Annotated in this window: 58 protein-coding genes, 1 tRNA gene and 1 pseudogene (2 of these 60 only partly in view); 38 read left to right on the plus strand and 22 right to left on the minus strand. The window is 44.1% G+C overall.

Going from position 1 to position 57511, the window contains the following annotated elements; all coding sequences use genetic code 11:
* From V6D44_RS10125 to V6D44_RS10135, 3 genes are all read left to right on the plus strand, one after another.
* A protein-coding gene (locus V6D44_RS10125; RefSeq protein WP_202328143.1) for a histidine kinase crosses the window boundary here: on the plus strand, window positions 1-355 show its end. The gene continues 1943 nt to the left of window position 1, outside the view; 355 of the gene's 2298 nt are visible here — the last part of the coding sequence; its start codon lies beyond the left edge, outside the window; it ends in the stop codon at window positions 353-355.
* An 80-nt stretch (window positions 356-435) separates the two neighbouring features.
* Complete coding sequence (gene comA / locus V6D44_RS10130) at window positions 436-1080, plus strand: two-component system response regulator ComA (protein ID WP_202328144.1); 645 nt, start codon at window positions 436-438, stop codon at window positions 1078-1080.
* 18 nt (window positions 1081-1098) lie between these two features.
* Window positions 1099-1479, plus strand: coding sequence for a hotdog fold thioesterase (locus tag V6D44_RS10135; RefSeq protein WP_253268529.1), 381 nt, complete (start codon window positions 1099-1101; stop codon window positions 1477-1479).
* 39 nt (window positions 1480-1518) lie between these two features.
* Here the strand turns inward: V6D44_RS10135 and mnhG are convergent, their stop codons facing one another.
* Genes mnhG through V6D44_RS10170 form a run of 7 tightly spaced genes read right to left on the minus strand, consistent with a single transcriptional unit; the run spans window position 1519 to window position 7287 of the window.
* Window positions 1519-1893 carry a monovalent cation/H(+) antiporter subunit G gene (gene mnhG, locus V6D44_RS10140; protein WP_087993405.1) on the minus strand — a complete coding sequence of 125 codons (375 nt, stop codon included), beginning with the start codon at window positions 1891-1893 and terminating at the stop codon, window positions 1519-1521.
* Complete coding sequence (locus V6D44_RS10145; protein ID WP_087993404.1) at window positions 1877-2161, minus strand: Na(+)/H(+) antiporter subunit F1; 285 nt, start codon at window positions 2159-2161, stop codon at window positions 1877-1879. The genes mnhG and V6D44_RS10145 overlap by 17 nt, the downstream gene beginning before the upstream one ends.
* Window positions 2161-2637, minus strand: a complete 477-nt coding sequence (locus V6D44_RS10150) for a Na+/H+ antiporter subunit E (protein WP_289347983.1) — start codon at window positions 2635-2637, stop codon at window positions 2161-2163. Before V6D44_RS10150 ends, V6D44_RS10145 begins: the two co-directional genes overlap by 1 nt.
* A gap of 5 nt (window positions 2638-2642) precedes the next feature.
* Window positions 2643-4124: a Na+/H+ antiporter subunit D gene (locus tag V6D44_RS10155; RefSeq protein WP_289347982.1), complete on the minus strand. Its 1482-nt coding sequence runs from the start codon at window positions 4122-4124 to the stop codon at window positions 2643-2645.
* Window positions 4117-4458 carry a Na(+)/H(+) antiporter subunit C gene (locus tag V6D44_RS10160; protein WP_010329900.1) on the minus strand — a complete coding sequence of 114 codons (342 nt, stop codon included), beginning with the start codon at window positions 4456-4458 and terminating at the stop codon, window positions 4117-4119. The genes V6D44_RS10155 and V6D44_RS10160 overlap by 8 nt, the downstream gene beginning before the upstream one ends.
* On the minus strand, window positions 4458-4889 hold the full coding sequence (locus V6D44_RS10165; protein ID WP_148963957.1) for a Na(+)/H(+) antiporter subunit B: 432 nt from the start codon (window positions 4887-4889) through the stop codon (window positions 4458-4460). Before V6D44_RS10165 ends, V6D44_RS10160 begins: the two co-directional genes overlap by 1 nt.
* On the minus strand, window positions 4882-7287 hold the full coding sequence (locus V6D44_RS10170) for a Na+/H+ antiporter subunit A (RefSeq protein WP_333516467.1): 2406 nt from the start codon (window positions 7285-7287) through the stop codon (window positions 4882-4884). Before V6D44_RS10170 ends, V6D44_RS10165 begins: the two co-directional genes overlap by 8 nt.
* Window positions 7288-7516: 229 nt before the next feature.
* Between V6D44_RS10170 and V6D44_RS10175 the strand changes: the two genes are divergently transcribed.
* A complete protein-coding gene (locus V6D44_RS10175) occupies window positions 7517-7732 on the plus strand; it encodes a hypothetical protein (RefSeq protein WP_087993399.1) in 216 nt (71 codons plus the stop codon).
* Between the two features lie 238 nt (window positions 7733-7970).
* Here V6D44_RS10175 and maeN read toward each other — a convergent pair whose 3' ends face one another.
* The 3 genes from maeN to maeL all read right to left on the minus strand — a co-directional run bounded on the left by maeN (window position 7971) and on the right by maeL (window position 11918).
* On the minus strand, window positions 7971-9317 hold the full coding sequence (gene maeN, locus V6D44_RS10180) for a sodium/malate symporter MaeN (protein WP_333516468.1): 1347 nt from the start codon (window positions 9315-9317) through the stop codon (window positions 7971-7973).
* Between the two features lie 299 nt (window positions 9318-9616).
* The gene (maeM, locus tag V6D44_RS10185; protein ID WP_087993397.1) at window positions 9617-10324 is read right to left on the minus strand and encodes a two-component system response regulator MaeM; all 708 of its coding nucleotides are present in this window, start codon (window positions 10322-10324) and stop codon (window positions 9617-9619) included.
* Window positions 10317-11918, minus strand: a complete 1602-nt coding sequence (gene maeL, locus V6D44_RS10190) for a two-component system sensor histidine kinase MaeL (RefSeq protein ID WP_087993396.1) — start codon at window positions 11916-11918, stop codon at window positions 10317-10319. Before maeL ends, maeM begins: the two co-directional genes overlap by 8 nt.
* 177 nt (window positions 11919-12095) lie before the next feature.
* Here maeL and V6D44_RS10195 point away from each other — a divergent pair, with 177 nt between their 5' ends.
* The gene (locus V6D44_RS10195) at window positions 12096-12653 is read left to right on the plus strand and encodes a YufK family protein (RefSeq protein WP_087993395.1); all 558 of its coding nucleotides are present in this window, start codon (window positions 12096-12098) and stop codon (window positions 12651-12653) included.
* 17 nt (window positions 12654-12670) lie between these two features.
* Here the strand turns inward: V6D44_RS10195 and V6D44_RS10200 are convergent, their stop codons facing one another.
* From V6D44_RS10200 to V6D44_RS10210, 3 genes are all read right to left on the minus strand, one after another.
* A complete protein-coding gene (locus tag V6D44_RS10200; protein ID WP_087993394.1) occupies window positions 12671-13084 on the minus strand; it encodes a thiol-disulfide oxidoreductase DCC family protein in 414 nt (137 codons plus the stop codon).
* A 20-nt stretch (window positions 13085-13104) separates the two neighbouring features.
* Complete coding sequence (locus V6D44_RS10205) at window positions 13105-14979, minus strand: transglycosylase domain-containing protein (RefSeq protein WP_087993393.1); 1875 nt, start codon at window positions 14977-14979, stop codon at window positions 13105-13107.
* 92 nt (window positions 14980-15071) lie between these two features.
* Window positions 15072-16280: a multidrug efflux MFS transporter gene (locus V6D44_RS10210; RefSeq protein WP_333516490.1), complete on the minus strand. Its 1209-nt coding sequence runs from the start codon at window positions 16278-16280 to the stop codon at window positions 15072-15074.
* Here V6D44_RS10210 and V6D44_RS10215 point away from each other — a divergent pair.
* Both V6D44_RS10215 and kapD read left to right on the plus strand, forming a co-directional pair.
* Complete coding sequence (locus V6D44_RS10215; protein WP_087993410.1) at window positions 16183-16386, plus strand: hypothetical protein; 204 nt, start codon at window positions 16183-16185, stop codon at window positions 16384-16386. The two genes, V6D44_RS10210 and V6D44_RS10215, sit on opposite strands and share 98 nt — an antisense overlap.
* Before the next feature lie 75 nt (window positions 16387-16461).
* The gene (kapD, locus tag V6D44_RS10220) at window positions 16462-17079 is read left to right on the plus strand and encodes a 3'-5' exonuclease KapD (protein WP_087993391.1); all 618 of its coding nucleotides are present in this window, start codon (window positions 16462-16464) and stop codon (window positions 17077-17079) included.
* Window positions 17080-17105: 26 nt separating this feature from the next.
* Here kapD and kapB read toward each other — a convergent pair whose 3' ends face one another.
* The 3 genes from kapB to patB form a co-directional block, all read right to left on the minus strand.
* Window positions 17106-17492: a kinase-associated lipoprotein KapB gene (kapB, locus tag V6D44_RS10225; protein WP_087993390.1), complete on the minus strand. Its 387-nt coding sequence runs from the start codon at window positions 17490-17492 to the stop codon at window positions 17106-17108.
* Between the two features lie 45 nt (window positions 17493-17537).
* Window positions 17538-18824 (minus strand): sensor histidine kinase, encoded by a 1287-nt coding sequence (locus V6D44_RS10230; protein WP_087993389.1) that lies wholly within the window; start codon window positions 18822-18824, stop codon window positions 17538-17540.
* Between the two features lie 127 nt (window positions 18825-18951).
* Window positions 18952-20115, minus strand: a complete 1164-nt coding sequence (gene patB, locus V6D44_RS10235; RefSeq protein ID WP_253268525.1) for a cystathionine beta-lyase PatB — start codon at window positions 20113-20115, stop codon at window positions 18952-18954.
* 86 nt (window positions 20116-20201) lie between these two features.
* On the opposite strand from patB, the gene V6D44_RS10240 reads away from it, so the two are divergent.
* Window positions 20202-20462, plus strand: coding sequence for a YugE family protein (locus tag V6D44_RS10240; protein ID WP_087993387.1), 261 nt, complete (start codon window positions 20202-20204; stop codon window positions 20460-20462).
* Between the two features lie 27 nt (window positions 20463-20489).
* Here the strand turns inward: V6D44_RS10240 and V6D44_RS10245 are convergent, their stop codons facing one another.
* On the minus strand, window positions 20490-21311 hold the full coding sequence (locus tag V6D44_RS10245; RefSeq protein ID WP_087993386.1) for an alpha/beta fold hydrolase: 822 nt from the start codon (window positions 21309-21311) through the stop codon (window positions 20490-20492).
* 149 nt (window positions 21312-21460) lie between these two features.
* Here V6D44_RS10245 and V6D44_RS10250 point away from each other — a divergent pair, with 149 nt between their 5' ends.
* The 3 genes from V6D44_RS10250 (at window position 21461) to yugI (ending at window position 23714) form a co-directional block, all read left to right on the plus strand.
* On the plus strand, window positions 21461-21961 hold the full coding sequence (locus V6D44_RS10250; protein WP_202328148.1) for an Lrp/AsnC family transcriptional regulator: 501 nt from the start codon (window positions 21461-21463) through the stop codon (window positions 21959-21961).
* Window positions 21962-23122, plus strand: a complete 1161-nt coding sequence (locus tag V6D44_RS10255) for an aminotransferase (protein ID WP_087993384.1) — start codon at window positions 21962-21964, stop codon at window positions 23120-23122. It abuts the gene before it with no gap.
* 199 nt (window positions 23123-23321) lie between these two features.
* The gene (gene yugI, locus V6D44_RS10260; protein ID WP_253268523.1) at window positions 23322-23714 is read left to right on the plus strand and encodes a S1 domain-containing post-transcriptional regulator GSP13; all 393 of its coding nucleotides are present in this window, start codon (window positions 23322-23324) and stop codon (window positions 23712-23714) included.
* Window positions 23715-23956: 242 nt separating this feature from the next.
* Here yugI and V6D44_RS10265 read toward each other — a convergent pair whose 3' ends face one another.
* Window positions 23957-24193 carry a DUF378 domain-containing protein gene (locus tag V6D44_RS10265; protein ID WP_010329881.1) on the minus strand — a complete coding sequence of 79 codons (237 nt, stop codon included), beginning with the start codon at window positions 24191-24193 and terminating at the stop codon, window positions 23957-23959.
* Between the two features lie 229 nt (window positions 24194-24422).
* Here V6D44_RS10265 and V6D44_RS10270 point away from each other — a divergent pair, with 229 nt between their 5' ends.
* From V6D44_RS10270 to V6D44_RS10290, 5 genes are all read left to right on the plus strand, one after another.
* Entirely contained in the window at window positions 24423-25586 is a 1164-nt protein-coding gene (locus tag V6D44_RS10270) for an iron-containing alcohol dehydrogenase (RefSeq protein WP_202328149.1), read from the plus strand.
* Window positions 25587-25689: 103 nt separating this feature from the next.
* Complete coding sequence (locus V6D44_RS10275; protein WP_087993381.1) at window positions 25690-26862, plus strand: iron-containing alcohol dehydrogenase; 1173 nt, start codon at window positions 25690-25692, stop codon at window positions 26860-26862.
* A 111-nt stretch (window positions 26863-26973) separates the two neighbouring features.
* Window positions 26974-28326, plus strand: a complete 1353-nt coding sequence (locus V6D44_RS10280; protein WP_148963938.1) for a glucose-6-phosphate isomerase — start codon at window positions 26974-26976, stop codon at window positions 28324-28326.
* Between the two features lie 58 nt (window positions 28327-28384).
* Entirely contained in the window at window positions 28385-28759 is a 375-nt protein-coding gene (locus V6D44_RS10285; RefSeq protein WP_202328238.1) for a hypothetical protein, read from the plus strand.
* A 60-nt stretch (window positions 28760-28819) separates the two neighbouring features.
* The gene (locus tag V6D44_RS10290; RefSeq protein WP_087993379.1) at window positions 28820-29224 is read left to right on the plus strand and encodes a YugN-like family protein; all 405 of its coding nucleotides are present in this window, start codon (window positions 28820-28822) and stop codon (window positions 29222-29224) included.
* Here V6D44_RS10290 and V6D44_RS10295 read toward each other — a convergent pair.
* Both V6D44_RS10295 and mstX read right to left on the minus strand, forming a co-directional pair.
* The gene (locus V6D44_RS10295) at window positions 29221-30204 is read right to left on the minus strand and encodes a potassium channel family protein (protein ID WP_087993378.1); all 984 of its coding nucleotides are present in this window, start codon (window positions 30202-30204) and stop codon (window positions 29221-29223) included. The genes V6D44_RS10290 and V6D44_RS10295 overlap by 4 nt on opposite strands.
* Complete coding sequence (gene mstX / locus V6D44_RS10300; RefSeq protein WP_087993377.1) at window positions 30201-30533, minus strand: biofilm formation protein MstX; 333 nt, start codon at window positions 30531-30533, stop codon at window positions 30201-30203. Before mstX ends, V6D44_RS10295 begins: the two co-directional genes overlap by 4 nt.
* A 46-nt stretch (window positions 30534-30579) precedes the next feature.
* Between mstX and V6D44_RS10305 the strand changes: the two genes are divergently transcribed.
* From V6D44_RS10305 to V6D44_RS10335, 7 genes are all read left to right on the plus strand, one after another.
* On the plus strand, window positions 30580-30843 hold the full coding sequence (locus V6D44_RS10305; protein WP_087993376.1) for a hypothetical protein: 264 nt from the start codon (window positions 30580-30582) through the stop codon (window positions 30841-30843).
* Window positions 30844-30887: 44 nt separating this feature from the next.
* A complete protein-coding gene (locus tag V6D44_RS10310; protein WP_087993375.1) occupies window positions 30888-31565 on the plus strand; it encodes a zinc metallopeptidase in 678 nt (225 codons plus the stop codon).
* 43 nt (window positions 31566-31608) lie between these two features.
* Complete coding sequence (locus V6D44_RS10315) at window positions 31609-32901, plus strand: hemolysin family protein (RefSeq protein WP_253268520.1); 1293 nt, start codon at window positions 31609-31611, stop codon at window positions 32899-32901.
* 109 nt (window positions 32902-33010) lie between these two features.
* Complete coding sequence (locus V6D44_RS10320) at window positions 33011-34675, plus strand: glycoside hydrolase family 13 protein (protein ID WP_253268519.1); 1665 nt, start codon at window positions 33011-33013, stop codon at window positions 34673-34675.
* 116 nt (window positions 34676-34791) lie between these two features.
* Window positions 34792-35190: a secondary thiamine-phosphate synthase enzyme YjbQ gene (locus tag V6D44_RS10325; protein WP_087993372.1), complete on the plus strand. Its 399-nt coding sequence runs from the start codon at window positions 34792-34794 to the stop codon at window positions 35188-35190.
* 13 nt (window positions 35191-35203) lie between these two features.
* A complete protein-coding gene (locus V6D44_RS10330) occupies window positions 35204-36235 on the plus strand; it encodes a nitronate monooxygenase (protein WP_087993371.1) in 1032 nt (343 codons plus the stop codon).
* 24 nt (window positions 36236-36259) lie between these two features.
* Window positions 36260-36514, plus strand: coding sequence for a hypothetical protein (locus V6D44_RS10335; protein WP_087993408.1), 255 nt, complete (start codon window positions 36260-36262; stop codon window positions 36512-36514).
* Window positions 36515-36527: 13 nt separating this feature from the next.
* On the opposite strand, the gene V6D44_RS10340 is transcribed toward V6D44_RS10335, so the two are convergent.
* Window positions 36528-37265: a protein-glutamine gamma-glutamyltransferase gene (locus tag V6D44_RS10340; RefSeq protein WP_202328155.1), complete on the minus strand. Its 738-nt coding sequence runs from the start codon at window positions 37263-37265 to the stop codon at window positions 36528-36530.
* Window positions 37266-37421: 156 nt separating this feature from the next.
* Here V6D44_RS10340 and mcpB point away from each other — a divergent pair, with 156 nt between their 5' ends.
* From mcpB to rhaA, 9 genes are all read left to right on the plus strand, one after another.
* Window positions 37422-39410 (plus strand): methyl-accepting chemotaxis protein McpB, encoded by a 1989-nt coding sequence (gene mcpB, locus V6D44_RS10345; protein ID WP_333516469.1) that lies wholly within the window; start codon window positions 37422-37424, stop codon window positions 39408-39410.
* Between the two features lie 177 nt (window positions 39411-39587).
* A complete protein-coding gene (gene tlpB / locus V6D44_RS10350; RefSeq protein WP_087993368.1) occupies window positions 39588-41585 on the plus strand; it encodes a methyl-accepting chemotaxis protein TlpB in 1998 nt (665 codons plus the stop codon).
* A 115-nt stretch (window positions 41586-41700) separates the two neighbouring features.
* Window positions 41701-43686 (plus strand): methyl-accepting chemotaxis protein, encoded by a 1986-nt coding sequence (gene mcpA / locus V6D44_RS10355; RefSeq protein WP_087993367.1) that lies wholly within the window; start codon window positions 41701-41703, stop codon window positions 43684-43686.
* A gap of 112 nt (window positions 43687-43798) precedes the next feature.
* Complete coding sequence (gene tlpB, locus V6D44_RS10360; protein ID WP_333516470.1) at window positions 43799-45784, plus strand: methyl-accepting chemotaxis protein TlpB; 1986 nt, start codon at window positions 43799-43801, stop codon at window positions 45782-45784.
* Window positions 45785-45924: 140 nt separating this feature from the next.
* Window positions 45925-47994, plus strand: a complete 2070-nt coding sequence (locus V6D44_RS10365) for a bifunctional aldolase/short-chain dehydrogenase (RefSeq protein ID WP_333516471.1) — start codon at window positions 45925-45927, stop codon at window positions 47992-47994.
* A 59-nt stretch (window positions 47995-48053) separates the two neighbouring features.
* Window positions 48054-48830, plus strand: a complete 777-nt coding sequence (gene rhaR, locus V6D44_RS10370) for a rhamnose catabolism operon transcriptional regulator RhaR (protein WP_333516472.1) — start codon at window positions 48054-48056, stop codon at window positions 48828-48830.
* Window positions 48831-48834: 4 nt separating this feature from the next.
* Window positions 48835-50295, plus strand: coding sequence for a rhamnulokinase (gene rhaB, locus V6D44_RS10375; protein ID WP_087993363.1), 1461 nt, complete (start codon window positions 48835-48837; stop codon window positions 50293-50295).
* Window positions 50296-50309: 14 nt separating this feature from the next.
* Window positions 50310-50624, plus strand: coding sequence for an L-rhamnose mutarotase (gene rhaM / locus V6D44_RS10380; protein ID WP_087993362.1), 315 nt, complete (start codon window positions 50310-50312; stop codon window positions 50622-50624).
* Window positions 50625-50649: 25 nt separating this feature from the next.
* On the plus strand, window positions 50650-51924 hold the full coding sequence (rhaA, locus tag V6D44_RS10385; protein WP_253268516.1) for an L-rhamnose isomerase: 1275 nt from the start codon (window positions 50650-50652) through the stop codon (window positions 51922-51924).
* A gap of 40 nt (window positions 51925-51964) precedes the next feature.
* Here rhaA and V6D44_RS10390 read toward each other — a convergent pair whose 3' ends face one another.
* Window positions 51965-52951 carry a Gfo/Idh/MocA family protein gene (locus V6D44_RS10390; RefSeq protein ID WP_087993360.1) on the minus strand — a complete coding sequence of 329 codons (987 nt, stop codon included), beginning with the start codon at window positions 52949-52951 and terminating at the stop codon, window positions 51965-51967.
* A gap of 160 nt (window positions 52952-53111) precedes the next feature.
* Here V6D44_RS10390 and V6D44_RS10395 point away from each other — a divergent pair, with 160 nt between their 5' ends.
* The 6 genes and pseudogenes from V6D44_RS10395 to V6D44_RS10420 form a co-directional block, all read left to right on the plus strand.
* The gene (locus V6D44_RS10395; RefSeq protein ID WP_087993359.1) at window positions 53112-54278 is read left to right on the plus strand and encodes an AI-2E family transporter; all 1167 of its coding nucleotides are present in this window, start codon (window positions 53112-53114) and stop codon (window positions 54276-54278) included.
* 90 nt (window positions 54279-54368) lie between these two features.
* Entirely contained in the window at window positions 54369-55199 is an 831-nt protein-coding gene (locus tag V6D44_RS10400; protein ID WP_087993358.1) for an undecaprenyl-diphosphate phosphatase, read from the plus strand.
* A gap of 106 nt (window positions 55200-55305) precedes the next feature.
* Window positions 55306-55378 (plus strand) — tRNA-Ala (locus tag V6D44_RS10405).
* A gap of 410 nt (window positions 55379-55788) precedes the next feature.
* A pseudogene (locus V6D44_RS10410) lies at window positions 55789-56018 on the plus strand (MFS transporter); the annotation flags it as partial.
* Window positions 56019-56302: 284 nt separating this feature from the next.
* A complete protein-coding gene (locus tag V6D44_RS10415; RefSeq protein ID WP_148963916.1) occupies window positions 56303-57151 on the plus strand; it encodes a glucosaminidase domain-containing protein in 849 nt (282 codons plus the stop codon).
* 107 nt (window positions 57152-57258) lie between these two features.
* Window positions 57259-57511: the 5' portion of a YiaA/YiaB family inner membrane protein gene (locus V6D44_RS10420; protein WP_087993356.1), read on the plus strand. The gene runs 11 nt beyond the window's last position; 253 of the gene's 264 nt are visible here — the first part of the coding sequence; the start codon lies at window positions 57259-57261; its stop codon lies beyond the right edge, outside the window.

A 57511-nucleotide genomic window follows, 5' to 3' on the forward strand; every position in this document is an offset into this window, starting at 1 on the left:
TCAGCAGCAGGAACGGGTTCCGTTTCATATCCGTTTAAATACCGGCAGATTTACGGCTTCGCTTGATCTGGATTCGCAGCTGAATTTGTACCGGATCATTCAAGAGTTTCTGTCTAATGCGGTCAAGCACTCTCAGGCGACGGATGTGCTGATTATGCTCATCAGTATTCAAAACAGGATCGTTCTGCATTATGAGGACGATGGTGTAGGATTTGATCAAGAGAAAAATAATGAGCATTCCATGAGTATGGGGCTTTCCGGCATTAAAGAGAGAGTCAGGGCTTTAGATGGACGCCTTCGGATTGAAACAAGTGAAGGAAAGGGCTTTAAGGCTGATATTGAAATCGAATTGTAATGGTTTTATAACGGAAACGACTTGGCACAAGCCAAGTCTTTTTTATAAAATGGAAAAGAGTGAGTAAAAGGGAGGAAAACATGAAAAAGATACTAGTGATTGATGACCATCCGGCTGTCATGGAAGGCACCAAGACAATTTTGGAAACGGATTCGAATCTGTCTGTTGATTGTCTCAGTCCTGAACCGAGCGAACAGTTTATCAAACAGCATGATTTCTCGTCATATGATCTCATTTTAATGGATCTGAATTTAGGCGGCGAGATCAATGGGATGGAGCTTTCTAAACAGATTTTACAAGAGAATCCTCATTGTAAAATTATCGTGTATACCGGTTACGAGGTTGAGGATTATTTTGAGGAAGCGATTCGTGCGGGTCTGCACGGTGCCATCAGCAAAACGGAATCTAAAGAAAAGATCACCCAATACATATACCACGTACTCAACGGAGAAATTTTAGTCGATTTTGCTTACTTTAAACAGCTGATGACTCAGCAAAAAACAAAGCCGGCTCCTTCCTCTCAAAAAGAACAAGATGTGCTCACACCCAGAGAATGCCTGATTCTTCAAGAAGTTGAAAAGGGGTTTACAAACCAAGAAATCGCAGATGCGCTTCATTTGAGCAAGCGGTCCATCGAATACAGCTTGACATCGATTTTCAATAAGCTGAATGTCGGTTCCCGAACGGAAGCGGTTTTGATTGCGAAATCAGACGGTGTACTTTAAATAAGGGAGTTGGATAGAATGGACACGAAACACACATTGCTTGAAGCGCTTGGAATTAAGATTGTTGAAAACACAGCGGAACGATGCGTTGCGGTCATGCCGGTGGATCATCGGACGGTGCAGCCGTTCGGCTATTTGCATGGAGGCGCTTCAGTGGCGCTGGCAGAGACCGCGGCGAGCGCAGGCGCGCAAAATCTGATTGATCACACAACACAAGCTTGTGTCGGTTTGGAGATTAACGCCAATCATTTGAAACCCGTCAAGGAAGGAACGGTAAAGGCGGTAGCCGAGCCGGTTCATACAGGCAGAACGACGATTGTCTATCAAATTCACATTTATGACGAGCAAGAAAGGCTGATCTGTATATCCAGATGCACGCTGGCTGTCATCAAGAAATAAAAAAACAGCCGGAACTCTGCCTGTCCGGCTGCTTATTTTTTATAAGTAAGAATCCTCTTTGCGTTTAATCACAAAGTTTCTGATTCCGTTGTAGTCATCCTGTACACTTCTCTTATCAAGCTTGACGCCGGAGTTGTACGCGGCACGGCAGATCAAGTGTCCCCCGACAGGCGACGTAATAAAGATAAACAGAATCCCGAGCAGGATTTTAGCGGAAATGTTCCCCGTCACAAACCACAAATAGAAGAAGACACCGAGCAGAATCATATTGACGCCCAACGTTGAGCCTTTAGATGCAGCATGAGAGCGTGTAAACACATCGGGAAGGCGAAGTATCCCAAATGAAGCAACAAGGCATACAAGAGCGCCAAGCAAAATGAATACAGCCACAACGACCTTAGCGATTTCGATCATTTTCGATAATCTCTCCTTTCTCCAGGAATTTGGAAAATGCAATTGTTCCGATAAATGCTAAAATGCCCAGCAGCAAAATAATATCCAGAAACGCGTTTGTATTCAGCAAAATGGAGACAAGCGCCGTGATCGCAATCAGGTTGATGCCGATTGCATCCAGAGCCACTACCCGGTCAGGCACAGTCGGCCCTTTAATGACACGAATGACATACAAAAAGGTAGACACTGCCATAATGCCGAGCGCGAGTTGCAGGATCAGTGTAAACATCAGCGGCTCACCTCCTGTATGGCTTTTTCAAATGACTCACGAATATCAAAAATGGCTTTTTCCGCATCCTCAATATCCATCGCATGAATATAAAGTATCGTCTGGTCATCGGAAATATCCATCACCAAGGTTCCGGGCGTTAATGTAATGAGCAGGGAAAGCAGGGTAATTTCCCAATCCTTCGTCAGTTCAGTCTTAAAAGCGAAAATGCCCGGTTTGATATTCATTTTTGGCGATAAAATGGATTTCATTACACTGACGTTTGCAAGATACAGTTCCTTTAAAAAAATCAAAAAGAGTTTGATGATCGAAATCAGTTTCCATAGATAAAACTGGCGAGTAAAAAAGCGCCGGAAGAAAAACAGAGAGAGCATTCCCAGAATATAGCCTGTGATAAATCCTGCGGCGCTTGGACTATTGCTCAAGAACATCCAGCAAAAAGCGAGAAACACATTTAATAAAATTTGAAATGCCATGCGATCTACTCCTTCAAAACAGCTTCAATATATTTTTCCGGATTCAGCAACGTCTCGGCCGCTTGATCAACGTAAGGTGACACCCACTCTGTACCCAACCCGAAGAGAAGAGATAGTAAGAGAAAAAGAGCTGCCGGATAAAGAAGTCCTTTAGCTGTTTTATGATTTGGTTTCGGTGTCTCTTTTTCTTCGCCCCAAAACGCATGCATAAAGATCCTCAGTACAGAGTACAGTACGAGCAGACTCGAAAGCAGAATCAGCATGGAAATCGTAAATTCACCTTCTGCGAAGCCGCCCTCCGCAATTTTGAACTTGCCGATAAATCCGCTGAGAGGCGGGATGCCCGCGAGAGAAATCGCTGAAATGAAAAACATCCATCCGAGAAGTGGATAACGTTTGATCAGCCCGCCCATTTTGTGCAGGCTCGCTGTTCCAGTCAACGCAATCAGCGTGCCCGCCAGCATAAATAAAGCGCCTTTAATCAGCATATCGTGAATCAGATAATAAATCGCGCCTTGAATGGATGCGGGGGTATGGACTGCCACACCGAACAAAATCACGCCGACAGCTGTAATAATGTTGTAGATCACAATTTTCATGACATCCGCATAAGCGAGTGAACCGATAACACCGAAAATCACAGTCAGCGCCGCCAGCCAAATCATCAGCTGATGGGTAAAGGCTGCGTCGTGAATAAAAATTAATGTGAAAACCCTAGTAATCGCATATAAACCGACTTTTGTCAGCAAAGCGCCGAACAACGCGGAGATTGCCGCCGGAGGCGCGTAATAAGAGCCTGGAAGCCAAAAGTAGAGGGGGAAGATTCCGCCCTTCATGCCGAATACTAAAAGCAGCAGGACACCAATTACAGTGATCAGCCCGGTTTGTCCTGACTCGCTGATTTTCACACTTAGATCAGCCATGTTTAACGTTCCGGTTACAGCGTATAAATAGCCGACGCCAATGACAAACAGGGCAGACGATACGATATTAAACACAATATATTTAAGGGACTCCCGCAGCTGAATTTTTGTGCCGCCTAATACGATCAGCATATAGGAAGCGATAAGCAGAAGCTCAAAAAATACGTACATGTTAAATAAATCGCCTGTTAAAAACGCTCCGCTGACACCGGCAAGCAAAAACTGAACACCGGAGTAATAAAAGGAACGCTCCCGTTTTTCACCGACAGAACGGAAGGAATAAAGGACAACCAATAAACCGACGACCGCTGTTGTGAGAACGAGCAGGCTGGCGAATTGGTCTGCGGCCAGCACAATGCCGTACGGCGCTTTCCAGCCGCCCAAACTGAGTGTCTGGATGCCATTTGTAAAGACAGTCTGCACGAGTATGCAACTGATCACAATCCCGATTGCCGATGCCGCAGTGCTGAAGATCCGCATGAGCATAAGATTCTTCGTCATGAAAATCAGCAGAATGGCCGACAGGAGCGGGATCAGGATTGGCAAAATAACAAAATTATTCATGTTGATCATTTCCCCTCATTTGATCCATATCGTCCGTTTTCAATTCCTGATAAGCGCGGAAGGCCATGACGAGAAGGAATGATGTAACGCCAAATGAAATGACAATGGCTGTCAAAATCAGGGCTTGCGGAAGCGGATCGACAAATGATTTGACATGCTTGCTTAAAATCGGAGCGGCGCCTTCCTTTAATCCTCCCATAGTCAAAAGCATTAAATGAACGCCATGGCTCAAAAGTGCTGTTCCGATAATAACGCGGAGCAGGCTTTTCGAAAGCAGTAAATACGTGGCAGCCATAAAGATAATACCGGCTAAAACAGACATCAAGATTTCCATTATTCTTCCTCTCCAATCGTTTGAATAATGGTCATCGTAATGCCTACGACAACAAGATAAACCCCTAAATCAAATATCGTCGCCGTGGCGAGCTCCGTTTCTCCAAATATCAGCAGATGAAAGTGCCCGAATGTATGGCTTAAAAATGGAGCCCCGAATACAAAGGAACCAACGCCGGTTAATACAGCGAGCAGAAGCCCGGCTCCCGCCACGTAAATGAAATTAACCGGCAAAATCGCACGGACGGTTTTTAAATCATATGCCAGGAGCAACAGAACGATGGAAGCGGACGTGATCAGCCCGCCGACAAAGCCTCCTCCAGGCGCATTATGCCCTGATAAAAATAAATAGAAAGAGAAAAGCAAAATGATAAAGGATACAAGTTTTGTCACAGTTTGAAGAATTAAGTCATTTGTTTTTTGTTCATTCACCGCTTCTCCCCTCCTCTTTTACTTTTGTTTTAATCATGCTGTAGATGCCGAGAGCGGCAACGGCCAGCACCGTTATTTCAAACATTGTATCAAAGCCCCTGAAATCGACGAGGATGACGTTGACAACATTATCCCCTCCGCCGAGATCATGGCTGTGTTTTAAGAAGAAGGATGAAATGCTGTCTTTTGTCCGCTGGCTTGAAGAAGCGATGCCAAGCAGGGTAACGATAATGCCGACTCCTAAAGCAATGATAAAGTTCGTCAATCGGAACGTTCTCGTTTTCCTTTTCAGCCTCAATTGCGGCAGATGGTAGAAACAAAGCAGGAACAGCGCCACAGAAATGGTTTCAATGACAAGCTGAGTCAATGCTAAGTCCGGCGCTCTGAAAATCACAAAAAACAATGCGAGCGTATAACCGACCACACCAAGAGAGATAATCGCTGTCAATCTTGAACGGGCAAAAACAGTCGCCGCTGTGGCGCTGATCATGACAAGCGTCAGAATCATTTCGTATCCGCCGATTTCAGCCATGCCTTCTGTTGTGAATGAAAATCCGCCTTTGATCATCATAGCTCCGCCCATCAGAATGATGAAACCAGCGAAGATATACAGCAAATAATCCCTTAAAAAGCCGGTCATATATTGTCTAGTGACTCGGTAAGAGCCTTTTTCCATGAGAGCCAGAAGCTTATCGTATAACCGATTGAGTGTCAGTTTCGAAGGAAACAGTTTATAGAATCCTTTCCACTTATTCAATGTCACATATCCAAGGATGCCGAGAATAATGATGCCGGCTGTCATTTTCAATTCTGTTGTCGGCCCATGCCATTGTGTAATGTGCACATGGAATTTCTCGTGGCTGTCCAGCAGCGTCGGATAGATTGAGTTCATCGCCGGTTCAATCAAGCTGTACGACAATATATTCGGGAAAAAGAAGAGACTGACAACCAAAGCGGCAAGAATGACAGGTGCTACGAGCATGCCCGCAGGCGCTTCGTGAGCCGGTTTTTTAAGCTGCTCAGGCTGGTATTTTCCCCTGAACGTTTTAAACAGCAATTTCATGCTGTAGATAAATGTAAAGACGCTTCCGACCCAGGCGAGAACAGGGAATAGAATGCCCCATGTCTGCACGTTGAACAGATCGAAATGTGTCACGCGAAGCATGCTTGTGAAAAACATTTCTTTACTCAAAAATCCGTTAAACGGCGGAAGGCCGGCCATTGAAAATGTCCCGATTAAGGAAATGGTAAACGTAATCGGCATAATCGCCATCAAGCCGCCGAGCTTCCGGATATCCCGTGTGCCTGTTTCGTGATCGATAATGCCGACTGCCATAAACAAGCTTCCTTTAAAGGTAGCATGGTTGATTAAATGGAAAATGGCAGCCATGGCGGCAACTGTATAATATTCTGTATGGCCGTAATGAAGAGCCGCGGCACTGGCACCAAGCATGGAGATGATCATGCCGAGCTGGCTGACGGTTGAAAACGCCAAAATCGATTTTAAATCGGTTTGTTTCACGGCTTGGAAAGAACTCCAGACCATCGTAATGAGCCCGACGAGGGAAACGATCCAAAACCATTGAGCTGAAAAGGCGAAAATAGGACTGAACCTCGCAATGATATAAATGCCGGCTTTCACCATCGTAGCTGAATGAAGATAAGCGCTGACAGGCGTCGGAGCTTCCATTGCGTCAGGCAGCCAGATATAAAAAGGGAATTGCGCGGATTTCGTAAATGCCCCTAATAAAATGAGAATCATCGCCGGAATAAACAAGTCGTGGCCGGCAATTAATTGAACTTGATGGATCATCTCTCTAATACTGAAGGAATCCGTTATCAGATAGAGGAGAATAAATCCGCCGAGCATGCACAGCCCGCCGCTGACCGTAATCAAAAGTGATTTGGCTGCGCCGTAGCGCGACTTTTCACGCTTATACCAATAGCCGATCAGCAAAAAGGATGAAAGGCTGGTAAGCTCCCAAAACATATAGAGAACCATGACATTGTCTACAAGAACGACACCAAGCATAGCGCCCATGAACATCAATAAATAGACATAAAAGGGCCCAAGCTGTTCTTTTTCTTTTGATAAATAAAAAATGCTGTAAAGAGTGACCAAAGAGCCGATGCCTGTGATCAGCAAGGCGAATAACAATCCGAGGCCGTCTATATAAACGGTGAAATTAATGCCAAGTGAAGGAATCCACTCCAATACCGACCGCAATGTTTCTCCCGATTGTGTCATCCTGATCATTGGGAGAAAGTATATAAACAGCAAGACGGGCAGGATCAACACAAACCAGCCCGTGTGCACTCTTTTTGCGTATTTTGCCAAGATGGGAATGAAAAGAGCAAATAAAAAAGGCGATAAAATAGCAAAATGTAAGAGCTGCAAAGATAAGACCTCCTTTTTCTTGTTCTCAATTAAAAAATGCGCTATGTATCAATATACGGTCAAACGACCTAGTCCAAATTATATCGCACTTTTCTGCAAGCCGCCATGCTTCGAACTGCAAAATAGGATTTTATGAGTTCTTTTGACCTTAAAATAAGTCTAACAAAAATAAACCTATTTGTATATTTAAAATCATTCCTGCTCAAGCTGAATGTAAGGAGCTGGTCATGTGAAGAGAAAGGTTTTGATATGTTCGGGTTTATTCTGCACAGTATTTACGGGTGCATTCATTTTAAATCAATATGACGGGCGCAGCGGTACGGCGGCTAGTGATGAGTGGGAGCTGTATTTACTGGAGCACCACCTGTCAGCCAGAATGAGTGAGATGGAATCAAAGGATATGCCGTTTGCTCCCCGAGAGTATATTCGGATTGTGAACAGATAAAAAAAGAGTTCCGCATAGAACGGAACTCTCAGATTGTTGACAAAGTCCTAAAACGGTTTTCGTTTTAGGACTTTGTCATCTTGTCAGCGTGATTGAAAACCCTTGAAGTCTAGGAAGGGCGAGCATCGGAGCACAGCGAATGTTGGAATTCGTGAGCACCGACGCGCAGGCCTGACAACGAATGCGAGGGTTTGTCGACACGCTGACTGTTCCGCATAGAACGGAACTCTTTCTCTGTTTATGAAGTGAAAAAACGAAGCAGAACTGTCGCGCAAATGACTGTGCCTGCACCGCCGAGACGGGTGGAAATTTGGGCGAACGGCATAAGGCCCATTCTTCCTGACGCTGATAAAATCGCAACATCACCCGTTCCGCCGAGACCGCTGTGGCAGCAGGTCACGATTGCGGATTCAACCGGGTACATGTTCATCAGCTTGCCCACAAAATATCCAGAAGCAATCATTGCGACAACAACTGAAATACATATGATGACAAACGGAATAGAAATCACAGCCGCCACGTCATCTAACGGAATAAAGAGGACCCCGAGACCGACCATCAGCGGCCATGTAAAGCTGGACGAAACAAATTTATAAAGCTGGTAGGCGCCATCTTCCATTTTTTTCGGAAGAATATTCGCATACTTGACAGCCGCAGCTGAAATAATCATCAAGATCGCGCCCGGGATGAAGAGAAATTTCTCCAATAACCCGCCGAAAATAAAGAATGTACACGCGAGCAGAACACCGGCTCCCATCAGTTTAAAATCAATTTTTGCTTCGGCTTCTTTTTGATTGAAAATCTCATTTGCTTTTTTAGATTTGACAAGCCGTCCGTTTCCATTTAGATCTGGACGCTTATCGCCAAGCTTTTTCATTAAAGCTGCACAGATGATAGCAAAAACGTTTCCGATAATAGCGGCAGGAACCAGCTGAGACACATACACATCAGCGGATGAACCGAGTATTTGTGAATAGGCGATCGAAAGCGGTAAAATGCCTTCTCCTATTCCCCCGGCAATAATCGGAACAACGACAAAGAAAAAGGAATCATAGGCGCTGTAGCCAAAAATAAATCCGACAAGTATGCCGGCTGTAACCGCCGCGATCGTTCCCGCAACGAGTGGAACGAACATTCTGATAAAACCTTGTATTAAAACAGTTCTGTTCATTCCGAGAATACTTCCCACAACAAGACAAGCGATATAAAAATAAAGGAAGTTAGACGTTTTCATCAAATTGGTTACAGCGTCTATAGATGTTGGATTCAGCACATTGTAAAAGACTAAAAATGAAGGGACAAACAAAGATAAAATGGCAGGGCCGCCAATATCCTTCAATATCGGAATGCGCTGGCCGATGTCTCCAAGAAACACACCCAGAATCATGATGATAGCAAACCCGCCAAGCATATTTGCGGGCAGCTCATTGTAATACGCTGAAAGAATAATAATAACAGCTAATACTGTGTATAATGGCAAAGGAATCACACCGATTTCCCAAGTCCATATTTTTTGAAACAGGTTTTTCTCCTGTAGGTCTTTTTGTTCAGGTGAATTTACCCCTGATTTTGGAATTGCTCCCATGTCATACACCCCCATGTATTGTTTGTTACAGTCTACAAGAAAGCGTTAACACTTCATATTTTTTTAAGTTAAAAAACTGATAAACAATTAAATTAATGAGGACGTTTGGATTAGAAAAAATCCCTGAGAAGCGTCTTCCCAGGGAGAATGTTTTATCGTTTTCCTTTTATGCGAGGCACGCCCGGCATTAGCCAAGCGAGAATTGTTAAGAGATCAGAGTCATAGATATGTCTTTAGAGTGAGCCGTTGCTTTTATAACGGTTTAGTTAACGGCGCTTCAGAGTGAACAGTGCGTTTTCTTATAGATATTGCTTAATTCCGTTAAAGTTTCCTGTGTTGACGTTGTACTGAAACACAGGTCTTCCGATTGTTCCGTACGCCATTTCTACATTCAGAACCTGTATATCTTCAAGAAATTTCAAGTATTTTCGTATGGATACTTGAGAGATTTCTGTATGCTTTGCTAAGTCTTCTGTCGTAAAAGATTCATTTTCAAATGATTGGATACTGGACCAAATCAGATTCAGCGTGCTTTTTGTCAGGCCTTTAGGAAGCTGTACTTTTTCTGTTGCTTCTTTCTTTTGAAAAAGCTCGGCGTCCAGTTCTTTTTGGCTCATGTTGCGATGGGTTGAATAAACCTTTTGTTTCCGCCTGTAATCAGACAGGGCTGTTTGGAAACGTTCAAATTCAAACGGTTTGATTAAATAATCGACAGCGCCGTAACGAAGTGTTTTCTTGATCACGTCAAGCTCACTGGCCGCCGAGATCACAATCACGTCAACTGCTTCATTTTGTGCTCTCAGTTCCGTTAGCAGTTCCAGCCCGTTTTTACCCGGCATATAAATATCGAGCAAAATGAGGTCGATGTGATGCTCTCCTAAAATATGCAGAGCGCTTTGAAAGGAAGAGGCGATGCCTTTCAGCTGAAAGCCTTCTATTTGGCTTAAGTATCTTTTATTTAATTCACCCACCATGGGGTCATCTTCAACTATTAGTACATTAATCATGATTTTCCTCCTTCGGTTCGTACGGGACGCGAAGACTGAATGTCGTTCCTTCATTCTTTTCGCTTGTGAGAATCATTTGGCCCTTTAAATTTTCGATGCTTTGCTGTGTAAAAGAAAGGCCGAATCCCCGGTTCTTGCCCTTTGTTGAATAGCCTTGTTCAAACACTTTGGCTTGATCTTCTTCAGACATGCCTGCACCTGTATCGGTAATTTCAATGTCCAGTATGCTGTTATGAAAACGCATGGACATGGTGATTTGTTTTTTCGGCATATTGGCAACGGCGTCCAGCCCGTTGTTGATGAGATTTCCAATGATTGTAATGAGTTCATGAATGACTGAAGGGTCTGCCGCGTTCGGGATGACACCGCTGCATTCAATATCAAGATTTGCGCCCTGCTCCCGTATGAAGCTCTGTTTTCCAAGCAGAAAACCGGCCAGCACGGAGCTTTTGATATCATTTATAATTTCGCTTGTTTCTGACTTTTGCTGAATGGCAATATCTTTTATATAATCTTCAAGGTCGTCATACTCTTTCAGCTGGACGAGACCTAATATGACATGCAGTTTGTTCATAAATTCATGAGACTGCGCTCTCAGTGCGTTTGCATACATTTTAACACCGGAAAGCTGTTCAGCTAAGTGTTTTACCTCGGTTTTGTCACGAAATGTCGCAATCGCTCCGACGGTTTGTCCTTTCAGCTGGATGGGAACTTCATTAAACACAAGCTCCAGTCCGTTAATGCGGATGTCTCTGTCTTGAAGAGGTTTTTTTGTCTCAATGACCTTTTTCAGGCGGCTTTTCGGCAGAATGTCATTGACATCCTGATCGAAAGGATTTGTGTTGATGCCCATTTTCACGAATAGGCGCTTTGCTTCCGCATTGGCAAGTTTAATTTTGCCGTGTTCATCGACAGCGAGTATTCCTTCCTTTGTCGATTCCAGCATCGCACTTCGTTCTTCGAGAAGAGTCGCAATTTCATAAGGTTCAAGACCGTACATGATATTTTTCACCGTACGGGCAACGATAACAGCTCCGATCACACCGACGAAAATGCTGACGCAGATAATAAAGTAGAGCGGACGTAAGCTATGGCTGATAACTTCATCAATTTCATTTACGGTGATGCCGACCGCGACTGCACCGACTTGTTTTCCATTCCCCGCGTAGACAGGGACGAATGCCCTCTGTGATTTCCCGAGCGTGCCAGAGGCCGTGCTGATATGAACATGTCCTTTTAATGCTTCGGATTCATCGCCGCCCATGAATTTTTTTCCAATTTTGCTCGTGTCAGGATGGGTTTTGCGAATGCCGTTCATATCCATGACGACAACAAATTCCGTGCCGGTGATGTTCTGAACCCGTTTTGTGTAGCTTTGTAGTTCCTTCTGTTTTTCTCCGCTCTCTAAAGATACGGCTGTAATCGGCGCTTCGGCCACCATTTCAGCAGTCTGCAGCGCTGTGGTTTTTTCTTCATCTCTAACCCGTTGGGTGGTTTGGGCACCGACTGTGAAAAATGTAATGAGCAGTGCGATTAACACAACGATACAAACAAATATGGTGAGTCTGGTTTGCAATTTTAATGTTTTTTTCATATAAAACTTCCTTACGTTTTATGATTCCTGCGTACTACTTTACCCTCAAAATGCTGCTTTGTGAAGATTTGGGATCTTAATTCGTAAAAAGGAGAAAAAATGGAATAATTTATCTTGTCAATGCGTTTTAAGTCCTCCATAATAAATGAGGTAGATTATAGAAAGGGACTTTTTTATATGAAAAATACTTATTTGACAGGATACTTTCCGCTGATTGCGATCCTGCTTTTTAGTTCGTCTTTATCGATTTCCACTTCACTTTACGCGTTGAAGCTGCTGTCTTCTTTCGGAATGTATGATGGAATGCTTGACTATTTTTCAGAGAAAGGGATCAGGCTTGCGTTATTTGCCGCCTTTGCACTTTTATATTTTATGGTTCTGTCCGCTCTGAAATTAATTGCGAATACCGTGACCGAACTGTCATTGCTGTTTTTTGCTAATGATCCGGAAGGGAACAACCTGAAAACAATCAGAATGGGTTCCATGGTTTATTTAGGCGGCGGGATTTTATCCTTTGTGCTTTTGCAAAATGTCATCTGGATTGTTATCTGGTTTGCGGTCGTTACGCTTGTTTACTTTGTTTTTATCGTATACCGGATTTATCCAACGCTTTCTCTCATGTCATTAGTCGGATTCATTCTATTGGAACTGCTGTTTTGGTTTACCTTTGTTATCGGTATTCTGTTCATATTTATCAAGCTTTATAATAGCATAATGGCTAGCTTACCTGTGTAAGCTAGCCATTTTTTCGTTTATGGTAAAAATCTTTTTTTAATAGAAGGGGAGGGGAGCATACATTCATTTTTTTTGCCAAACCACTTATAGCGGTTTTTGGCAATGAAAGAATAGATCATATCTCTGACAGGTTTCGGCACTGCAAAAAACAGGACGAAGAGCCGCCATGGGCCTCGCAGATGTCTGAGAACCTTGATGGCTGCAGTTGATTTTGTGTATACTTGGCCGTCTTCAATAAAGACAAAACTGTCAAACTGATCAGTCGGGAGCCCGCTTTTTTTCAGCAGGCTCTGTCCTGTTTCCGACTGCAGCGATGTAAAAGAAATCAATCCGTCTGGATCACGTTTAATGATAAATTGCACGGCGCCATTGCATAAATTGCACACGCCGTCAAACAGCAAAACGCGATTTGGAATTTGTTCTGATGTCACGCCATATCCCCTCCGATCCTTTAATAAGCCGCTTGCAGCGTTCCTTTCCAGATGGAAAGCTGAGGACTGATGCTGTGAAGATATTCAACGCTGCTCGGTGTATCCTTTCCGACCCAGACACCCATTGTGTACGTATCTGTCAGGCCGACGAACCACATGTCGTGATAATCATTTGATGTTCCTGTTTTACCGCCAATGTAAGGCGCTTTAAAATATGCTTTTTTTCCTGTCCCGCTTTTCACAACGGAATTCATCAGTTTCTTCAACTGCATATTCGTGCGGACGCTGAATATTTGAGTCGGTTTCTCATTCCATTTATAAAGCGTTTTTCCTTTTAAGTCTGTCACCTTTGTAATCGCATGGCTCGGCATATAGCTTCCGCTGTTGCCGAATGTCGTATACGCCCTTGTCATCTCAAGAGGCGTCATACCGTTTGTAAACCCGCCAAGCGCCGCCGGGAGAAGGTAGTCGCTGTCGACAAGTTTGGCGAAATGGTACGGCTCGATATAACTGAATGCTTTTTGGATGCCCACACGATCCAGCATTCTAATGGCCGGTGTATTGTATGAATTTTTAAACGCAGTATCGATCGTCACTGTGCCGTACGTGCGGTTATTGTAGTTTTGCGGACAATAATCTCTGCTGCAAAACTTGCTGGCATCGATGGTGCTGCTTGCTGTCGCGCCGGTCTGTTCAATATAAGGCCCGTAATCAAGCAGCGGCTTAATGGATGAACCTGGCTGTCTGTATGCCTGATAGGCGCGGTTAAAATCATATTTTTGATAGTTTTTCCCGCCGGATAGAGCGATGATTTGATGCGTCTGGTGATTAATCACAGCCGCTCCGCCCTGAACGTTTGCATACGGGAGTTTGGAATTCATTTGTGCCACAACTTGATTTTGCATGTACGGATCAAGTGCGGTATAAATTTTTACGCCGTCTTTCATCAGTGTACTGACTTTTGCGGAGAGCTCGTTTTCTATCTTTTCTTTTTGTTTCCCTGACGCTTTTTGAAGCCGTTTATCAAAGCCTTCTGATTCAGACACTAGCTGAGTGAATTCATCACTGACGTAGGAAACGTAGTCCGGATATTTGTCTTCTCTCTTTTCAACATCCAGTTTGATTTTTTGTTTGACGGCTTTTTTGAGCTCTTTATCCGTAATGACCCCGGCATCTTTTAACCCTTTAAGCAAACGTTCTTGACGGCTTTTCGTGTAGTCAAAATGCTTGAGAGGATCATATAATGTAGGGTTATTAGGTATAGAGCAGATAAAAGCCATTTCACCTACTGTGAGAGACTTCAGCGGTTTGCTGAAATAGAATTCAGCCGCTGAACCGACGCCGTAAACCCCATTGTTGAAATAAATGGTATTTAAGTAAGCTTCAAGTATTTCATTTTTCGTATACTTTTTCTCTAGCTGATAGGAATACGCGAGCTCAGTCAGCTTGCGGCTGAAGGAGCGTTCGTGGCTCAAATACAAGTTTCTTGAAAGCTGCTGCGTGATGGTGCTGGCGCCTTGGTCAATTTTCTTGTCTTTTACATTAGAAGCGGTTGCCCGCACCATTCCCATAAAGTCAAAGCCTTTATGCTCGTAAAAATGCCGGTCCTCAGACGTTAAGAAAATCTGTTTGACTTCCTCGGGAATCTTGTCAAATGGAACGAGCACGCGGTTTTCATGATCGCTGACAATTTCCGAGACAAGGGAGCCGTCCCTGTCATACATGTAGCTGTTCTGAACGAGGCTGATATCTTTCAGATTAATATTTTTATCAAGCACCTGATCCAGGGACTTCATTTGTTTTACTTCTTTTCCGGAAGCGATAACTGTAAATGCAAACAATGGGATTATGCAAAGGAGCAAAATCCATCCGATTATTTTTCGTAACATGGTCACTCTCTTTTCTCCTAAATTCTAGCCATATCGTACCATTCTTTTGAGTTTACGAGAAGGTTAAATTTAGAAGATGCCTCAGTTTTTTCTGAGAATCAGCTTGCTTTGGCATAAGATTCCCTCCGGAACTTCTGCATCATCCAAAGCATGCACGCGCCGGCGAAAAAGAGAAACGCTGTGACATAAAAGACGGCCGAAATTGTAAAATGGCTCGATATGATTCCGCCGATAAGAGGCCCGAGCACGTTTCCTAAAAAGCGAAAGCTGACATTGTAGCCGAGGATTTCCCCTTGAATGCTGCCGGGAGCCTGAACGCGGATCGCTGCCGTAATGCATGGCAGCAAGCCGCCCATCGCCATTCCAAATAAAAATCTGAACACAAGGAGCACGCTGAGTGAGGACGCGAGCGCCTGCGGAATAAAAAAGAAAGAGGCAGCGAGTAAAAGTCCGATTAAAATGCGCCGGTGGCCGTAGCGGTCGCCCAGGTCGCCCCATTTTCTAGCCAGCAGCAAACTTCCGAGTCCCGTTGCTGAAAATGCCATGCCGGAGAAAAAGGCCAGATTAACAGGTCCGTGCAGCTCATTTACATATAGAGCGAGCAACGGCTGGATACTAAAATTGCCTGTTTGAATCAGCATGGTTAACAGCATCATGACCCAAAGCGCCGGCTGGTGAAAAATATAGGAGAACACTTCTTTTCTCGTGTATGTCTTACGTTTGGCTGTCTTCTCTGCAAGAGGCTGTTCTTTGACCCCAAATAACACGAGAAGAACAGATGAAAAAATCACAAAGGATGTGATAAAAAAGGTATACGTAAAGCCGAAACGATCAGCAAGCAAGCCTCCCAAAAGCGGGCCGAACAAGCTTCCGGACACTTGCCCCATTTGCAGCGTGCCGAGTGTTTTGCCGGCTGAGTTCTTCGGAGTCTGTGCCGAAATCATCGCAAGAGAGGTCGGAATAAATCCGGTTACAAGACCCATCGCCATACGCAGAAAAAACAATTGGTACACCGATGTAACAAAGCCCATGAATAAAATGCTGAGGGCAATGCCTGTTCCGGTTGCCATAAGGATTTTCTTGTATCCGTGTTTGTCTCCGAACCGCCCCCAAAACGGCGATACCAAAAACGCCATGAGAAATGTAATGCCGAACACATAGCCGCTCCATCTTTGCACAAAGCCGTTTGAAAAAGTGCTGAGCGTCTCAATGTATAAGGAGAGAAAAGGAACGATCATCGTTGTGCTGGCTGAGACAAAAAAGTTCGCCAGCCACACAATGACGAAGTTCTTCTTACGGTTAGAAATAACATCACCTTCTTATTATTTCGGGTTCCTTACCAATTATAAAGAAACGATTCACGATTTAAAAGAAACAAAGCGGCTGGGAAAATTCATTATTTTTAGAAAATGAAGAAAGGTCGAGAAGATGAATTGATATACTATAAAGATAGTATTTTCTGATCGGAGGAAAGGCAGGTGTAAAAAGGTGACGACAAACAGCTTACTCATTATTGATTTCGAATTTACGATGCCTGAGGGGAAGTACAGTCCGCAAAACTTTTTCCCGGAAATCATTGAAGCCGGAATTGTAAAGTCGGTTGATGATGAAGTAGTTGAGACGTTTTCTAGCTATGTCAGACCGAAAAAATTCCCGAAGCTGACGAAACGCTGCAAATCATTTTTAAAGATAACGCAAAAGCAGGTAGACGAGGGGATGAGGTTCGAGGATTTCATCCGTAAACTAAACGAACTGGACCCTGAGAAAAACAGCACAATTATTACGTGGGGAAACATGGACATGAAGGTACTGAAGCAAAACTGTATGTTTAACCATATTCCATTCCCTTTTAAGGGGGAAATGAGAGATTTATCGCTCGAATACAAAAACTTTTTTGGAGACCGGACACTGACGGGTTTGTGGAAAGCTGCCGAGGAGTATGGAGATGCCGGAACGGGCACCCATCATAAAGCGCTTGATGATGCCCTCACAGCACATAAGCTTTTTAAGCTTGTTGAACAGGATAAGCAGTATCTCGAAAAGCCAAAACCGCCGACAATCGGCGAAAGAATCGATTTATCCGAACTGTTCAAGCGCGCAACGTAAAAAACCCAATCTTTTGTCAGACTGGGTTACGGCCGGTTATAATACTCTTTTTCTAAAATATCCAGATTATTCAGGGAGCGCTTTGCCCACTCCGAACCATCCTCATTTAATTTGGCTCTCAGCTGTGCTGCCGCCTCCCGCAGAGACTCGTTATAATCTGGCACTTCACCGTCATAAGGCTTCACCATATGATGGGGGATGTTGGTCTGTTCACCGTATGCGAGCGCTTTTCTCTCATGAAAAAACGGCACATCCGCCTGTTTTGGATGATGAAGGTCTCCTTGAGCGGGATGGGTGAGAACCGCTTTGATTTTCACTAAATAATGCTGCGGCCTGCAAGCGGTGATTTCTCCTATGTATACACCTGTTTTATAAAATCCTTTAACGATAGAGCCTGTCTCAAACGTGCTCATTTGTCATCACCTCGCCTTTATTCTATTAAAGTTCCTCTCGATTTGCTAGTGAGGAAGGTTGGCGGGAAGTTTAATTGTTACGGTGGTGCCTCTTTGGAAACTGCTGTTAAACGAAATGGTCCCGTGATGATGTTCAATAATTGAAAAGGTAACGGAGAGCCCGAGCCCCGTTCCATTTGTTTTTAATGAATAATAAGGTTCGCCAAGTTTTTGCATCTGATGGTCTGTCATGCCGACCCCGTTATCTGAGATGTTTACCATAATCGTATGGCCACTTCCTTTGGCTGATATGTGAATCACTCCCTTCCCATGGGGAACCGCTTCAATGCTGTTTTTCATCAGGTTGATGACTGCCTGCTTCAGCTTTGTTGCGTCTCCATATATATAAAGGCCCGGCTCTGCTTCAGCCTCGACAGTTACAGACTTATAATTGGCATACGATACCATAAGGGAGCTTGTCTCTTTGATAAGCGCTGATAAATCAAAAACTTCTTTTTCGTACAATTGCTGTTTGGCCATATCGAGATAGTTTGTAATAATGCCTTGCGCCCGGTCAAGTTCTGACAGTACAAGCTTTTTGTAATCCGTACTCGATTGGTTTTGAAGGGTTTCGTCATTAAAAAGCAGCTGGACAAACCCGCGGACAACAGTCAGCGGATTTCTGACTTCATGAGCGACGCTCGCTGCCAGTTCACTCACAATCGTCATTTTTTCTGAATGGATCAGCTGTGAACGCAGGGCGATATTTTCGGCGATGCTTTCGATAATATAGATGCTTAAAAGAAGAACGCTGGAGCGGAACAGCCCTGAGACAGCCGCCTCATAAAGTAAAATTCCTGAATTTTGAAAATTTAAAATATTTAAGGCGGAAAAAATCAAGCTGGAGGCGAAAACCAAGAAGATCTCCGAGCAGCCGATCAATAAAGTCAGCATCAGCTTTCTCGCTTTGGACATGAATGGCCATTTTTTCTGAAATAAAATTGGGATGAGAATAAGAAAAGGCAGCAAAGTGAAAACAAACATTGCGGAAGGTTCATAAAACAGCAGTTCAAAACATAAGACAGATACGGCGACTGTAAGTCCGGAAGCAGTACTAATGTAAAATAAACAAATGATGATAGGAATCATCTGAAGGCCGTACTGTATGTAGTCCATTTCCCGAATAGGGAATACAATGCATAAGATGGAGGCGCCGCACGCGAACAACGTGACCAATACGCTGTTTATTTTTGGCACAAGGATCGCCGGCTTTCCGAGCCAAAACACTTGGTAAAGAAGAATAGGAAACAAAATAAAGCAGATATGCAGGAGGTAGTCTTTTAGAATTTCCATTCGTTGTGAAATCCTTTCATATAAAATATGAATCTATTATAACACTAAATATTAGAAGGGAAAAATAAAATTCCTTTATTAAGAACGCCTTTACGAATGAAGACGTAAAGGCGTTCAACAGTTATATTTACGCTAATGCCGCTTTGATGCGGCGCAGGCCGTCCTGCAAGGTTGCGAGAGAGCATCCCGCGTTCAGACGCATAAACCCTTCTCCGCCAGGCCCGTATTTCGTCCCTGGCTCTAAAATGATTTTTCCCTTTTTCAGCATCCTTTGCTGAAGCTCCGCGTCGGACAAGCCGTAAGCGCTGAAATCGAGCCAGATCAGGTATGATGCATCCGGTCTCATCATTTTAACTTTTGGGAGCTCGTTGCTCAAAAAGGCTTCTGCTTCGTTCATGTTTTTCTCAAGGTAAGAGATCAATTCATCGAGCCATGGCCCGCCTTTTGAATAAGCGGCTTCGATCGCAGTGACGGCAAACGCGTTCAGCCCGCCTAAACCGTTGCGCTGCAGGCTTGCGGAAAACTTGGCGCGCTTCAGCCGATCAGGAATAATGATGGCTGACGCCTGTAATCCGGCGATATTAAATGTTTTGCTTGGCGCAGCACATGTCACGGAAATCTCGGCGAAATCGTCAGAGAGAGAAGCGAACGGCGTATGTTTGTGACCGTACAGCATTAAATCGGAATGGATTTCATCTGATACAATTGTGACGCCGTGCTCAATACACAATTCGCCGAGCTTCAGTAAATCTTCCCGTCCCCATGAACGTCCTGACGGGTTATGAGGATTGCATAAAATGAACAATTTGACGCTTGGATCACTAAGTTTCGTCTCCAAATCTTCAAAATCTATTTCATATGCGCCTTCTTTTTCAAGCAGCGGATTATGTAAAACATGCCGGCCGTTTTTCTCAATCATATGGTAAAAGGGCGTATAAACAGGAGGCTGGACAACCACTTGATCTTCAGGTTCCGTGAAAGCTTGTACCGCCATGCTCAAAGCTGTGACAACGCCCGGGCTGAATGTAATGCTTTCCGGGTTTACCTTCCAGCCGTGCCTGCTTTGCATCCATCCGCACACAGCATTCTTCGTTTTTTGATCTGGAGCCGTATAACCGAAAATCCCGTGGCTGAGGCGCTCTTTTAATGCTTCAGTTATTGCTTCCGGCGCGCGGAAATCCATATCTGCCACCCACATCGGGAGTGCGTCTTCCACGCCGAATAATTCGCCTGTTTTGTCCCATTTGACCGATTGGGTGCCAAGGCGTTCTTCTCGTTTATCAAAGTTCATTCTGTTACCCCCTCATGTTGGTTTATTCATCTTAGCGTAACTATGATAAAATAAAACTCCAAATTTTATTATAAGCGGTGATCAATATGGAAGAAAGTCAAGCGGTCAGGGAAATGATCAAGATCATTGCCAAGTGGGACCCGTTTAAATATGGAGAAGAGTTTTACGAAACCGAGGCTGTTGATGTCGTACAGGCGGTCTATGATGAAGACGATCCCAACGTGCTGGCGAAAAGCATTCAGGGTATATTTGAAACTTCTTTTGAACAAACGCTGCCGATCGGCAGCTGCCGGGAAGTGGCTGGCCAGCTTTTATTCATTAAAAACAGCAGCTCCTGCACGCCTTAAAAAACCGGTATCAATCCGGTTTTTTTGTTATTTGATGAACTCCGCAATGTGTTCTGAAACGAATTCAGGCCGTTCCTCAGGCACCAGATGTCCGGTCTGGCCAAGTGAGTACAGCACGGAATCAGGCAAATCCCTGTGCAGCCGTTTACCAATCTCCACAGGGACAATTCGGTCCTCCTCGCCCCAAATCAATAGAGCAGGCTTGTTCATTTTCTTTAATTGCTCGGATTCTAAGTCTCCTTCTCTATGGCGGATAAACTTTGTCATGGCTCTGAAAATCTCCTCGTCTTGAAACGGCCTGCCATAGCCGTCAATCATCTCCTCATCAATCAGCGATTTGTCATGCACAACATTCAATAAATTTTTCACCACGCCTTCTTTCGAAAGCCAGCGCTTAATATAAAGATGAAAATACGGGAGGTGGGTCCCGAAAATGATCGTCGGGTGTGAACGTTTTAAATACCCTGAACTGCAGAGCAGTACAACCTTTGTAAAAAGCTCCGGCTTTTGCAGCGCAGCAGCCAGCGATATCTGCCCGCCCATAGAATGGCCGACAAGCGCAGCCTGTTTCACTTGCAAGTGTTCCAAAATCCTAATGACAAGCTTAGCGAGATTTTGATACGTATAGATAAAGGTTCTTGATTTTTCAGATTGGCCGAAAGGAGGCAAATCAAGTGCGATGATGTCGTACTTGTCCCGAAGCAGAGGGATTACTTTTCTGAAGCTGAAGGCAGACGATAAAAAACCGTGTACGCAGACAAGTGTTTGCCTGCCCGGATTTTGATAATGTTCGCAGTATACATTTACCCCATCGACTGTAAGCCGCCTTATTGGTGAAATCGCCTCCATTCGTGTCACTCCCTTTCATGTGATGTCTGTATTGTGCCCTGAAATTGTCAATTCTAGCGGAAGTTTCTCCTCGTTTTTTTCTTAGCATTCGTCAAAAAACGTGATATAATGTCATGAAGATTTCTTGACATTGCAAAGGTGTGAATTGAATGAAATTGACAGAAAAAGAAACAGAAATATTAGAAATTTTAGACGAAAACAGCCGCGCCGATTTCGAAACAATCGCAAAGATGGCGGGCATCCCTGTCAATGAAGTAAAAGCAATTATTGACAAACTGGAAAAAGAAAAGGTTATCATCGATTATTCCGCTATGATTGACTGGCGAAAAGTCGACGGACATGAAGGTGTCACAGCCATGATTGACGTCAAAGTAACGCCGAAGCGGGGAGTCGGTTTTGATGAAGTGGCGGAACGCATTTATCGATTCCAAGAGGTTGAATCAGTTTACCTGATGTCAGGCGTGTACGATTTATCTGTCGTGATTCGCGGTCATTCGATGTCTGACGTAGCGCGTTTTGTTTCAGATAAACTGTCAACCCTTGATTCAGTTGTATCGACAACCACTCATTTTATCCTGAAAAAATACAAGCATGACGGCAAAGTGTTTGAAACAGGAGACGACGACAAAAGAATCGTGGTGTCACCGTAAATGACTTCGTATTTATCTGACTATGTACAACAAATAAAACCGTCCGGCATCCGCAAATTCTTTGATTTGGCGGCAACGATGGAAGGCGTGATTTCTTTAGGCGTCGGCGAGCCTGATTTTGTTACTGCATGGAATGTACGCGAAGCAAGCATTCTTTCTCTTGAACAAGGATATACGTCGTACACAGCCAATGCCGGTTTATACTCATTGCGTGAGGAAATCAGCCGTTATTTGAGCAGCAGGTTTGATCTTCGCTATTCGCCAGACAATGAGCTCATTGTGACCGTAGGGGCGAGTCAGGCTTTGGATATTGCGATCCGCGCTATTGTGAATCCAGGTGAGGAAGTCATCATTCCTGAGCCGTGTTTTGTGGCGTACGATGCGCTCGTTTCTTTGGCAGGCGGCATTCCGGTTCATGTCCATACAACGGCAGACAAAGGATTTAAAGCGACGGCGGCGGATTTTGAAGCGGCTGTCACCGGAAAAACAAAAGCCATTCTCATCTGCTCGCCATCGAATCCGACAGGTTCGGTTTATTCGAAGGAAGAGCTGAATGAAATTGCGGAGTTTGCCAAAAAACATGACGTAATCGTCTTAGCCGATGAGATCTACGCGGAGCTGACATATGATGAGGAGTTCACAAGCATAGCGGCATTACCGGAAATGAAGGAACGGACGGTTGTCATCTCGGGCTTTTCAAAAGCGTTTGCGATGACGGGCTGGAGGCTCGGTTTTGCAGCAGCGCCACCTGTGCTTCGGGATGCAATGCTTAAAATTCACCAGTATGCCATGATGTGCGCGCCGGCAATGGCGCAGTTTGCCGCCTTGGAAGGCCTGAAGAACGGCATGGAAGATGTAGAAAAAATGAAAAAAAGTTATCGAAGAAGACGGAATTTGTTTGTGGAAACGCTCAATGAAATCGGCCTCAGCTGTCATCATCCAGGCGGCGCTTTCTATGCTTTTCCATCCATCAAAAGCACGGGGATGAGCTCGGAGCAGTTTGCCGAAGAGCTTCTGACACAGGAAAAAGTGGCTGTTGTTCCGGGAAGTGTGTTTGGTCCGAGCGGTGAAGGCTATATTCGCTGTTCATACGCAACCTCGATCGAGCAGCTTCAAGAAGCGTTAGTCAGAATGAAGCGCTTCCTGAACAAAACGACATAAAAAAAGATACGAACCTTTTGTTCGCATCCAATAAAAGGGGGGAATACTAGAAAGCCTTTGGTATTTGCAGTTTACCCCCTTTTCGCTATGCTTAAACCTTATTTTTTATAAAAGTTTTCTTTGCGGAAATAAAACATCTGTGATATAATTTTAAATTGCGTATAAACAGATATTTAATTTAACTTAGGAGTTGTTATGAATGGCAGCAAAATTTGAAGTGGGCAGTGTTTACACTGGTAAAGTTACAGGATTACAAGCGTATGGTGCGTTTGTTGCATTAGATGAAGAAACTCAAGGTTTAGTACACATTTCTGAAGTCACTCATGGTTTCGTAAAAGATATCAATGAGCACCTTTCAATTGGCGACGAAGTACAAGTAAAAGTACTTGCTGTTGACGAAGAAAAAGGAAAAATCAGCCTTTCAATTCGTGCGACACAATCTGCGCCTGAGAAAAAAGAAAGCAAACCAAGAAAACCTAAAGCTGCGCACGTAAGCGAAGAAGCTTCTGCACCACAAGGTTTCAACACATTAAAAGATAAGCTTGAAGAGTGGATCGAAATGTCCAACCGCAAAGACCTTATCAAAAAATAAGCATCAAAAAAGCACCGGACAGGAATGTTCGGTGCTTTTGATTTAATGCAAAGTCCCAAAACACTATGTTTTGGGACTTTTTCTCCTTTTTCAGCGTGATTGAAAACCTTTGAAGTCTAGGAAGGGCGAGCATTGGAGCACAGCGAATGTACAATCCCGTGAGCACCAACGCGCAGACCTGACAACGAATGCGAAGGTTTGTCAACTCGCTGAAGCACCGAAATGTCCGGTGATTTTTTATCCTATCGCATCTCAGGATTTGCTGCCTCTTCACGAGATGTTTGCTCGTTTGGCTTAAACAGCAGGCCGAGGTTGATTAATCCGGCGATTCCGACAAGTCCGTAAATGATACGGGAAAGGGCTGACCCTTGGCCGCCGAAGATGGCCGCTACTAAGTCAAATTGGAAAAATCCGATCAGTCCCCAGTTAATGGCGCCAATGATGGTTAAAACAAGACAAATTCTCTGGATCGTACTCATGTTTTGCAACCTCCTCCATGAATTATTAAAACAGTTATAGATTGTGACATATTGGAGAATCTATACATGCATTCTCCATATTGAGGGAAACTGTTCTGCCCTCGCCTATATGAGTTCTTTCCCAGCATGTTGCAATATCAAACCATACGATATGCCGCCCAGTGAGAGCTGATTGCTTTACATACAGTAAGGACATTCTGCATAATAAATAATCTAAGGAGGAGATGTCATGCAAAACTTTACATACTGGAATCCGACCAAATTAATTTTCGGGCGCGGGGAAGTGGAAAGACTGCCGGAGGAACTCAAACCTTACGGGAAAAACGTATTGCTTGTCTATGGAGGCGGAAGCATTAAACGCAGCGGCCTGTATGATCAAGTGATTGAACAGCTGAAAAAAGCCGGAGTGACCGTGCATGAATTAGCGGGCGTAGAACCGAATCCGCGTGTGTCGACTGTTAATAAGGGTGTCGCCCTTTGTAAACAACACAACATAGATTTCTTGCTGGCTGTCGGCGGCGGAAGTGTCATCGACTGTACAAAGGCGATTGCTGCAGGAGCGAAGTATGATGGTGATGCGTGGGATATCGTCACGAAAAAATACCAGCCGAAGGACGCTTTGCCATTCGGAACCGTATTGACTCTCGCTGCGACTGGTTCTGAAATGAACTCAGGCTCGGTTATTACAAACTGGGAAACAAAAGAAAAATACGGCTGGGGCAGCCCGCTTGTATTCCCTAAATTCTCGATTCTCGATCCGGTGAATACATTTACAGTCCCTAAAAATCACACGATCTACGGTATGGTTGACATGATGAGCCACGTTTTCGAACAATACTTCCATCATGCATCAAACACGCCATATCAGGACCGTATGTGTGAATCACTTCTGCGCACAGTCATTGAAACTGCGCCTAAACTGATCAATGATCTCGAAAATTACGAATTGCGTGAGACAATCCTGTACACAGGAACAATTGCGTTAAACGGCATGCTTTCTATGGGTGCAAGAGGGGATTGGGCAACTCATAATATTGAACATGCGGTATCAGCCGTTTATGATATTCCGCATGCCGGCGGACTGGCGATTCTGTTCCCGAACTGGATGAGACACACATTGTCTGAGAACCCTGCCCGCATGAAACAGCTTGCAGTTCGTGTGTTTGATGTTGAAGAAGCTGGTAAAACAGATGAAGAAATCGCACGTGAAGGTATCGATAAGCTGTCTGCGTTCTGGACAAGCCTTGGCGCTCCGAACCGTCTTGCTGATTACGATATTAATGATGAGCAGCTTGAGACAATTGCTGACAAGGCTATGGCTAATGGGACATTCGGCCAGTTTAAATCACTCAACAAAGAAGATGTGCTGGAAATTTTAAAAGCATCTCTATAAAACAAGGGGGAAGCAGCTGTTTGTCTGCTTCTCTTTTCTTTTTGTAAATTTATGCTACAATAGAAAATCTGTTTTTTAATCAGCGTCATTTGGAGGTTTCACAATGGAAAATTTCACTTATTATAATCCGACGAAGCTGATCTTCGGAAAAGGTCAGATTGAACAATTAAGAAAAGAATTAAAACAATATGGAAAGAATGTACTGCTTGTCTACGGCGGGGGCAGCATTAAACGCAACGGCCTGTATGATCAAGTCACAGGCATTTTAACAGAAGAAGGCGCAGTTTTTCATGAGCTGTCAGGTGTAGAGCCGAATCCGCGTCTTGCGACAGTGGAAAAAGGCATAGACCTATGCAGAGAGCATGACATTGATTTTCTGCTCGCTGTCGGCGGTGGAAGCGTTATTGACTGCACAAAAGCAATTGCTGCCGGTGTCAAATATGACGGTGACGCTTGGGATATTTTCAGCAAAAAAGCAACAGCAGAGGATGCGCTGCCATTCGGCACTGTTTTAACTCTTGCTGCGACAGGCTCTGAAATGAACCCTGATTCCGTCATTACAAACTGGGAAACAAACGAGAAATATGTATGGGGCAGCAATGTGACTCATCCGCGTTTCTCTATATTAGATCCTAAAAATACGTTCACTGTCCCAGAAAATCAAACCGTATACGGCATGGTTGACATGATGAGCCACGTATTTGAACAATACTTCCATAATGTTGAAAATACACCGCTTCAAGACAGAATGTGCTTTGCGGTTCTGCAGACGGTTATCGAAACAGCGCCTAAGCTTCTTGAAGATCTGGAGAACTACGAACATCGTGAAACGATTTTGTATGCAGGGACAATCGCTTTAAACGGCACGCTCCAGATGGGCTACTTCGGCGACTGGGCTTCTCATACAATGGAGCACGCCGTTTCAGCTGTGTATGATATTCCGCATGCGGGCGGACTGGCGATTCTGTTCCCGAACTGGATGAGATACACGCTTGATACAAATGTCGGCCGCTTTAAAAACCTCATGCTCAACATGTTTGCCATTGATACTGAAGGCAAAACAGATAAAGAAATCGCGCTTGAAGGCATCGACAGGCTGTCTGCATTCTGGACAAGCCTCGGCGCGCCTTCCCGCCTTGCCGATTACGATATCGGAGAAGATAAGCTTGAGCTGATTGCTGATATCGCAGCCAAAGAAATGGAACACGGCGGCTTCGGCAACTTCCAAAAGCTGAACAAAGATGACGTGCTCGCCATCCTGCGCGCGTCACTATAAACCTAGAGGGCGGAATCCAATCATTCCGCCCTTTCTTCTTCACTTGATTTCACAGATAAGTTCATATAAAGTGAAAGATGAAAACATTATACCGTTATGGAGGGACAAGCAATGACGCATGTACGCTTTGACTACTCAAAAGCGTTGACTTTCTTCAACGAACATGAACTTACATACCTGCGGGACTTTGTAAAAACAGCACACCATAATATTCATGAAAAAACAGGCGCTGGCAGTGATTTTCTAGGCTGGGTGGACCTCCCTGAACATTATGATAAAGAAGAATTCGCGCGCATCAAAAAAAGCGCGGAAAAAATCAAATCTGACTCTGATGTATTGCTTGTTGTCGGAATCGGCGGTTCTTACCTTGGGGCGCGGGCTGCGATTGAAGCGCTTAATCACGCGTTTTATAACACTTTGCCAAAAGCAAAACGCGGCAATCCGCAAGTTATTTTCATCGGAAACAACATCAGTTCATCTTATATGAGAGATGTCATGGATCTTCTTAAAGATGTGGACTTCTCTATAAATGTGATTTCTAAATCAGGTACGACAACTGAACCTGCAATCGCTTTCCGTATTTTCCGCAAGCTTCTTGAAGAGAAATACGGCAAAGAAGAAGCGAAAGCGCGGATTTACGCGACAACTGATAAAGAGCGCGGCGCATTAAAAACGCTTTCTGATGAAGAAGGCTTTGAAACATTTGTCATTCCTGATGATGTCGGCGGCCGTTATTCTGTATTAACAGCTGTTGGCCTCTTGCCGATTGCTGTCAGCGGCGTCAACATTGACGACATGATGAAAGGCGCACTGGATGCGAGCAAAGATTTTGCAGCATCTGAATTGGAAGAAAACCCTGCGTACCAATATGCGGTTGTTCGCAATGTACTTTATAATAAGGGCAAAACAATCGAAATGCTCATCAACTACGAGCCGGCGCTTCAATACTTTGCGGAATGGTGGAAGCAGCTGTTCGGAGAAAGTGAAGGGAAAGATGAGAAGGGCATTTATCCTTCTTCAGCTAACTATTCAACAGACCTTCATTCATTAGGCCAGTATGTACAAGAAGGCCGCAGAGATTTATTTGAAACGGTGCTGAATGTAGAGAAACCTAAACATGAGCTGACAATTGAAGAAGCCGATAACGATCTTGACGGCTTAAACTATTTAGCCGGAAAAACGGTCGATTTCGTTAACAAGAAAGCGTTCCAGGGCACAATGCTTGCCCATACAGACGGAAATGTTCCGAACTTAATCGTTAACATTCCTGAGCTGAACGCATATACTTTTGGATACCTTGTATATTTCTTCGAAAAAGCCTGCGCGATGAGCGGTTATCTCCTTGGCGTCAATCCATTTGACCAGCCTGGAGTAGAAGCGTATAAAGTCAATATGTTTGCGTTGCTTGGCAAACCTGGCTTTGAAGAGAAAAAAGCAGAGCTTGAAAAACGTCTGGAAGAGTAATGTGAGAAAGCTGACTGGCATGTGCCGGTCGGCTTTTTATAAAATCAGAAAGGTGCTGATGTTCATGAAACAAATGGTTAAACATCTCATCATTGCCGGTTTTTCTGCAACTGTTCTATGTCTCCTTATCTCCTTCGATTCCGTGTACACAGCGTTTTCTTCAAGCTATGGCGGTACGCTATTACACTTTTTCATCCACGCCTTTCTTCTTATTGGTTTGCCGCTTGCCCTTTTTACCGATGCGGTACACCGGATGATGCAATTAAAACGATCTCATACCCTGTTCACTAAATTAGGACTCTATGCAGCAGTTGTTTATCTTTCATGGGAATCGGCTGCAGGACTTGCAGCGGCAATGGCTGTTTACTTTTTAATTGAATGCGCTTTCTTTTCTGTTGGCCGTAAGAAAGAAACAACAACGATTTCCATGTAGTTCGCCTTTGAATGAAGTCTTGTTCGGCAGGACAGGATAAGTGAAAAAAGGGGCATTTTGATGATTACAATACCTTCCGCGATAGATGGGCAGTCTTTTCTGCTTCAAGAACTGGAACAAGTCATGAAGCCGCTCGGTTATGGAATAAACGGCGGCTGGGAATACGATCACGGCTACTTTGATTATAAAATTGATGATCAAGACGGCTATTTGTTTTTAAGGATACCCGTCAATGCGGTACAGGGTAGTCTCGATGAACGAGGGGCGGCCGTTCGGATCGGCACGCCATTTATGCTGAGGCAGGTGTTTCATTCGGGGCTTGACGACAATGCCGAGGGAGGTCCGTTTCAATCACTGTTTAATCAATTTTCCGAGCCGGAAAGGCGCGACGCGGAAATTGACCCTGCGTATTTAGATATCGGCGCCTCTCTTGTAAAAGAATTGGAGGATGTTCTGCTGCATTAGATCGCAAGAAATTGGTCTGTTTCGAGTACTTTATATGTAAGAGGAGGGGAAATCTCCAGCCCTTCCTCTTTTTGTACGCCGATAATTGTAGTGTTGTGATCAAGGAAATAGAGGACACACGTTTTGTAAGCGGCTCCCTTTAGATGATCAGGAACAGAAAGGAGCTTTACATGTTGATCTAGTGTCAGATTGATTCCATTCTGCTTAGACGGCTGTAATTTGACTTGGTAATGCTGCAGTATCGCTCGGCTGATAAATTCTGAAGTTCCGATGATTTGATTAGCGCCTGCCCGCTCCGCATTGGTGACAAAACGGTCAGTCAAAATCTCGACGATGCAGTAAGCAAGGGGGTTAAGCCCTTTAACAGATAAAAGAATCAACACTGACAGCATATCTGCTTCAGTTTCACTTTTATACTGATCGGCTGTAATCATGACGGATTCAGCTTCAGTAATATTGGCCCGTTTCAGTGTCTCATCATCTGCAGCATGGCCCCGTATGAAATGAAGGTTTTCGATAAGCGGGCCTTCTTTCAAAGATTCATCAATCAGCACTACCGTCTTGGAAGGATTCGCAAGCTGCAGCGCCTTCAGCAGCCGGTTAGTTTTTTCGTTCCATCCAATCAGAATAATGTGGCCCCGCCCTTTGTAAGCAACTTTTCCTTCAATGTAGCGGTGCTGTCTGCTGAATGCGGCCGCTGATAACGTGGCGAAATAGGCGGTGACAAAGCTTGCTCCAGTCAAAATCAGCAGTATTCCGGCTGCCTGTCCCAGCGGCGTGTGCGGCACATAGTCTCCATAGCCGACTGTCGAAACGGTAACAACAGCCCACCAAATACCTTCAAATACCGAAGTGAACTGTTTCGGCTCAAGTATATAAATGATTTGGCCGAACAAAAGAATCAGAAATAAAATAATAACCCCGATTCGGATAAATAACGGCCACCTGAGCCACGAAATAAATATCCGATTTGATTTCATTCTTTTTCTCCTTCTTCAGATAATGAGATGGATAAAATCTGTTTAATAATCGTGTTTAATTTCTCATTTAGTTTTTCCTGGCCGTACATATCCCGGGCCTGTTTCATCAAATCGGCTGTATCATCTTCAAGCTGAATAAGCGGCTCATCGATTTCCGAGTCATTATAAAGCTGGATAAATGCATCCAGCCCTTCATTCATTCGGTCGATTGCTGTGCTCAGCTGTTCCTTTTCCTCACTCGTCACTTTCATGGCTTCCATCACACCCGTGCTTTTTTCTAACAGTATGTCCCACTTCAGGTGATGTTTTTCAAAAAATGAACAAAACATATAAAAACGGGTTTCTCCATAAACTAAAGCAAAAAGGATGAAAAAGATGACGATCATTCAAAGAACGATCGTGGTTTTGATCGGAACCCAGCTTGCGGCATCCGCGGTGATTTTGTTTATTTTTGATTTGAATTCATATAATCACTTTTCCGGCGGCTTCTCCTGGCTTCATTTTTTGAAGAAGAATGTCGGCGGCTTTGCCTTTTATTTGTTTTCAGCAGGACTGTTCTTTCTGCTGATCGGAATGTGTGTCCCGAGCCGGAAGAAGAAGCGCATTTCTGTACACGAGAAAGAAAACTCATTAAAATAATCGTAACAAAGAAAGATTTGATCATAGAAAAAGGATGATGAAAAATGCTGTTTATATTTTTAACAATAGCCGCATTGGGATTGTCGTTTTGGGCACAATTTAAAGTGAAGAGCAACTTTCAAAAATATTCAAAAGTGGAAGCCTCAAGCGGACGTACAGGGGCAGAAACGGCAAGACGGATTTTAGATATAAACGGTCTTTACGACGTGCCGGTCGAACCGGTAAGAGGCACTTTAACAGACCATTACGACCCGACAAGACGGGTGGTGCGTTTATCTGAGCCGGTCTATTACGGCCGCTCAATTTCCGCCATCTCCGTAGCTTCCCATGAAGTCGGACACGCCTTGCAGCATCAGGAAGCATATGGTGCGCTTGTGCTGAGACATAAAATCTTCCCAGTCGTGAATTTTGCATCCGGTGTAGCTCCTTTTCTTTTCTTAGGAGGCATGCTTCTCGGCAGCCTTAATTTGATCGGGCTTGGCATCATTCTGTTTTCAGCCGCTGTCTTTTTCCAGCTGGTTACACTGCCTGTCGAATTTAATGCAAGTTCACGCGCGAAGCAAATTATTGTGTCAGAAGGATTCATCCGAAACACTGAAGAGAATGGGGTTAATAAAGTGCTGAGCGCTGCTGCCTTAACATATGTGGCCGCCGCCCTGGTTTCCCTGTTTGAGCTTCTTCGCTTTGTGATGATTTTCTTAAACGGTCGTAATGAGAATTAACGTTAAGGAGGTGGCCCCTTACCATTTATGGTAAGGGCTTTTTTTGCTTATTTTACAATTGGTCGCTATTTTTGTATTGGTTGGCATTACGGCTTTTTTCGTCGCAGCAGAATTTGCAATCGTCAAAATCAGAGGGTCAAAAATCAATCAGCTTATTGACAGTGGCGATAGCCGGGCGCTTGCCGCACACAAAATCATCTCCAATCTGGACGAGTATTTATCAGCCTGCCAGCTCGGGATTACCATTACAGCTCTCGGCCTTGGATGGCTAGGTGAACCGACATTTGAACGCATTCTTCATCCTTTATTTGAGATGACAGGCATCCCGGAACCGATGAACCACATTGTCACATTTATCATTGCATTTATCATCGTCACTTTTTTGCATGTGGTGCTGGGGGAGCTTGCCCCGAAAACGGTTTCCATTCAAAAGGCTGAAGCTGTCAGCTTATGGGTTGCAAAGCCCTTGATTTGGTTTTATAAAATCATGTTTCCGTTTATTAAAGCATTGAACGGCTCCGCAAGTTTTTTTGTGAAATTATTTGGCTTTCATTCTGTGAAGGAGCATGAGGTTGTCATCAGCGAGGAGGAACTGCGGCTGATCCTTTCAGAAAGCTATGAAAAAGGAGAAATCAATCAGTCTGAATTCCGCTATGTGAATAAGATTTTTGAATTTGACAACCGGGTAGCGAGAGAGATCATGATCCCGCGGACAGAAATTGCGGTCATCTCGCTGGAGCAGTCGCTTGAAGAAGCGATTCATCACATTATTAATGAACGGTATACACGCTACCCTGTCATCAAAGAAGACAAGGATCATATTTTAGGAATCATCAACAGCAAAGATATGTTTAAAGCCTATTTTCTCGGCAAGCCGATAAAGTTAAAGCAGATCATGAGGCCCGTGATCAGGGTTATCGAAAGCATCCCTGTTCAGCAGCTTTTGATCCGCATGCAGAAGGAGCGGATTCACATGGCGATTCTCGTAGACGAATACGGAGGAACGGCGGGGCTTGTCACTGTCGAGGATATTATCGAGGAAATCGTCGGGGACATCCGCGATGAATATGATCAGGATGAAACGCCGCACATTTTGAAAAAAGGCGAGCACCATTATGTGATGGATGGAAAAGCGCTAATAGACGAAGTGAACGATCTGCTCGACATTGCCATTGAAAATGAAGAAATTGATACGATCGCAGGCTGGCTTCTGACGCAAAAAATGGAGCTGAAAGCAGGGGATGTGATACACGCGGAGGGCTGCGAATTTAAAATTCGCGATGCAGAAGATCATCACATCCGTTTTGTAGAAATTAAAAAAACTGACTTTTTATAAAAAGCAGCCGAAGATTGAACGGCTGTTTTTTTTCTGAAAAAGCAATGCTGTAAAACCTTTTGTCTACATAAGATATATAGACCGGGACACTGAGGAAGGGAGTGGCTGTATGAAAAAGGCTTGGTGGAAGGAAGCGGTTGTGTACCAAATTTATCCCCGCAGTTTTAAAGATTCAAATGGCGACGGAATCGGGGATATTCAAGGTATCAGATCAAAGCTTTCCTACATAAAAGAGCTGGGCGCCGATGTCATCTGGATTTGCCCTTTGTATGATTCGCCCAATGCGGATAACGGCTATGATATCAGGGATTATAAAAACATATTAAGCGATTTCGGCACCATGGCTGATTTCGACGAGCTGCTCCATGACATTCATAAGCTGGGCATGAAGATGATAATGGATCTTGTCGTGAACCATACAAGTGACGAACACCCGTGGTTCATTGAATCCCGTTCATCCATACACTCGGAAAAACGCGACTGGTATATTTGGAAGGACGGCAAAAGCGGAAAAGCGCCAAATAATTGGGAAAGTATTTTCGGTGGGCCGGCTTGGGAGTATGATCAAAAGACAAGCCAGTATTATCTTCATCTTTTTGATCAAAAACAGCCTGATTTGAACTGGGAGAATGAAAAGGTGAGAAATGCCGTTTATGACATGGTGAATTGGTGGCTTGACAAAGGTATTGATGGATTTCGGGTCGATGCCATTACTCATATTAAGAAAAAAGAAGGGCTTCCCGATATGCCGAATCCAAAAGGATTGGATGTCGTTCCCTCTTTCCCCTATCACATGAATGTTGACGGCATAATGGATTTGTTAACAGAGCTGAAAGAAAACACATTTTCCCGCTATCCGATTATGACAGTCGGTGAGGCAAATGGTGTCTCTGCAAAGGAAGCGGATGATTGGGCTGGAGAAAAAAACGGCATCTTCAGCATGATTTTTCAATTTGAGCATCTCGGGCTGTGGGATGTAGAGGTCAATGAGAGCATTGATATCGTTTCCTTCAAACGAATTTTAACAGACTGGCAGGACAGTCTTGAAGGGATCGGCTGGAATGCTTTGTTTATGGAGAATCACGATCAGCCCCGTTCAGTTTCTGTGTGGGGAGACGACGGCGTGTATCTGAAAGAAAGTGCAAAAGCGCTTGCTGCTGTTTATTTTCTCATGAAGGGCACACCGTTTATTTATCAGGGACAGGAACTCGGCATGACGAACGTGGCGTTTCCGTCTATTGCTGACTATGATGATGTCGCAATGAAGCGCCTGTATGAAATAGAAAGGGCGAAAGGCGCTTCACACGAGGACGTGATGAAGATGGTCTGGAAAAAGGGACGGGACAATTCACGAACGCCGATGCAATGGAATGCTGATCCATACGCCGGATTCTCTGATGCCAAACCGTGGATCGGAATCAATGAAAATTACAAATGGCTGAATGCCGAGGCGCAAAAAAACGACCCAACATCCGTATACCACTTTTACAAAAGCTTGGTCAAGCTGCGCCAAACATACGATGTTTTTATCAACGGAATATACGAGCTCATTTTACCGGAAGATCAGCAAATCTTTGCGTATCTGCGAAAAAACGAGAGCGATACTGCCCTGATTACGGCCAACCTGACAGGAACGCCGGCCTTTTTCAAGCACGCCGGGCTGCCGTTGTCATCAGACGCACTTGTATTGTCAAATGTTGAAACAGAGCCGCATCAGCACATGACTTCAGTACTGTTAAAGCCATATGAAGCAAGGATATATGTATGGCGCTAACTCCAGCGAGAGACTGGAGTTTTTTGTTTTTATCACGTTTATGTGAGCGGCTTAACAGGAAAAAAAGAACACAGAACGAATTAGCAAATAGAGCGGATAAATGAAAGGAGAAACAAATGCTGAAAACATTGCAAATCAAAACGACCAAACGAGATGAAATGATTGAGATCACACGCGAGGCGGAAGCATTTCTTCAAGAAACAGGGGTGACGAGCGGCGCGGCGCTGATTTATTGTCCGCATACGACAGCGGGCATTACAATTAATGAAAATGCCGATCCAGACGTCAAAAAAGATATGCTCAGAAGGTTTGATGAGGTGTATCCGTGGGAGCACGAGCTGGACCGCCATATGGAGGGCAATACAGCTGCGCACATGAAATCGAGTACGGTCGGAGCCTCACAGCATGTCATTATTGAAAACGGCCGGCTGATTCTTGGAACGTGGCAGGGCATCTATTTCTGCGAATTCGACGGCCCTCGCCATCGAACATGCTATATCAAAATCATGGGGTAACAGGAGGGTTTTCATGACCGAATGGATGAAATTATTATCGCTGACAAAACCTGTAATTCAGGCGCCGATGGCAGGCGGGCTTGTCACGCCTGTCCTGGCAGCTGCTGTGTCAAATGAAGGTGCGCTTGGCAGCTTGGCGTCCGGATATCTCAGTTCCGACATGCTCGAAAAGCAAATCGTTGACATGCAGCAGCTGACTGACGGAGCATTTCAGGTGAATGTGTTTGTTCCGGAAAGCAGAAAAGAACCGGATGAGGGCAATATTCAAACTTGGAAAAACAGAATCCCGTTTGCCGAACAGGCCCCTCCATTTTCTTCAGAGGAAGAAGAATGGGAGGATTTCCATAAAAAAATAAGCATCATTCTCAAACACAATGTAAGAGCCTGTTCATTTACGTTCGGCATTCCGCCGGATGAAACCATTCAAGCGTTAAAGAAAAATGGCTGCTGTCTCATTGGTACGGCTACTGTCCCGCAGGAAGCCATCATGCTTGAAGAACGCGGAATGGACATCATCGTACTGCAAGGAAGCGAAGCGGGCGGCCATCGCGGTTCCTTTCTGCCGGTCAGCAGGGAAGCCGCACTAGGCCTCATGTCGCTGATTCCCCAGGCGGCAGATGCCGTTTCCGTTCCGGTTATCGCGGCAGGCGGAATTGCCGACCGGCGCGGCGTTCAAGCCGCTCATTGTCTCGGAGCCCAAGGCGTACAGGTTGGGACGCCATTTCTCATGTGTGAGCAATGCGAAGCATCAGAAACGTACAAAGGCGAGTTAAAAAGAGCGCGGGGAACAGACACGCGCTTGACCTCATTGTTTTCAGGTAAGCCTGCAAGGGGTATAGTCAATCAATGGATGAAAGAGCAGCAAGCTGAGGAGGCAAACGCGCTTCCTTATCCATTGCAAAACACGTTAACAAAGCCGATGAGAAAACAAGCAGCCAGAGAAAAAGATTCCGGGTACATGTCTCTGTGGGCCGGGCAATCTGTCGGCATGCTTAACGGGACCGCTGATGTGAAGTCACTGTTAGCCGAGCTTTGTCGAACGTAACTTGATAAATAGAGGTGACAGATGATGAACATTCTTCAATATTCTTATAAAAAAAGAGGGAAAATTGAGTTTGTATTTGAAGACTGGCCTCACTCAAAAGTTACAATGGCCCCTATCAAAGGCTACTATTTTGTCCGCTTTATCAAATGGAGCAGTCTAGATCCAATCGTGACAAGAAACGACCTTGAAAAAATGGAGTGGGCTGCGAACCAGTATTTAGGCACAGCCCCTTTTTATCGAAAACGAAAAGCGTTTGAAACCCCATCGTCCTGGAAATAGGCGATGGGGCTTTTTAGCGTACGATGCGGTAAAGAGACGGAACATCCAGTCTCGTCGCCTGAGACAGAAGATAAGCTGACTGTACGGCTCCTTTTTTTCGAAAAGAATTCAGCTTGTCGATAATTTGCTGTCCGCTTAAGATTCCAAGGCCATGGGCAAAAAATTTATCTTCTTCCAGTAAAATCACATTTTCGCCTCTCCATTGCGCTTTTTGCGGATCAAATTCAGGGTTTTTAAAATACAGACAATCTCCAAGGAAATAGTGATGGCCTGTTTCTGTGTATATGGGCAATTTCTCATAATGCCAGTCGTATAAAATAATTCTGTCAAAGCTGGCATCAAATTTTTCCTCTCCGATTGTATCGATCAAAGCCAAATAATAAATAACAACAATTGCGGTTGCGCATTCAAACGCGTAAAACGGGCCGTTTTCAGCAATGTCCCGAATCGCTTTTGAAGGCGGCATTCTGTATTTCAGCTCCAAGGCGCCTTCCGGTGAAACCCTCCAATACGCTGTATTTCCGTATGTTTTTAAAAAAGTGGCGAACTTCGCTCCGCTTTTGTGCAGCGTTTTTGCCGCTGCAACGATATTCATCCGCAGGTTCAGCTCAAACATCAGTTCGGCAATTGAATGATAATCAAACTGGACAGGCGTCTCAATCATCTCTTTTAACAGCGGATTCAAATGCTCATCAATCTGCCAGTTTTCAATATCTTGGGGACGGAGCAATTGTCCGGATACAATAATCATCTTTAGCCCCCCTTGTTTTTTATAAGATATGCAAAGGGCTTGGGCAATGAAAGCGAAAAACAGAAGACAGCTGAAAAAGAACTTCTTCCATTTTTATTTTAAAACTTTTTTAAGCAGCCGATATATACTGTATCAAACCCGAAGGAGAAACTGGACATGAAGACTTTTATCAATTGGCTGAAAAAACCGTCTATCTCAAGAAAATTAATCGTGTCATTTATTGCGATTCTTATTATCCCTATTCTAATATTGGAATTCAGTTCTTACCGAAGCGCCAGCGGCAAGCTTGATCAGGAAATTATGGGAAATGCGAAAAACAGTGTCGATACATTTAATACCACTGTTACAAATGACCTGGGAGCAAAAGCGAAAGGAGTCACTTTTTTTAGTGAATCTCTTAAAAGCTCCGCATTTAAAGGAAAGACTAATCAAGAAGAGCTCAAAGCGAAGTTTTCACAATATATCTCTATCAATGAAGGGGTAGCCAGAATTTATGGAGGCGCGGAAAACGGCACCTACATCCAAGCGCCCAATGAAAAATTGCCGGAAGGATACGATCCGAGACAACGCCCTTGGTACCAAGATGCGATGAAGGCCGGCGGTGAAATTGTTGTGACAGATCCTTACGTGGCAGCGAGTGACGGAAGCATGGTTATTACCATTGCCCAGGAGTTGAAGGATGGATCCGGCGTTGTCGCCATGGATATCACCATTGACAAATTGTTAGAACAGATGAAACAAATCAAGGTCGGCGAAGAAGGCTATGTGTTCATTGCGACGAAAAACAAAACCTACGTCGCTCATCAGAACCATAAGGCGGGGGAAAAGCTCTCAGGCGATTGGGTTGCCAAAATGTACGCCGATAACAGCGGTGATTTCAAGTACACTCTGAATAACGAAGATAAAAAGATGTCATATACAACAAATGAACTGACTGGATGGAAAATAGCCGGCACAATGTATATGGATGAAATCAAGGATGCCTCTAAATCTGTGCTGATCACAGGCATGATCGTGCTGATTGCTTCCATTGTGATAGGCGGGTTTTTAATTCTGTTTATCGTTCGATCGATTACAAAACCGTTAAAACGTCTCGTCCAATCATCGAAAACGATCAGCAGCGGGGATCTGACAGAAACGATCGACATCCGTTCGAAGGATGAGCTTGGAGAGCTTGGGGAAAGTTTCAATGAAATGGGACAATCTCTTCGCTCACTGATCAGCGCGATTCAAGACTCGGTGAACAATGTGGCCGCATCGTCCGAACAGCTTACCGCATCTGCCGGACAGACGAGCAAAGCCACCGAGAATATCACAATGGCGATTGAGCAGTTCTCAAACGGAAACGAGGAGCAAAGCGAAAAGGTTGAATCCAGCTCTCATCAGCTGAACTTAATGAATGGAGACCTTCAGCATGTCTCAGAAACATCATCAGACATTACAAAGGCGTCTATCCAATCAACGGAAATCGCCGGAACAGGTGAAAAGTTTGTCCAGCAGACAGTCGGGCAAATGAACTCGATTAATCAATCGGTTCAGCAGGCTGAAGCTGTGGTCAAAGGCTTAGAAGGAAAATCAAAAGACATCACAAGTATTTTGAGAGTCATCAACGGCATCGCTGACCAAACAAACTTGCTGGCATTAAACGCAGCCATTGAAGCGGCGCGTGCCGGGGAATCAGGACGCGGCTTCTCTGTCGTAGCGGAGGAAGTGCGCAAACTGGCTGTTCAATCAGCCGATTCAGCAAAAGAAATCGAAAAGCTGATCCAAGAAATCGTAGCAGAAATCGAAACCTCCCTTCACATGTTTAAAGAGGTCAATCAGGAAGTGCAGTCCGGACTTGTTGTCACAGACAATACAAAAGAAAGCTTTCAGAGCATTTTCAGCATGACAAACGAAATCGCGGGTAAATTGCAGACGATGAATTCCACCGTCGAACAGCTGTCGGACCGTTCAAAGCATGTTTCAACTGCCGTCAGCGACATTGCCGATGTGTCGAAAGAAAGCTCGGCAAGCATCCAAGACATTGCCGCCTCAGCTGAGGAGCAGCTTGCTTCTATGGAAGAAATCAGTTCATCAGCGACCACTCTAGCGCAGATGGCAGAAGAGCTTCGTGATCTGACAAAGCAATTCAAAATCGAATAAAAGAAGAAAAACAGCGCTTATTCAGGCGCTGTTTTTTCGTGCGGTAAATAATAAAAAAGTACTAGTGAACACAGTGAATTTAGAACTATTTTTCACTTTTTCCTTCATTTTCAATGTAATATAAAGGAATTTTATCCGATATAATTTGTAAATTATTGAAAGAGGGTTCGAAAAGAAATGAAAAAAACACTCACTACGATTCGCAGGTCATCAATTGCCAGGAGACTTATTATTTCTTTCCTGCTGATCTTAATTGTTCCTATTACCGCCCTTTCGGTAAGCGCTTATCAATCAGCAGTTGCCTCTCTTGATATCCAGATGACGCAAAGCGCAAAGGAAAACGTTCAAATATTAGATCATATCATTGATGATAAAATCAGCACGACTGAAAAAAGCCTCGCGTTTTTCAGCGATTGGGCGACAGCAGATAAATTTAAAGATAAAAAGAAAACAGAGCTAAAAAAGGAATTTAAACAATTTATCCAAATGAATGACAATGTCGCTGCGGTGTTTTCCAGCAGCAAAGACGGGGATTTCACACGTTATCCATACGCAGACATGCCGAGTGACTTTCGTGCTTTGGAACGAGACTGGTACAAAGAAGCGATAGCCAATAAAGGCAAAACAATCGTCACTGAACCTTATGAATCGATTTCCTCAGGAAAAATGGTCGTCACCATCGCCCGCCAGACGGAGGATGGATCAGGCGTTGTCGCCATTGATATGAAAATTGATGACCTGGTCACAACAGCGAAAGAAATCAATATCGGAAAAGAAGGTTATGCTTTTATCTTAAGCCAAAACAAAAAAGTCATCGCCTACTCCGGAGAAAAAGCGGGAACAGAGTTAAAAGGGGACTGGGTTGATAAACTCTACACGAATAAAAGCGGCGACTTTGAGTATACGTACAATGGCAAAGAGAAGAAAATGGTGTTTGCCACAAGCGAAACAACAGGCTGGAAAATCAGCGGCACGATGTATGCGGACGAGATCCACGATGCTGCAAGCAGAGTTCTGATCATGGCTTCAATCGTACTGGCGATTGCCATCGCAGCCGGAATGACGGCGATTTACTTTGTGATTCGGTCCATCACAAAGCCTTTGAGACACATTGTCGCATCAGCTGAAAAAATAAGTAAAGGCGATCTAACCGAAACAATAGAAATCAAATCAAAAGATGAACTTGGCGTTCTGAGCCAGAGCTTCAATCATATGGCACAATCGCTCCGCTCTCTCATTCAAGGAATCAAAGACTCGGTAGATCATGTTGCTTCATCATCAGAGGAACTGACTGCATCCGCCGACCAGACAAGCAAGGCAACTGAGAATATTACCATGGCCATTGAGCAATTTTCAAACGGCAGTGAGAGCCAAAGCGGTAAAATTGAGACGACAACCAAACAAATTAATGAAATGAACGATGGATTAGCTGAACTGGCGCAGGCTGCCGTGGTAATTACAGAAACATCCGCAGACTCGACAGAACTATCAAACAAGGGTGAGACACTCGTCCGGAAAACGGCCGGCCAAATGAATACGATTGATCACTCTGTGAAAGAAGCGGAACTAGTGGTGAAAGGGCTAGAAATCAAATCGAAGGATATCACGAATATTTTACGTGTCATTAACGGCATTGCGGATCAAACCAACCTTTTGGCTTTAAATGCCGCCATTGAAGCCGCAAGAGCCGGGGAATACGGACGAGGCTTCTCGGTCGTCGCTGAAGAAGTGAGGAAACTAGCGGTACAGTCAGCTGACTCGGCAAAAGAAATTGAAACACTGATCATCGATATTGTGAAAGAAATTCATACATCATTGGACGTACTCCAGTCTGTAAATAAAGAAGTTGAAACAGGGCTTGTCATCACGGATGAAACACAACAAAGCTTCAAAGATATTTCGCACATGACCAAAGAAATTGCTTCAACTCTGCAAAACATGAATGCGACGGTTGAGGAGCTGTCAGCGGGAGCTCAAGAAATTTCCGCTGCTTCAAATGATATCACAGCAATTTCTAAAGAAAGCTCAGACGGCATTCAGGATATCGCCGCTTCAGCCGAGGAACAGCTGGCATCCATGGAGGAGATCAGTTCATCAGCACAGACGCTTGAAAGAATGTCTGAAGAACTTCGTGACCTGACAAAACGATTTAAGGTGGATGAAAAACAGGTCTAAATAACTATATGATGATGGGTGATTAGTTACTTTTGTTAAATTTCTTCTTTTTTACTGTATATATTTACCCATTCCTGCCGATATGAAGGGTAGCATAAAAAAGGAGAAATGAATGATGAAAAAAATACTCCAACTCATAAAACAAAGATCAATTACACGGAAGCTTCTCGTTTCCTTTCTGTCGATCCTCATTATACCGGTTGTCATATTGGCGGCGATTGCGTATCAAACGGCAAGCAGCTCACTCGACAGACAGATGATGGGGAGCGCATTAGAAAATGTACAGCAGTTAAACGAAATTATCAATACCAGTATCGGAGAAAAAGAAGACAGCGCCGCTTACTTCAGCGAATGGCTGACAAAACAAAAATACGATGCAAAAAGCAATGCAAACATTAAAGAGAAATTCTCACAGTATATCAAAATCAATAAAGATATAGAATCTATTTATACGAGTGATAAAGACGGTCACTTTACCCGTTATCCGGATCTGCAGATGCCGAGCGATTATAATCCGGTTGAACGTGACTGGTACAAAAAAGCGGTTGCGAATAAAGGAAAAGTTGTTGTGACGGATCCTTATAAAACAGCCTCTACGAACACAATGGTTGTGACAATCGCCCAGCAGACAAAAGATGGTTCAGGCGTTATCGCAATCAACATGACGATTGAAAATCTGCTGAAAACAACCGAAAAAGTCAACATCGGCAAACATGGCTACGCATTTATTATGTCAAAGGACAAAACAGTTGTCGCCCATCCCAATAAAACCGCGGGAACTGAATTGAAAGGCGACTATCTTGAGAAGATGCTGAATGCCGATAAAGGCGATTTTCAATACACCATGGACGGCGATAAGAAAAAAATGGCCTTTGATACGAATAAGTTAACGGGATGGAAAATCGGGGGCACCATGTATTTGGATGAAATTCATGAGGCAGCCCAGCCGGTCCTTCACCTTGCTTTAATTGTCTTGGCTGCAGCTATTATCATAGGGATTATCGTCATGACATTTGTCATTCGGTCGATTACAACGCCGCTGAAACAGCTTGTGGGCTCCTCTAAGCGGATCAGCGAGGGAGATTTGACGGAAACCATTGATATCCGTTCAAAAGATGAATTGGGCGAACTCGGCAAAAGCTTTAATAATATGGCGTCGTCACTGCGTTCTCTCATACACGCCATCCAAGATTCAGTAGATAACGTTGCCGCTTCCTCTGAGGAGCTGACTGCATCAGCCGGACAAACGAGCAAAGCAACAGAGCATATTACATTGGCAATTGAACAATTTTCTAACGGCAATGAAAAACAAAACGAAAACATTGAAACGGCAGCAGAGCACATTTATCAAATGAATGACGGTTTGATAAATATGGCCCAAGCTTCTGAAGTCATCACAGATTCATCTGTTCAATCGACAGAAATCGCAAGCGAAGGCGGCAAGCTTGTTCATCAAACTGTCGGCCAAATGAACGTCATTGATAAGTCCGTTAAAGAAGCCGAACAAGTCGTACGCGGATTGGAAACGAAATCGAAAGATATCACCAATATTTTGCGTGTGATTAACGGCATCGCTGACCAGACGAACCTGCTGGCATTAAACGCAGCGATTGAAGCAGCGCGCGCAGGGGAATACGGCCGCGGCTTCTCCGTTGTAGCGGAAGAAGTGAGAAAACTGGCAGTTCAATCAGCAGATTCAGCAAAAGAGATTGAAGGATTAATCATCGAAATTGTGAAGGAAATCAATACATCTCTCGGCATGTTCCAGTCTGTCAATCAAGAGGTGCAGACAGGTCTGGATATTACAGATAAAACAGAAATGAGCTTTACTCGCATTTCTGAAATGACGAACCAAATCGCCGGCGAACTGCAAAACATGAGTGCGACGGTGCAGCAGCTTTCTGCCAGCTCCGAGGAAGTCTCGGGAGCGTCCGAGCACATTGCATCGATTTCAAAAGAAAGCTCAGCTCATATCCAAGATATCGCGGCGTCAGCCGAAGAGCAGCTTGCTTCGATGGAAGAAATCAGCTCGTCAGCAGAAACCCTTTCGTCTATGGCGGAAGAGCTTCGCGATATGACCAGTCGATTCAAAATTGAATAATAAGCCAAAACACCCAAGTCTCTGTGCTTGGGTGTTTTTTTTAGTTTTTTTATTAAACCTTTTATCCTGGTTTGACGATATTAGTTTTAGCTTAAAGGAGGAGTCAACAAGAATGGGAAAATTTACACAGTGGATCAAACAGCCATCAATCAGCAAACCGCTTATCGCTGCGTTTCTGGCAGTGCTTATTTTGCCGGTTGGGGTATTAGCATATTTCAGTTATCAATCAGCATGGAACGCACTAGACAGTGAACTGGCGAATAGTGCAATAGGGAACGTTGAAGAACTCAACAGCACGCTGCAAAACAAATTGAATCATAAGGTAACAGCACTTGATTATTACAGTGAGACGATCGATAAAAATTTATTGCAAGACAAAAATAAAGCCTCACTGAATGAGAAATTTAAGCAGTATACAACATTGAATACCGATGTAGGTGCCATCTATGCGGCTTCAGAAAATAAAAAGCTTTACAAATATCCTGAAGGCGGCGTGCCAAAGGGCTTTGATCCGACAGAGCGTGACTGGTACAAACAAGCCGTTGCAAAAAAAGGACAGGCTGTTTTCTCTGAGCCGTATACTGACAAAGCGACAGGGGATACCGTTATTACCATCTCAAAGCAAACAAAAGATGGTTCAGGGGTCATAGCGCTTGATTTAAATCTGGATGAAGTGCTATCCGCTTCACAGAGAATCAAAATCGGTAAAGAAGGCTTCGCGTTTATCACAACAGGAAACAAAAAATATATCGCCCACCCAACGATTAAGCCTGGAACCAATGGATCCGGCGATTGGACAAACGAAGTGTATTCCAAAGAAAAAGGGTCATTTCAATATACTTTTGAAGGCAAAGAAAAGAAAATGGCGTTTACGACCAATAAGCTGACAGGCTGGAAAATTGCGGGCACCTATTTTGTCAGTGAATTGCAAGATGCTTCAAGTCCGGTACTGAACACAGCCGTTATTATTCTATGCGTATCAATTGTGATCGGCGGCATACTTATTCTCTTTATTATCCGTGCCATCACCAAGCCGTTAAGAATACTGGTCTCAACATCTGCGAAAATCAGCAGCGGAGATCTGACAGAATCCATTGACATTCACTCGAAAAACGAGTTTGGGCAGCTTGGCAAAAGCTTTAACGAAATGTCTGCCTCATTGCGTTCTGTCATTGGTGTCATTCAAACGTCTGTAGAAAACGTGGCATCATCTTCTGAAGAGCTGACGGCAAGCGCGGCCCAGACGAGCAAGGCAACTGAACATATTACACTCGCCATTGAACAGTTCTCAGATGGCAACGAGGCGCAAAGCGAGAAACTGGAGACAAGCTCAGACCATCTTTCCCAAATGAACCACGGGATTTCAAAAGTGGCTCAGGCCTCTTCAACCATTACGAAGTCATCGATACAGTCCTCTGAGGCGGCGGGCAGCGGAGAGAAACTGGTCGAGCATACAGTCGGACAAATGAAAACAATCGACCAATCCGTTCAAAAAGCGGAAGCGGTTGTGAAGGGTCTTGAAACAAAATCGCAAGACATCACAAGCATCTTGAATGTGATTAACGGCATTGCTGATCAAACCAATTTGCTGGCATTAAATGCTGCGATTGAAGCAGCAAGAGCAGGTGAATACGGAAGAGGCTTCTCAGTAGTTGCGGAAGAGGTCAGAAAACTTGCCGTACAATCAGCAGGCTCCGCCAAGGAAATTGAAGGGTTAATTCAAGAGATTGTCAGAGAAATCAGCACTTCGCTGTCGATGTTCCAATCTGTGAATCATGAAGTGAAGGAAGGCTTGCAGATTACTGATCAAACAGCGGAAAGCTTTAAACAAATTTACGAGATGACAACCCAAATTTCCGGCGAATTGCAAAACCTGAACGCGACGGTTGAACAGCTGTCAGCAGGATCACAGGAAGTGTCAAGTGCGGTTGAAGACATTTCCGGAGTGGCGAAAGAAAGCTCAGCAGGCATTCAAGACATCGCAGCTTCGGCGGAAGAACAGCTTGCGTCCATGGAAGAAATCAGCTCATCAGCTGAGACGTTGGCAAACATGGCGGAAGAACTTCAGGACATCACGAAGAAATTTAAAATTGAATGATAATAATGGAAAGAGAAAGCGGCATCAGCTGCTTTCTCTTTTTATTAAAAAACAAAATAAACAAATATAATTCAAAAATAAACAAAGATCATATATAATGAAACCGGATACAAATAAAAGGGAACGGAGGAATATCAAATATGGTGAAACATGTATGGGATTCAGAGTATGCTGCACAGCTGCCGAAAGGTGTAGAAGAATTGGTGTACAGGTCCAATCTGATCGGATCCGATCGCACTGTCTGCAACTGGGGCGGCGGAAATACGTCTATGAAAACAACGGAAAAGGATTTCAGAGGCCGTGAAACAGAAGTGATGTGGGTGAAAGGAAGCGGCTCGGATTTGGCCACAATGAAAGCGCATAACTTTACCGGTTTGAAATTAGATGACATCCGCCCGCTGATTGAAAGGGATCAAATGTCAGATGAAGAAATGGTAGACTACTTGTCTCATTGTATGATAGACAGCAAACATCCCCGCCCTTCAATTGAAACGCTGTTACACGCTTTTCTGCCATACACTCATATTGACCATACCCATCCCGATGCGATTATCAGCATATGCTGCGCTGATAATGGAAAACAAATCGCTGAAGACATATACGGAAACCGGTTTGTATGGGTGCCATACGTACGCCCCGGATTTACTTTATCTAAAATGATCGCTGAAGGCGTAGCGAGCAATCCCGACGCTGAGCTTGTGTTAATGGAGAAACACGGCTTAGTCACTTGGGGAGAGACGTCTGAACAATGTTATGAAAAAACGATATCTATCATCCAAGAAGCCAAGCAGTACATTAATGGCCGTGTCAATCAACATGAGATATTCGGAGGCAAAAGATATCAGCCGCTGCCGGAAGATCAAAGAAAACAAATCTTGGCAGGCATCATGCCTGTAATCAGAGGCGTTGTAAGTGAAGAGAAGAAAATGATCCTTTCCTATGATGATCATGACGATGTCTTAGAATTTGTAAACAGTGTTCAAGCGCCATCGCTCTCGCAAATTGGTGCGGCATGCCCGGATCACCTTGTTCATACAAAGCGGGTTCCGCTGTACATTGAGTGGAATCCGGAAACTCAAGATGTGCATAAGCTGGCGGATCTGATCAAGTCAGGAGTCGAGCGTTTTTCATCAGATTATCAGGCTTACTTTACACGCCATCAGCAGGATGGAGATCAAATCTTCGAATCAGCCCCGCGGGTGATATTGATTCCTGGCATCGGAATGGTGAGTACGGGGAAAAGTGATGCCATGTCTAAAGTGAGCGGCGCTTTATACCGAAGGGCTATCGCTGTTATGAAAGGGTCAACAGCTCTGGGGCACTTTGTTTCTTTGAATGAAAATGAATCCTATCATGTCGAATATTGGCCGCTCGAATTATATAAGCTCACGCTGGCTCCGCCGGAAGCAGAATTTTCCCGTAAAGTAGCGTTCGTCACAGGAGGAGCCGGCGGAATCGGAAGTGCAGCATGCCGCCGCTTTGCAGCTGAAGGAGGGCACGTGATCGCAGCGGATCTTAATATAGAAGGCGCGCAGAAAATTGCCGGGGAAATAAACGATGCATACGGAGAAGGGCGGGCAATGGCTGTCAAAATGGACGTGACAAAGGAAGAGGAAGTAAAGTCAGCCTTTGAACAAGCGGCTCTTGCTTACGGCGGAATTGATATCGTCGTGAATAATGCCGGGCTGGCCACATCAAGCCCATTTGACGAAACAAGTTTAAAAGAATGGAATCTTAATATGAATGTATTAGGAACAGGCTACTTCCTTGTGGCACGTGAAGCGTTTAAACAAATGAAACAGCAAAACAGAGACGGAAGCATGGTGTTTGTCGGATCAAAAAATTCTGTTTATGCGGGCAAAAACGCCGCTGCCTATAGCTCGGTAAAAGCGCTTGAAACCCATTTGGCAAGGTGTATCGCAGCAGAAGGCGGAGAATATGGCATTCGGGTCAACTCCGTTTTGCCTGATGCGGTTCTTCAAGGATCGGCAATCTGGGGGTCAAGCTGGCGGGAGGAACGGGCCGCGGCGTATGGGATTGAACCAGAGCAGCTTGAGGAACATTATCGGAAACGCACAGCTCTGCTCGTCAATATTTACCCGCAGGACATTGCTGAAGCCATCGCATTCTTCGCTTCTTCTAAAGCCGGAAAAACCACGGGCTGCATGATCACGGTAGACGGCGGCGTCCCTGCTGCGTTCACGCGTTAGAAGTATGCTATGATAGAAAAACAATAAGACGGATTACGATATGAGGAAGGGCGTTACCAATGCTAGTAGCAGAACGGCAGCAAAAAATAGTGGAAATAGTGAATATGCGTTCAAGTATCCGCGTATCCGAATTAAGTGACATATTTTCTGTCACAGAAGAAACCATTCGGCGCGATCTTGAGAAGCTTGAGAGAGAACATAAACTGAGCCGGAGCCACGGAGGAGCGGTCAGTATTGAACAGCAGAAATCAGAAGTTCATTTTTCTGAACGGGAAATCACAAATGTCATAGAAAAAAAAGCCATTGCTCACGAAGCGGTCAAATATGTAAACAGCGGAGACCGAATCATTCTTGATGCAAGCACTACCGCCTGGTACATGGCGAAAATACTCCCGGATATTGAGCTCACCGTCATTACAAACTCAATGAAGGCAGCTATTGAACTCAGCAATAAAGAACACATCTCAGTCATTTCAACAGGAGGGATTTTGCTGGAAAAATCATTATCGTTTGCCGGACCGTTGGCTGAGCGTTCGCTTGAGACCTATCATGTCAATAAAACCTTTCTGTCCTGTAAAGGCTTTGATATCAACAACGGGATGAGTGACTCAAACGAGTGGCAGGCGCTGCTCAAAAAACGGATGATCGAAAGGTCTGATCAGACCATTTTGATGGCCGATTCAAGCAAATGGGGGAACCGTGAGTTTTCACATATTGCCTCGCTGCAGGATATCAGCCGCCTTATTACTGATTCTGGACTTGATCCGGTATCGGTAAAAGCGCTTGAAGACAAAGAGGTGAAAGTAACAGCTGTTCCCCTTCCGAAGAGAGGGTGAAAGAATGATTTATACTGCCATTGATATAGGCGCGTCAAGCGGGAGGGTCATGGTAGGTGAGCTGAAGGAAGGAAAGCTTGAAGTACAAGAGATTCACAGATTCGCTAACAGATTCATTCAAAGAGACGGACATTGCTATTGGGATATTGACCGTTTGCTAAAACAAATCCTGCAAGGGCTTCAAAAGGTCAAAGAGCTAGGGTATGAACGATGCACCGTCGGAATTGACACATGGGCGGTTGATTATGCCTTACTGGACGAAAAAGGAAACCGTTTGCGAGAAGTGATGTCCTACCGGGATAGAAGAACAGATCACACGATAGGCAAACTGGAACAAACCCTGTCAAAAGACACAATCTATCGAAAAACAGGAATACAATTTCAGCCTTTTAACACGATTTATCAATTGTATGAAGAAGACCGCGAGCTGCTGAAAACGACAGACAAAATGATGCTGGTTCCCGATTATTTAGGCTATTGTCTAACCGGAAAAGCGGTGACAGAAATCACAAATGCGTCGACAACACAGCTTCTCAATGTTTCAACCGGAAAGCTTGACCTTGAATTGCTCAAAGCCGTGTCTGTTCACGAACATCAATTTGCGCCGCTGACTGAACCGGGGTGTGAGCTCGGGATGCTGAGAAATGATTGGTTCCCGGATTATGACCTGCCGGCTTGCAAGGTGATAACAGTCGCAACGCATGACACTGCCTCGGCCGTCATCGCGGCGCCAGGCGTAAGCGATAGCTGGGCGTATATCAGCAGCGGAACATGGTCGTTAATCGGGGTTGAAAACAAAACGCCGATATTAACTCAACAGGCTTTGAAAAACAACTATACAAATGAACGCGGCGCAAACAGCACCATTCGCTTTCTTAAAAACATTATCGGCATGTGGGTGATACAAGAAGTAAAACAGCAATTACAAACGAATTACTCTTTTCAGCAGCTTGCAGAGGAAGGCCTAAAAACAGAACCATTCCAGCAATTTATCAACTTAAATGATGAACGTTTCCTGAATCCAGACAGCATGATAGAGGAAATCCAACATTATTGCAGAGAAACCCGCCAAAAGATCCCCCGTACTGCAGGTGAACTTGCCTGCTGCATCTACACCAATTTAGCCATCATCTATGCGATAGCCATCAAAGAGCTGGAAACGATCACGGAAAAACCGATTCAGAAGCTCCATATCATCGGCGGCGGAGCCCGGAATGATTTCTTAAATCAATTAACGGCAAACATGAGCGGAAAAGCGGTATACGCAGGGCCCATAGAGGCAACCGCCATCGGAAATCTGCTGATGCAAATGATTGCTGCCAAAGAAGTCAAAGACATAACAGCAGCTCGGCAAGCTGTCAGAGATTCCTTACCGATCAAAGTGTTTACACCTAAAGACATTGACAGAAGCACGATCATTCAGTCATTTCAGCAAACTGTTTTGAAAGCGCTATCTAAAAGGTGAAGAGGTGATCAGGTTTGAAAAGAAAAGCCAGTATCATGTTTGTCCGCCAAGACAAGTACGAGGAATACAAACAGCGGCATGATGACATTTGGCCAGAAATGGAAGAAGCACTCAAAGCTCACGGAGCGCACCATTATTCCATTTTTTTAGACGAGGAAACAGGCCGGTTATTTGCTTATTTAGAAATAGAAGATGAAGAAAAGTGGAGAAAGATGGCGGATACAGAAGTTTGCCGGAGATGGTGGAAATCGATGGCGCCATTCATGAAAACAAATCCAGATTTCAGTCCTGTTTCGATAGATCTTAAGGAAGTTTTTTATTTGGATTAAAAAAACGAAAAAGGGAGAGAGCCGCATGACCATAAAAGCCAATTATAACAATGCAAAACAGGCATATGAAAAATGGGGAATTGATGTTGAAGAGGCGCTTCGGCAATTAAAGCAAGTGCCCATTTCAATCCACTGCTGGCAGGGTGACGATATTGAAGGCTTTGAAGTAAATAAAGGCGAGCTTTCAGGCGGAATTGACGTGACCGGCAATTATCCCGGAAAAGCGCAAACCCCTGAAGAATTAAGAAGAGATTTGGAGAAGGCTCTTTCTCTCATTCCGGGAAAGCACCGCGTGAACCTGCATGCGATATACGCAGAAACAAACGGGGAAGCGGCAGAACGGGATGAATTGAAGCCGCATCATTTTGAAAACTGGGTGAAATGGGCGAAAGATCTCGGTCTCGGTTTAGATTTTAATCCGACCTTGTTTTCGCATGAGAAAGCGGCTGACGGACTCACCCTTTCACACCCCGACCCGAACGTCAGGGAATTTTGGATCAGGCATTGCATCGCGTGCCGCCGTATTGGGGAATACTTCGGGAAAGAACTAGGAACACCTTGCTTGACGAATATTTGGATTCCCGACGGCTATAAGGATATCCCGAGTGACAGGCTGACACCGCGTATAAGATTAAAAGAATCACTGGATCGGATCTTCGCAGTGGAGATCAGTGAACAACACAATCTTGATTCAGTCGAAAGCAAGCTGTTCGGACTTGGTTCCGAATCATATGTTGTCGGCTCTCATGAATTTTATTTGGCTTACGCTTTGACGAATCAAAAGCTTTGTTTGCTGGATACAGGCCATTATCACCCGACTGAAACGGTGTCAAACAAGATTTCGTCCATGCTGCTTTATACAGACAAACTCGCCTTGCACGTGTCCCGGCCCGTTCGCTGGGATAGCGACCATGTTGTGATTTTAGATGATGAATTGAGAGAAATCGCGCTTGAAATTGTACGCAATCAGGCTCTCGAGAAGGTAGCTATCGGTCTGGACTTTTTCGATGCCAGCATTAACCGTGTTGCCGCCTGGACCATCGGAACGAGAAATATGATCAAAGCTTTATTGTATGCATTGCTTCTCCCGAACGACTATTTAAAACAATTACAGGAAGAGGGCCGATTTACAGAAAGGCTGGCGCTGATGGAGGAATTTAAAACATATCCTTTCGGGGCCGTCTGGGATTCCTACTGTGAGCAAATGGGCGTGCCGGTAAAAGAGGAATGGCTCCATGACATAAAAAATTATGAACAACAGGTGCTTTTAAAAAGGAAGGCGTCTTCTCCGATTGTCTAATAAAAAATCCGCCGCGGCATTGGCACGCGGGCGGATTTTTTTACGCTTGATCAGCAGGGTATACAATCCCCATCTGCTTTCTTGCTTCTTCCATGATTTTGGCGGTGATCAAAGACCGTTCAAATGTATTGTCTTCAGATTCCGGCTTGTTCTCTTTTATGAGCGTGACAAATTCTTCTATTTCGTAGAACATCGCCGGTTTAGGATCATGAATCGAAATGTTTTCCAGACGGCCGTCTCGATAGCGGATTTCCACTCGTTCAGGCTGCTGAATTGTATCGATTACAATCGTCCCGTCTTCACCCTGAATTTCCGCCGGAGCATAGGAAGTAGAGATTTTAGAATGCATCAGAACGGCTTCGAACCCGTCGTAAGACAGAATGACGGTCCCCTCTCCATCTACTCCGGAAGATAAAGCATATCCGTTCGCCTTCACGTCCTGCGGTTCGCCAAATAGCACGACAGCAGGATAAATACAATAAACGCCGATATCCATTAATGACCCGTTGGAAAGCTCAGGCTTAAATGCGTTCAAGACGGTTCCGTTTCTAAACGCGTCATACCGTGAGGAGTACTGGCAGTAGCTTGCGGTAAATCTGCGGACGGTTCCGATTTTATGTAAGTGTTTCTTCAGCTCTTTGAAGTTTGGCAGGAAAGTGGTCTTCAGCGCTTCCATGAGGACAACGCCGTTTTCCTGAGCTGCTGTAATCATCTGTTCCGTTTCTTTCGTATTTGAAGCAAACGGCTTCTCGCAAAGCACATGCTTGCCATGGTTCATAAAGAGAACGGCCTGCTCCTTGTGAAGAGCATTGGGACTGGCTATGTATACAGCATCAAAGCAATCGCTTGCCGCCATTTCCTGTAGGTTTGAGAAGATGTGCTCAGCGCCGTGTTTAGCGGCAAACTCGGCAGCGCGTTCAACTGATCTCGAATAAACAGCTGTCAGCTGAACATCTTTTATTTCCGCTGCTGACTCAAGAAAGCGGTCTGTAATCCAGTTTGTTCCTACTATGGCAAAACGTATCATTCTTATCGCTCCTTTTGCATGATATAGCTAAATTATAGCTCAAAAAGGAGAAAAGCACATGATAGAACAAACCACATGCCAGCGATTAACGGTTTTTATTTTTCATTATAGGGACGATAGTGTACAATTTAATTAAACTATGTATGACGGAGGAACGATAGTGGAGATGTTGCAAACATGGAGCGGCAGATTTAAACAATTCTTCTTGGACAATAAGTTTGTTTTATTTTTGCTTGTGCTGCTGCTGATTGGTTTAAATATTCTCGTTTTTACAAAAACATCATTTATTTTCACCCCGATTATAGTTCTTCTCAAAACAATTTCACTGCCGATTATTTTAACAGGGATTGTTTTTTATCTGTTAAACCCAATCGTTGATTTCCTTGAGAGAAGAAGAGTAAGAAGAATCTATACGATTTTCCTGTTATATCTACTGATTATCGGACTGATCACGATCACGATCGTGTCCATCATCCCCTTTTTAAAAGAACAAATTATGAGTTTGATTGACAATATCCCGAGATATGTGGATATCGTTGAAAGTCAGACGAAACAGCTGATCGGCAGCAACTTCGTCAATCAGGCCCAGCAAACGATGAACATCAATATATCTGATCTTGCAACAAAGATTTCAGATCAGGCGGCTACGATTGTGAACAGTACTTTCACCGGTGTTGGGAATTTTATCGGTGCTCTGACTGAGGTTATTATTTCGATTGTCACGGTTCCGTTTATTCTTTTCTATTTATTAAAAGATGGAAAGAAGTTGCCGGTCTATATACTGAAGTTTGTGCCGACACGATTAAAAGAACAGACATACACAGTCTTAAGCGAAATGAATCATCGGTTAAGCTCTTATATCAGAGGCCAGATCATTGTCAGCTTCTGTATCGGGTTTTTGCTGTTTATCGGTTATTTGATTATCGGGCTGGATTATGCTTCATTGCTTGCCATCATTGCGGCTTGTACTAGCATCGTTCCGTATTTAGGGCCGACGATTGCCATTACGCCAGCGATTATCATCGCCATAGTGACATCACCGCTCATGCTGCTTAAGCTGGTGATCGTATGGACAATTGTTCAGCTGATCGAAGGGAAGCTGATCTCTCCACAAATTATGGGGAAAAACCTTCACATCCACCCCATTACGATTATTTTTCTGCTGTTAACAGCCGGTAAGCTGTTTGGTGTTGTTGGAATCATTCTTGCCATTCCGGGCTATGCAGTTGCTAAAGTCATTACGACACATTTATTTGACTGGTTTAAAATGCGGTCACATTTATACGACGAAGAAAAAAATGAAAATACGTCAGGGCATAAAGTGTGATTTTCGTTTATAGTTATATAAGACGGGCTTTCCATTTATGGAAAGCTTCCGTTATGTAAAAAATAAATGTCTAATGGGGAGAATCAAATCATGACTCTATGGGAATTGTTTGTAGCTGCCATCTTAGGGATCGTAGAAGGATTAACAGAGTACGCGCCGGTTTCTTCGACAGGACATATGATCATAGTAGACGATATCTGGCTTAAATCAAGCAATCTGATGTCAGAAGAAGCTGCCAACTCATTCAAAGTGGTGATTCAGCTTGGTTCTATTTTAGCAGTGGCCATCGTGTTTAAAGACCGGATTTTGAATTTGCTCGGCCTGAAAAAGAATATTACCAGCGACCAGAAGCAGGGACATAAATTAAGCATTGCACAAATTGCAGTCGGACTTGTGCCTGCAGCTGTTCTCGGCTTTTTGTTTGAGGATTACATTGATGAATATTTATTTTCTGTTCAAACTGTAGCCGTGGGTTTAATCGCCGGGGCAGTCCTGATGCTTTTTGCTGATTGGGTGAATAAACGGAAAGTTGCAACAGACACCCTCGACCGCATTTCCTATAAGCAGGCGATAGGAGTCGGCTTATTTCAATGTCTTGCCCTGTGGCCGGGTTTCTCGCGTTCCGGTTCAACCATTTCCGGAGGCGTTATTCTTGGATTGAACCATCGCGCGGCAGCCGACTTTACGTTTATTATGGCGATGCCGATCATGATGGGAGCAAGCTTTTTAAGCCTTGTGAAGCACTGGGACAGTTTAAGCTCGGATCTGTTGCCGTTTTTCATCGTCGGCTTTATCTGCGCCTTTGTTGTCGCGCTGTTTGTCGTCCGTTTCTTCTTAAAACTGATTAACAAAATCAAACTCGTCCCCTTTGCAATCTACCGAATCATCCTCGGTGTGATTTTACTTTTAATCATGATGTAAACCCAAAAATAAGGCTCTTCCGGAGCCTTATTTTTTCTGACATTTCAAGAGGGAACAGCTTGTTTTTCAAAAAAAAATCATCTATAATAAATATGACGTTACATACGGGGCCATAGCTCAGCTGGGAGAGCGCTACACTGGCAGTGTAGAGGTCAGGGGTTCGAGCCCCCTTGGCTCCATACCTTTAAACCCTTATTCTATAAGGGTTTTTTTGTTTGTTTTTGAGGAAAAGGTTCGTTCGCTGAACTTTTGTTGAACATGTCACGACAGGATTTTCCGGTGAACTTTAAAATGGTCGCCTGAGGGAGTAAGCAGGGACTCATAAGTGGAGTTTTAGCCCGCTTTGGCTCAAAATTACGATATCGGGCAAAAGCTGTTCAGGCTTTCGTTTTTATACTTGAAATTTCTGTAATTGACAAAACCTAATCGGTTAGGAATATATGATCACTTTTTCACATATTTAAATTAATATCATTTCCCATGATAGAGAGAGTATTAGAATGAAAGCTAATGGCATGCAAAATCTATTAGCTTCTTTTGTTTTTAAAAATGATGTGTTTCGTATGCATTTATAGGAAGGAATGACAACATGAAGACAAAACACTGTTGGATGATTTCTTTGCTCGCTGTTTTAGCTGTCGGGCTGGGATTAATGTCTAACACGGCATTGTCGCCAGTTCAAGGCCTTGTTCAGAAGACGATCGGAGGGACTTCAGATCAGTGAATCCAATAGTAATCGGCAATATGGCCTTTGCATTATTTTTGTCGGCAGGTCCGCTGCTGAGAAAAAAATTCGGCGCCTGTCCGATCTATCTAGCTCTGCAAGATTCTATGATGCTTCCTTATCATGATTTCTTTTGTCCTGAGTGTCCTGCTCAAACGCCGCTGTCACCGTATTCTGCGGAAGTCGGCTCCAATGTCGTCCTTCCTAGACTTCAAGGATTTTGTCAACAATCTGAACCATTTCTAGTGAAAAGGTTTTTTGTTTGCAATCTTTTCCCAACTTTCTGCCTAAAGAATTGAAAAATATTAGAAGTCAAAGTAAAATTCTAAAAGGTAGATTCTTTTACATTCGTAATCTTTTAACTCGAAGGAAGGTATTCATGGCCCGTAAAAAACTGAAAAAACGCAGACTCTTGATTACACTATTTTTCATTGTATCGATTCCGTTAGCCTTTTTTGTTTTAGCCACAACTTTATCAAAGCCGATTGAAACATCCAAAGAACCCGAAGAAATTGATGAACAGCAAGTATTTATTGACAGCCTGTCCGGGCATGCACAAATTCTGTATGAGAAATATCATGTCCTCCCCAGCATCACGATCGCTCAGGCCATTCTCGAATCTGACTGGGGGAACAGCGAGCTTGCTGCTCAGGCCAATAACCTTTTTGGTGTAAAAGGAAATTATAAAGGCCATCACGTCACGATGGAAACGGATGAATTTGAAAAAGGGGAAAGAAAAACCATTCGCGCAAAGTTTCGCAAATACAGCACGTTTTTTGAATCTATGGATGACCATGCCCAATTGTTTGTCCGCGGCACATCATGGAATAAAAAGAAGTATAAACCGGTGCTTGATGCTGGGGATTATAAGGAAGCGGCAACCGCCTTGCAAACAGCAGGATATGCTACAGATCCTGATTACGCTGACAAACTCAGCGCTATTGTGGAAAAATATGATTTAGATGCGTACGATGAGGTCAATCCATCCTTGAAATCTGTGGATTTCATCGGCTCCATTAAAGACAGTGCCGTTCAAGACGTATGGTCCAAGCCTTCTACTGATGAGCAGTCCATAAGACTTACCTCTGCCCAATCTTACATCGGAAAGGACATAAAGGTAGTATCTAAAAAGCAGAAGGGCCAGTCCGTATGGTACCAATTTCAAATCAATGATAAGCTCATCGGCTGGATTGACGATTCAGCTGTTGAAATAAAGGAAGCAACCTAAGCTGTTTTTACTGGTATTTTTATTTCTATGTTCCATTCAGGGGAATTTGAGGTATAATATTCCACGGAAGTTATCACTTATTGACTATGTTTTCAGGAGGAACAAAGATGCAGAAATATAGACGGAGAAACACGGTTGCTTTTACAGTATTAGCTTATTTCACTTTTTTTGCGGGAGTATTTTTGTTTAGTGTCGGACTCTATAATGCTGATAATCTGGAACTCAATGAAAAAGGCTATTATATTGCCGTTATGATACTTGTAGCGGTCGGTGCGATTCTTACACAAAAAGTGACCCGTGATAACGCAGAAGATAACGAAATCATCGCGGAGCAGGAAAAAAGACATAATCAATCTCATA

Origin of the sequence: Bacillus sp. 0209A (assembly GCF_036765095.1) — a bacterium.
In the GTDB taxonomy this organism is placed as follows: Bacteria; Bacillota; Bacilli; order Bacillales; family Bacillaceae; genus Bacillus; species Bacillus subtilis_G.

Excerpts from the sequence above, each read along its gene's own strand:
- mnhG (WP_087993405.1), bottom strand. The coding sequence starts at position 1,893 with ATGATCGAAATCGCTAAGGTCGTTGTGGCTGTATTCATTTTGCTTGGC.
- V6D44_RS10335 (WP_087993408.1), top strand. The coding sequence starts at position 36,260 with ATGAACATTCTTCAATATTCTTATAAAAAAAGAGGGAAAATTGAGTTT.
- rhaA (WP_253268516.1), top strand. The coding sequence starts at position 50,650 with ATGACCATAAAAGCCAATTATAACAATGCAAAACAGGCATATGAAAAA.
- V6D44_RS10295 (WP_087993378.1), bottom strand. The coding sequence starts at position 30,204 with ATGAAATCAAATCGGATATTTATTTCGTGGCTCAGGTGGCCGTTATTT.
- yugI (WP_253268523.1), top strand. The coding sequence starts at position 23,322 with ATGGCAGCAAAATTTGAAGTGGGCAGTGTTTACACTGGTAAAGTTACA.
- mcpB (WP_333516469.1), top strand. The coding sequence starts at position 37,422 with ATGAAGACTTTTATCAATTGGCTGAAAAAACCGTCTATCTCAAGAAAA.
- tlpB (WP_333516470.1), top strand. The coding sequence starts at position 43,799 with ATGGGAAAATTTACACAGTGGATCAAACAGCCATCAATCAGCAAACCG.
- rhaR (WP_333516472.1), top strand. The coding sequence starts at position 48,054 with ATGCTAGTAGCAGAACGGCAGCAAAAAATAGTGGAAATAGTGAATATG.
- V6D44_RS10215 (WP_087993410.1), top strand. The coding sequence starts at position 16,183 with ATGTATAAGGAGAGAAAAGGAACGATCATCGTTGTGCTGGCTGAGACA.
- V6D44_RS10290 (WP_087993379.1), top strand. The coding sequence starts at position 28,820 with ATGATTACAATACCTTCCGCGATAGATGGGCAGTCTTTTCTGCTTCAA.
- V6D44_RS10155 (WP_289347982.1), bottom strand. The coding sequence starts at position 4,124 with ATGAATAATTTTGTTATTTTGCCAATCCTGATCCCGCTCCTGTCGGCC.
- V6D44_RS10160 (WP_010329900.1), bottom strand. The coding sequence starts at position 4,458 with ATGGAAATCTTGATGTCTGTTTTAGCCGGTATTATCTTTATGGCTGCC.
- V6D44_RS10390 (WP_087993360.1), bottom strand. The coding sequence starts at position 52,951 with ATGATACGTTTTGCCATAGTAGGAACAAACTGGATTACAGACCGCTTT.
- rhaB (WP_087993363.1), top strand. The coding sequence starts at position 48,835 with ATGATTTATACTGCCATTGATATAGGCGCGTCAAGCGGGAGGGTCATG.
- kapB (WP_087993390.1), bottom strand. The coding sequence starts at position 17,492 with ATGAGCACGTTTGAGACAGGCTCTATCGTTAAAGGATTTTATAAAACA.
- tlpB (WP_087993368.1), top strand. The coding sequence starts at position 39,588 with ATGAAAAAAACACTCACTACGATTCGCAGGTCATCAATTGCCAGGAGA.
- V6D44_RS10340 (WP_202328155.1), bottom strand. The coding sequence starts at position 37,265 with ATGATTATTGTATCCGGACAATTGCTCCGTCCCCAAGATATTGAAAAC.
- V6D44_RS10325 (WP_087993372.1), top strand. The coding sequence starts at position 34,792 with ATGCTGAAAACATTGCAAATCAAAACGACCAAACGAGATGAAATGATT.
- V6D44_RS10320 (WP_253268519.1), top strand. The coding sequence starts at position 33,011 with ATGAAAAAGGCTTGGTGGAAGGAAGCGGTTGTGTACCAAATTTATCCC.
- V6D44_RS10305 (WP_087993376.1), top strand. The coding sequence starts at position 30,580 with ATGACGATCATTCAAAGAACGATCGTGGTTTTGATCGGAACCCAGCTT.
- V6D44_RS10195 (WP_087993395.1), top strand. The coding sequence starts at position 12,096 with ATGAAAAATACTTATTTGACAGGATACTTTCCGCTGATTGCGATCCTG.
- V6D44_RS10240 (WP_087993387.1), top strand. The coding sequence starts at position 20,202 with ATGGAAGAAAGTCAAGCGGTCAGGGAAATGATCAAGATCATTGCCAAG.
- V6D44_RS10415 (WP_148963916.1), top strand. The coding sequence starts at position 56,303 with ATGGCCCGTAAAAAACTGAAAAAACGCAGACTCTTGATTACACTATTT.
- V6D44_RS10245 (WP_087993386.1), bottom strand. The coding sequence starts at position 21,311 with ATGGAGGCGATTTCACCAATAAGGCGGCTTACAGTCGATGGGGTAAAT.
- V6D44_RS10365 (WP_333516471.1), top strand. The coding sequence starts at position 45,925 with ATGGTGAAACATGTATGGGATTCAGAGTATGCTGCACAGCTGCCGAAA.
- comA (WP_202328144.1), top strand. The coding sequence starts at position 436 with ATGAAAAAGATACTAGTGATTGATGACCATCCGGCTGTCATGGAAGGC.
- V6D44_RS10275 (WP_087993381.1), top strand. The coding sequence starts at position 25,690 with ATGGAAAATTTCACTTATTATAATCCGACGAAGCTGATCTTCGGAAAA.
- maeL (WP_087993396.1), bottom strand. The coding sequence starts at position 11,918 with ATGAAAAAAACATTAAAATTGCAAACCAGACTCACCATATTTGTTTGT.
- V6D44_RS10250 (WP_202328148.1), top strand. The coding sequence starts at position 21,461 with ATGAAATTGACAGAAAAAGAAACAGAAATATTAGAAATTTTAGACGAA.
- V6D44_RS10255 (WP_087993384.1), top strand. The coding sequence starts at position 21,962 with ATGACTTCGTATTTATCTGACTATGTACAACAAATAAAACCGTCCGGC.
- V6D44_RS10310 (WP_087993375.1), top strand. The coding sequence starts at position 30,888 with ATGCTGTTTATATTTTTAACAATAGCCGCATTGGGATTGTCGTTTTGG.
- maeM (WP_087993397.1), bottom strand. The coding sequence starts at position 10,324 with ATGATTAATGTACTAATAGTTGAAGATGACCCCATGGTGGGTGAATTA.
- V6D44_RS10270 (WP_202328149.1), top strand. The coding sequence starts at position 24,423 with ATGCAAAACTTTACATACTGGAATCCGACCAAATTAATTTTCGGGCGC.
- V6D44_RS10230 (WP_087993389.1), bottom strand. The coding sequence starts at position 18,824 with ATGGAAATTCTAAAAGACTACCTCCTGCATATCTGCTTTATTTTGTTT.
- V6D44_RS10280 (WP_148963938.1), top strand. The coding sequence starts at position 26,974 with ATGACGCATGTACGCTTTGACTACTCAAAAGCGTTGACTTTCTTCAAC.
- maeN (WP_333516468.1), bottom strand. The coding sequence starts at position 9,317 with ATGGGAGCAATTCCAAAATCAGGGGTAAATTCACCTGAACAAAAAGAC.
- mcpA (WP_087993367.1), top strand. The coding sequence starts at position 41,701 with ATGAAAAAAATACTCCAACTCATAAAACAAAGATCAATTACACGGAAG.
- V6D44_RS10400 (WP_087993358.1), top strand. The coding sequence starts at position 54,369 with ATGACTCTATGGGAATTGTTTGTAGCTGCCATCTTAGGGATCGTAGAA.
- patB (WP_253268525.1), bottom strand. The coding sequence starts at position 20,115 with ATGAACTTTGATAAACGAGAAGAACGCCTTGGCACCCAATCGGTCAAA.
- V6D44_RS10285 (WP_202328238.1), top strand. The coding sequence starts at position 28,385 with ATGTTCATGAAACAAATGGTTAAACATCTCATCATTGCCGGTTTTTCT.
- V6D44_RS10135 (WP_253268529.1), top strand. The coding sequence starts at position 1,099 with ATGGACACGAAACACACATTGCTTGAAGCGCTTGGAATTAAGATTGTT.
- V6D44_RS10265 (WP_010329881.1), bottom strand. The coding sequence starts at position 24,193 with ATGAGTACGATCCAGAGAATTTGTCTTGTTTTAACCATCATTGGCGCC.
- V6D44_RS10150 (WP_289347983.1), bottom strand. The coding sequence starts at position 2,637 with ATGGCATTTCAAATTTTATTAAATGTGTTTCTCGCTTTTTGCTGGATG.
- V6D44_RS10330 (WP_087993371.1), top strand. The coding sequence starts at position 35,204 with ATGACCGAATGGATGAAATTATTATCGCTGACAAAACCTGTAATTCAG.
- mstX (WP_087993377.1), bottom strand. The coding sequence starts at position 30,533 with ATGTTTTGTTCATTTTTTGAAAAACATCACCTGAAGTGGGACATACTG.
- V6D44_RS10145 (WP_087993404.1), bottom strand. The coding sequence starts at position 2,161 with ATGTTTACACTGATCCTGCAACTCGCGCTCGGCATTATGGCAGTGTCT.